Here is a 56,080-nt window from a genome sequence, read left to right as displayed (position 1 = left end):
TAAAGCAACTAAGATATTGGTAACGCCAGCCGATGCGGATAACACCACTACGCGGGTATTCGCATCCAGCAGCGCGACGTCGACGCTACGGTTCATCGCGTCGAAATCGGCCACGCTGGTGCCGCCGAACTTAGCAACAACTAAATCTGTCATAACAACCTCGTGTCAGGGGGCCTGACTTATTAAAACGATTCCTGAGCAACCGCTCCTGGTTCGGGCTGGAAATAACCGGAGCGCTACAAAATGTCTTAATAAGCCAGGCCAAATTAACTCAGCCATGGCACAAGGGAAGAGCGAAAAGTAGGGTGGGCGCAGAGCGATAAACAAACTACGATGTCACCCAGAAGTGCTCCACCTTGTAGACCCGTTCGCCGATGACGCGCATCGGTTCGCGAGTATGAAACGCCCGACTGCGAACGCTTCTGGTGACAACCCAGGGGATTCAGCCCCTGTGGCCGGCGACAGACTTAACCAGATGCCTGTGCGCCTCGGCGTTGCTCCCCCTCACGTATTTTCCCCGGACTGGTTCCTCCAATACGGTTACCTGGGCAACGCACCTCTTCTGGCAATTACTGACGTCTTTCACTATGCCTGGGGAGAGACTGGTCATTATACCCCCCAACGATACTCTTCGCTGTAGCGTGAAATGCGCGAGCAATACATACCTACGGTTCCGTAGGCAGTTCAGCTATATAAAGGCTTCCGGACGGGTATGTCAACGACAGGGTTATGCGGATTTTTCATGCATCGGCGGATAACAGAAAAATGCCTAATGATCGCTATAATATGGGGGCTCTTTACCCTATTTCTGACCCCCGTCAACGGCATAACACAAAAATCATCACAATTTTCCGCCGCTGAGGCTACAATCGACCGAAGTCACATTTTTCAAATCAGAAGAGTATTGCTAATGAAAAATATCAACCCAACGCAGACCGCTGCATGGCAGGCATTACAGAAACACTTCGATGAAATGAAAGACGTCACTATCAGCGAGCTTTTCGCCAAAGATAGCGATCGTTTCTCTAAATTCTCCGCCACTTTTGACGATCTGATGCTGGTGGATTTCTCCAAGAACCGCATCACTGAAGAGACACTGTCTAAGCTGCAGGATCTGGCGAAAGAGACCGATCTGGCCGGTGCTATCAAGTCGATGTTCTCCGGCGAAAAAATTAACCGTACCGAGGACCGCGCGGTACTGCATGTCGCGCTGCGCAACCGCAGCAATACGCCGATCGTAGTCGATGGCAAAGATGTGATGCCGGAAGTCAACGCGGTGCTGGAGAAGATGAAAGCCTTCTCTGAAGCGATTATCTCCGGTAGCTGGAAAGGTTACACCGGCAAACCGATCACCGACGTGGTGAACATCGGTATCGGCGGTTCAGACCTCGGCCCGTTCATGGTGACCGAAGCGCTGCGCCCGTATAAAAACCATCTCAACATGCACTTCGTTTCCAACGTAGACGGCACCCATATCGCCGAAGTGTTGAAAGCGGTGAATCCGGAAACCACGCTGTTCCTGGTGGCTTCCAAAACCTTCACTACTCAGGAAACCATGACCAACGCCCACAGCGCGCGTGACTGGTTCCTGGCGACCGCGGGCGATGAGAAACACGTGGCGAAACACTTCGCGGCGCTCTCCACCAACGGTAAAGCGGTTGGCGAGTTCGGTATCGATACGGCTAACATGTTTGAATTCTGGGACTGGGTTGGCGGTCGTTACTCCCTGTGGTCCGCCATCGGCCTGTCTATCATTCTGTCCGTTGGCTTCGATAACTTCGTCCAGCTGCTGTCCGGCGCCCACGCCATGGACAAACACTTCTCCACCACCCCGGCTGAGAAAAACCTGCCGGTACTGCTGGCGCTGATCGGTATCTGGTACAACAATTTCTTCGGCGCCGAAACCGAAGCGATTCTGCCGTACGATCAGTACATGCACCGCTTTGCCGCTTACTTCCAGCAGGGCAACATGGAATCCAACGGTAAGTACGTTGACCGTAACGGCAACGTCGTGGATTACCAGACTGGCCCAATCATCTGGGGCGAGCCGGGGACTAACGGTCAGCACGCGTTCTATCAGCTGATCCATCAGGGCACCAAAATGGTACCGTGCGATTTCATCGCCCCGGCTATCACCCATAACCCGCTGTCTGACCACCATCAGAAACTGCTGTCTAACTTCTTCGCCCAGACCGAAGCGCTGGCCTTTGGTAAATCCCGCGAAGTGGTTGAGCAGGAATATCGCGATCAGGGTAAAGACCCGGCTCAGCTTGAGCACGTGGTGCCGTTCAAAGTGTTCGAAGGCAACCGTCCGACCAACTCCATCCTGCTGCGTGAGATCACCCCGTTCAGCCTGGGCGCATTGATCGCGCTGTATGAGCACAAAATCTTCACCCAGGGCGCGATCCTCAATATCTTCACCTTCGATCAGTGGGGCGTTGAGCTGGGTAAACAGCTGGCTAACCGTATCCTGCCGGAACTGAAAGATGGCGCAGACGTTAGCAGCCACGACAGCTCTACCAACGGCCTGATTAACCGTTATAAAGCCTGGCGCGCATAAGTGTTGCGCAGTTAAGCCTGAATGCCGACCCTCGGGTCGGCATTTTTATTTATAGCCGCCGCAGCAGCCTCGCGGGATTGCCCGCCCAAACGCCTTTCTCGGTGATGGATTTTGTCACCACGCTCCCGGCGCCGATGACCACACCATCGCAGATACTTACCGCCAGAATGGTGGAGCCGCTGCCGATAGACACGTCATTGCCGATTTCAATGCGCCCCCAACTGTCGCGGTCGGCATTCGGTTTGCCATCGCGGAACAAGTCGTTGGCGAACATCACGCCGTGGCCGATAAAACAACGTTGGCCGATGGTGACGTACTCGCAGATAAAACTGTGGGACTGGATTTTGCTGTCCGCGCCGATGCGCGTGTGTCCCTGAATCTCGACGAACGGCCCGACGAAGACGTTATCGCCGAGCTGGCAACCATAGAGGTTGGCGGGCTGGTATATGACCACGTTTTCGCCGCAGATAACGTTGTGAACGCCGGTATCGCGAAGCTCAGGCATAATTTCTCTCATATCGGTTTGGCCAGAATATGTAAGGTGCTTTGTTGGCTGGCGGAATGGAAAATGGTGTCTTTTACATGCTGCATTCCCTGGCGTTCGTAAAAACGACGCGCGCCAGGATTATCGGCAAGGACCTCAAGCCACAGCCACGCTTCACCATTTTCTTGTGCCAGAGCCTCTATGCCGCTAAACAGCCGCTCGCCGTAGCGGTGTCCGGTTTCGTCAGGCATGAGATAGAGCTTATGCAGCAATGTGCCGATACGTCCGTCGCCATCAATTCTCTGCTGGCAGCTGTATTTAGCAAAGCCAACGGGGTGCGCGGATTCGGCGATGAGCCAATGCTGTTCCGCCGCGGCAAGACTTTGACGCAGCGATTCCACGGAATACTCCTGCTGGAGAAATAATGCCAGCTCATCGGCGTTGCGCCAAAGGTGGGCGAAGTGGTGGCGATAGCTGGCATAGCCCATATTACTGAGCTGCGGCGCATCTTCTGGTACAGCCTTACGGATAGTTAACATACTGCGTTCCTCATTCAGATCTCATCGTATAGTGCCTGTAAAATGAGCAAGGAGGAACGGCGAAAAACGGTGGGGAAGGAGGCTGGAGGTTTCCCCCCAGCCGGGTGATTAACGAGCGAAGGCGATGGCTTCGATTTCGATGCCGGCGTCTTTCGGCAGTCTGGCGACCTCTACGCAGGAACGCGCCGGAAAAGCGGCCTGATGTTCGGTAAAGAAGGCCTCATAGGCGGCGTTGATGGCGGCAAAATCCTGCAGGTCTTTGACAAACACCGTGGTTTTAACGATCTGCCCGACCGTGAGTCCGGCAGCTTCAACGATGGCTTTCACATTTTCCAGCGATTGCCGCGCCTGTTCGGCGATATCGCCCGGCATGGTGCCGTCCAGCGGATTAATCGGCAGCTGACCGGAGGTGATGGTCATCGCGCCGAGATTGACGCCCTGCACGTACGGGCCGATAGCGGCAGGCGCGTCAGCGGTGGTAATAATCATATGGTTTATCCTTCAAACGGTTACATAAAATAATTTAACAACACCAGCGAGCCGACGCCGCTCACTACCACCCATACCAGGCCTAAACGGAAGCTGGCGAGCGTGCAGATAATGGCGGCGATCACCTTCGGATTCTTTAAGTCAAACTCCATACTGGAATTCACGCTCAGGATCTGAATGGTGATAATGGCCGGCAGGACGGTGACCGGGACAAAGCGCAGCGTTTTGGTCACCCGCTCGGACATCTGGATTTTTCCGGCCAGGCCGATAAACGAAAATCGGATCAGAAAGGTCACGGCGGCCATCCCCAAAGTCAGGGCGATAAAGTAGCTATTATTCATGTTCCAGCGCCTCCACGAGCGGCATCCCGGATTTGGCAATTGCTGCCTGTTTACGTTCTTCAGCCAGGTCGACGCACAGTCCGGCGAGCACGCCAAGCACTGACGCGACGACAATGCCCAGCGAGTAGGGCAGGATGACCAACAGCACGCCGGAGACGGCGGCCACCACGGCGGCGACGGTGCAGGCCTGGCTTTTTATTTGCGGCACCACGATAGCGATAAAAGCGGCGACCATGGCGAAATCCAGACCGTACTTTTCAATGTTCGGGAAGGAAGCGCCGACCAGCGCGCCGAGGAAATCGGCCAGTACCCAAATCGCCCAGAAGGTGATCATCGCCGAACCATAAAACAGATACTTATCCTGCTTGTTGCCTTCCATCTCTTTGACGGTGGTGGCGTACACTTCGTCGGTCAGCGCGTAGGACATAAAGCATTTTTTAAAGAATGATGCTTCACGGACGGTACCGGAAATAGAGGCGCTGTACAGTACATGACGTAGATTAATTATTAATGTGGTGAATATAATAACCCCGAGCGTGGCGCCGGTTTTAAGCATATTTAATGCCAGCATTTGCGCCGAACCGGCAATAACAATCGCCGACCACGCCGTACTCTGCCAGACGCTCATGCCCGCGCTAACGCTTAATGCGCCGACAATAAATGAAAATGGAAAGTCGCCGATGCACAGCGGCATAATAGCGCTGGCGCCGCGTAAGATGACTTTTTTATTCATCTGCTATACCTGCTAATTTATAAATAATAGTGTGGGTAGGGTAGGTTAATCGGGGCCTGAATGTTCAGGCCCGTTAAAAATTGTTATTTAGCGACCATGATACTGATAATTTCTTTATCTGTGAGGGTCATTGGTTTAATCACCAGGCGGCACAGGTTATTAATAGTCTGCTCGACATCGGTGCAGACAATACCATCATTGGCGCCAGCGCAGCTATTTTGCATCGCCATCAGTACCGCCTTAAAGGCGCTGGATACCACGGACGAGACTTTCATCGCACAGCTATTAGAGGCGCCATCACAGATCATGCCGGTAATATCGCTGACCATATTAATAATCGCGGTATTAATGGTGTTGATGTCGCGAGTAAATAGCCAGGCCATCCCGGCGGCGGCACCCATGGCGGCGGTTGAGGCCGCGCATAGCGCAGATAAACGCGTATAACGAGAATGAATTGAGATAGCGGTGAGATGAGATAGAGACAAAGCGCGTGCCAGGGTCTCTTCATCGGCGCCGAGATGCTCAGCAACCACCACTACCGGCATGGTTGCCGTAATGCCCTGATTGCCTGAGCCGAAGTTAGACATTGCGACCACCGGCGCACCGCCCATGCGGGCATCTGAAGCGGCGACGGTGTTGATGATCACCTTGCTTAACAGATCGTTGCTCATCAGGCCGTTTTTCACTGCGTCAGAAAAGGTACCGTTAATGTTCAGGCCATATTTTTTGGTTTTGCCTTCTGCCGCCAGCGCGGAGTTTAAGCGCGCGGCTTCGAGAATAAAGCGAATATCATTAAAGTCGACGCTATTAATAAAGTCGTAAGCCTGTTGTAGCGAAAAATTGGGCAGCGTTTCGTGCCGGGCGCGCGCATTCTGTTTTTCGCTTAGTGGCTGCGGCTGGCCATTAATATAAAGTTTGACCACGTTAGTGTGGGTTCCTTTTACTACGACACGACAGGTGTTTTCGCCATCAGAGAGAGTTAGATCGAGATGAATAAAGTCCGGGGTCTCTTTGACGGTAATATCAACGGCATGATTGGCGATCAGCTTCTGTGCCATTTCGACGTGTAGCGGGGTGATATCTTCCAGCGTTTTTAATCCCTTTTGCGGATCGCCGCCAAATGCGCCAATTGCGGCGGCCAGCGCTACACCGCAAACGGCGGTGCCGGGAATAGTAACACCCATCGCGTTTTTATAGAGATTGGCGGAAATAAAACCGCTAATTCTGGTGCAAGGCTGATCCAGATATTGTGCGGCGTAGGCGGCAGCGAAGGAAATAGCGACGGGTTCAGTACAACCTAACGCTGGGGCAACTTCTTGTTTGAGCCATTTGATATACAGGGATGCGTTATCGGTTTTCATAATGATTTAATGTCCAAAATTAAATTTTATTCAACTGCGATAATGCTAAGACAATGGATAAGAAAAATCTTACCCTAATAACCATATAAATAATGCGGTTTTTAGAAAAATTTTATCTTGTGAGAATTTTTAAGATATAACTGTTTCAAATGGTAAATGTTTTAATTTTCAATAAGTTGGTTGGTTTTGTTTTAAGCGTAACGGATGATTTGGTTAACTTGCTCACAGCATTGCAGGAAGTAAAATTTTCTCTTAGTTGCATTTACCGCGTTGAAGGACCGATGCTGCTCGCAAAGCGAAGTAGATCTGGATCACACTTTTGCGCTATACAGATCAATAACGTTCATGCATTTGAGGTGTCACTATGCCGTCGGTATATCGTCCGCTGGTTAATTTTGTTGCGAAGGCCATGCAGGCCGTATTGAACCTGGCGCTATTGTGCCTGGGAATTATTCTGGTGGTGTTCCTGGGAAAGGAGACCCTGCATCTGGCGCACGTGCTGTTTACGCCGGAGCCGGTGAGTAAGTACAAGCTGGTCGAAGGGCTGGTGGTCTATTTTCTCTACTTCGAGTTTATCGCGTTGATTGTGAAATACTTTGAGTCCGGTTTTCACTTCCCGCTGCGTTATTTCGTCTATATCGGTATTACGGCGATTGTGCGGCTTATTATCGTCGACCATGAGTCGCCGATGGCGGTGCTGATTTACTCTGCGGCGATCCTTATCCTGGTGATTACCCTGTGGTTGTGTAATTCCAACCGCCTGAAACGGGAATAAAAAAAGCGGCCTCCAGGGCCGCTTGACCGACAATCACAAATGAAATTTATGTAGGGTCCAGTAGAGGATTGCAGTGGCATTTGCCCTACTTTTTCAGGGAGAGGTGGGCTGCCGTACCCGGTTGGGGTCGGGTACCACATCCCACCCTCGCTGAAATTTGGGGCGGTAAAACAAGGGTCTAACATGATGAAACTTAACCTTTCACCCCGCCGGCCGTCAGGCCGTTAACCAACCAGCGCTGAGCCAGCAGGAAGACGACGGTAATCGGAATCGCCGACAGTACCGCCGCCGCGGCGAAGTCGCCCCACAGGTAGTTCTGCGGATTGAGATACTGCTGCATCCCCACCGCCAGGGTATAGCTGTTCACATCGCGCAGCAGCAACGAGGCCACCGGCACTTCGGTAATCGCGGCGATGAACGACAGAATAAACACGACCGCCAGAATCGGCACCGACAGCGGCAGCAGCACCAGGCGGAAGGCCTGCCACGGAGTGGCGCCATCCAGCGCGGCCGCTTCTTCCAGTGAACCATCGATAGTTTCGAAATAGCCCTTAATCGTCCAGACGTGCAGCGCGATACCGCCCATATAGGCGAAGATCACCCCGCCGTGAGTGTTGAGGCCGACGAAAGGCAGATACTGACCGAGGCGGTCGAACAACGCATACAGCGCCACCAACGACAGTACTGCCGGGAACATCTGGAAAATCAGCATCCCTTTGAGCAGTGTCGCTTTGCCCGGGAAGCGCATACGGGCGAAAGCATAAGCGCAGGTGGTGGAGAGGGCGACGATGCCGATCGCGGTAATCCCGGCGACCTTAATTGAGTTCCACAGCCACAGCAGCACCGGGAACGGCGGCGGCGTTACCCGGCCATCGGCGTGTTCGACGCTGAAGCCTAATGCCAGACGCCAGTGCTCCCAGGAGATGGTATCCGGGATCAGGCTGCCGGTCGCGAAATTGCCTTCGCGCAGCGAGATTGCGATAACCATCAGCAGCGGGAACATAATCGCGGCGATAAAAATTAGTAACAGAAGATGCGTAGTGAAGAGACGCAGTTTTTGAGATTTAGGTTGGACCATAGCCATTATCGTTATCTCCCTTAATCAAACTTCATGCGCGTGGCTTTCAGATTCACAATCGCTAACGCCCCAACCAGCAGGAAGATAAGCGTGGCGATAGCCGCCGCCAGGCCGAAGTCCTGACCGCCGCCGCCTTCAAAGGCGATGCGATAGGTGTAGCTCACCAGCAGGTCGGTATAACCGGCCGGGGTGGTGGTGCCGAGACGGTCCGGGCCACCGTTGGTCAACAGTTGAATCAGTACGAAGTTGTTAAAGTTAAAGGCGAAGCTGGCAATCATCAGCGGCGTGAGCGGCTTGATCAGCAGCGGTAGCGTAATTTTAAAGAAGTTCTGGAACGGACCCGCGCCATCCATCGCCGACGCCTCGTACAGATCGTCCGGAATCGCCTTCAGCAGCCCCATGCACAGGATCATCATGTACGGGTAGCCCAGCCAGGTGTTGACGATGATGATCATCGTGCGCGCGGTGGTTGGGTCGCTAAACCAGGCCGGTTTAATGCCGAACAGCGCGCTCAGCATCATGTTGATTTCACCAAAGCTCTGGTTAAACAGCCCTTTGAAAATCAGGATTGAGATAAATGACGGCACCGCATACGGCAGAATCAACAGCACGCGGTAAATCGCTTTGCCCTTCAACGCTTCCCACTGCACCAGACAGGCCAGCACCATTCCCACGGCGACGGTCAAAATCACCGTCAGCACCGAGAAGACCACGGTCCAGACGAAAATGGCGAAGAACGGTTTCTGGATCCCTTCGTCCTGGAAAACGCGGGTGAAGTTATCCCAGCCGATGGTGACGGTATAACCCGGGCTCAGCTTTTCATTGCCCCAGCTGCCGTCAGCATTGATGGATTGATAAAAGCCGATGTTGTCGTTGGGGCGATATTTCACGCCGCTTTGGTTGTTAGTGAGCGTGCCGTCGTTGGCCAGCGCGTACAGCGGCTGGGTACCGGAGAACTGGCGCAGCGAACTCATAATCACTTTGCTTTCATCCGGCAGCACGGCGGTCAGTTGGTTCAGCGCGGCGCGGTTCTGGGTGATTACGCGTAAATTCGCGCGTTCGCCTTGCGGCAGGACATCGGCTTCTTTTAACGTCAGCTTCTGCTCGCCGCCGAATTTAAAGGCTTCGGAGAGATAATTTTTACCGCTTTCACCGTCCGTCAGCGCCAGCTGCCACTCGTCACCCGCCAGGTAGAGTGAGAAGTTATAGGCTTTGCCGGCCTGGAAAGAACGGTCCATCAGCACCTGCTGGGCACGTTCGAAGGTTAGCTGGTTGGTGCTGCTGTAGTTGGTGAAGGCGATGGCAATAGTACAGATCAGCGGGAACAGAACAAACAGCCCCATCCCGGCGAGACCCGGATAAACATAGCGCCAGGCATAGGCCTTGCGATTGGAAAAGATATACAGGCCAACCGAGCTTAAAATCAGCGTCATGATGGCGAACAGGTACTCCCCCTGGGCGTACATTAAAACAACAAGGTAACCCACCAGCAGGCACAGCAAACCAATCACAGACCATGTGAGTTGCGGGCTTTGCCACCAGTGTTTCTTTTTAACGGCATCCATGGGGATCATCCTCTACAACGTTAAATATCTGTCGACAAAAGTGCCTGATGGCGCTGCGCTTATCCGGCCTACAAGGCGTGTAGGCCGGATAAGGCATTTATGCCACCATCCGGCACGTGTGCGACGGTATTACTTGGTGATACGGCCCTGTGCATCCTTCAGCGCGGCATCGACGGTTTGGCGGCCGCTTGCGGCGTTGATAACCGCGGTACGGACGGCATACCAGAATGCGGACATCTGCGGGATGTTCGGCATGATTTCGCCTTTCTGGGCGTTAGCCATGGTGGCGGCGATACGCGGGTCTTTCTCCAGCTTCTCCTGGAAGGATTTCAGCGCCACGGCGCCCAGCGGTTTATCGTTGTTCACCGACTCCAGACCCTGATCGGTCATCAGGTAGTTTTCGAGGAACTCTTTCGCCAGTTCTTTATTCGGGCTGGCGGCGTTAATCCCGGCGCTCAGGACGCCAACGAACGGTTTAGACGGTTTACCTTTGAAGGTTGGCAGCAGAGTGACGCCGTAGTTAACCTTACCTTTGTCGATGTTCGACCACGCCCACGGACCGTTGATGGTCATCGCGGTTTCGCCTTTGTTGAAAGCCGCTTCCGCGATGGAGTAGTCGGTGTCGGCGTTCATGTGTTTATTCTTAATAAGGTCGACCAGGAAGGTCAGGCCGGCTTTCGCGCCGGCGCTATCAACGCCGACGTTTTTCACGTCGTATTTGCCGTTTTCAAACTTAAACGCGTATCCGCCATCGGCGGCAATCAGCGGCCAGGTGAAGTACGGTTCTTGCAGGTTGAACATCAGCGCGCTCTTACCCTTCGCCTTCAGCTCTTTATCCAGCGCCGGGATCTCTTCCCAGGTTTTCGGCGGGTTCGGGACCAGGTCTTTGTTATAAATCAGCGACAGGGCTTCCACCGCCACCGGGTAAGCGATCAGTTTGCCGTTGTAGCGTACGGCGTCCCAGGTGAACGGATAGAGTTTGTCCTGGAAGGCCTTATCCGGGGTGATTTCCGCCAGCAGGCCGGACTGCGCGTAGCCGCCAAAACGGTCATGCGCCCAGAAAATGATATCCGGGCCGTCGCCGGTGGCAGCAACCTGCGGGAACTTCTCTTCCAGCTTATCCGGATGTTCTACGGAAACTTTAATGCCGGTATCTTTTTCGAACTTTTTACCCACTTCAGCGAGGCCGTTATAGCCTTTATCGCCGTTAATCCAGATAACCAGCTTACCTTCTTCAATTTTTGCGAGGGCAGAGGCGGAAAACATCATCGTCGTCAATGCAGACAGCGCGAGGATGCGAGCGCCAGTTTTGATTTTCATATACCCGTCCTATTTGGTGATGTGCTCGTGGATACACTTGAGTGGTTTAACGCTGATGAGTTTCCTTTTTTAACAACCTCTTTCCATCCTCCCTATGTCTACGCCCCGCCCGCCGTTTATGTGATCCGCATTGCAGAAATGCCGGTAATGGGCCCTGGAGCACATAAAAAAGCCACCGTTTTTGTCGCTTCGATCACGAAATGACGTTGTGCCGGGAACTTCCGGCGGCGAGAGGCGGTTTCTCATCCTCCCGTCTCCTCCCCCATCAAAAACCCGGGGGGTGGAGGATTTGCCAACGTAATGAATGCCGCATAGTCAGCCCATCTTGAATGTGTCTTTAAGTGACAGGTTGTAACGAAGGGAGAAGGGCATGGCGAGCGTACAGCTACGAAATGTAACGAAAGCCTGGGGCGACGTGGTGGTATCTAAAGATATCAATCTCGAGATCCAGGATGGGGAGTTCGTCGTGTTTGTAGGACCGTCGGGCTGCGGCAAATCCACCCTGCTGCGTATGATCGCCGGACTGGAAACGGTCACCAGCGGCGATCTGTTTATTGGCGATACCCGAATGAACGACGTGCCGCCCGCCGAGCGCGGCATCGGCATGGTATTCCAGTCATATGCGCTCTATCCCCACCTTTCCGTTGCCGAAAATATGTCTTTTGGCCTGAAGCTGGCCGGGGCGAAAAAAGAGGTGATTAACCAGCGCGTAACTCAAGTCGCTGAGGTCTTACAGCTGGCGCACCTGCTGGAGCGTAAGCCGAAAGCGCTCTCCGGCGGCCAGCGTCAGCGCGTGGCCATCGGCCGTACCCTGGTCGCCGAGCCGCGGGTTTTCCTGCTTGATGAACCCCTGTCCAACCTCGATGCCGCGCTGCGCGTGCAGATGCGTATCGAAATCTCCCGTCTGCATAAGCGCCTCGGTCGCACGATGATTTACGTCACCCACGATCAGGTGGAAGCCATGACCCTGGCCGACAAAATCGTGGTGCTGGACGCCGGCCGCGTCGCGCAGGTCGGAAAACCGCTGGAACTTTATCACTATCCGGCAGACCGCTTTGTCGCGGGCTTTATCGGTTCGCCGAAGATGAACTTCCTACCGGTCAAAGTCACCGCGACCGCCATCGAACAGGTACAAGTCGAACTACCGAACCGCCAGCAGGTCTGGCTGCCGGTAGACAGCGCTCACGTTCAGGTCGGCGCCAATATGTCTTTGGGCATCCGCCCGGAACACCTGCTGCCGAGCGACATCGCCGATGTCACCCTTGAGGGCGAAGTGCAGGTGGTCGAACAGCTTGGTCACGAAACGCAAATTCATATCCAGATCCCCGCCATCCGTCAGAACCTGGTGTACCGCCAGAATGACGTGGTGTTGGTAGAAGAGGGAGCCACATTCGCCATCGGTTTGCCGCCGGAGCGCTGCCATTTATTCCGTGAGGATGGCACCGCTTGTCGTCGGTTGCATAAAGAGCCGGGCGTATAAGGTTCCCCATTAAAAGAAGACGCGAACCCAGCGCGCAGCCAACCATGCGGCGGCCGACGGGGAAGTGTTCAAAGAAAAGCAATGATCTCAGGAGATAGAATGATGATTACTCTGCGCAAACTTCCACTGGCGGTAGCCGTTGCGGCGGGCGTGATGTCTGCCCAGGCGCTGGCTGTCGATTTCCACGGTTACGCTCGTTCCGGTATTGGCTGGACCGGCAGCGGCGGCGAACAGCAGTGCTTCCAGGCCACCGGCGCTCAAAGTAAATACCGTCTCGGTAACGAATGTGAAACTTACGCTGAACTGAAACTGGGCCAGGAAGTGTGGAAAGAGGGCGATAAGAGCTTCTACTTCGATACCAACGTTGCCTACTCGGTATCGCAGCAGAACGACTGGGAATCTACCAGCCCGGCCTTCCGTGAAGTTAACGTGCAGGGTAAAAACCTGATCGACTGGCTGCCGGGTTCAACCCTGTGGGCTGGTAAGCGCTTCTATCAGCGTCATGACGTTCACATGATCGACTTCTACTACTGGGATATTTCCGGTCCTGGCGCCGGTATCGAAAACATCGATCTGGGCTTCGGTAAACTCTCTCTGGCCGCCACTCGTTCTTCTGAATCCGGCGGCTCGGCAACCTATGCTGACCGCGATCCGCTGACTGGCGAACGCGTTTATGATCATCTGGTACCGAACGACGTCTTCGACGTGCGTTTAGCGCAGATGGAAACCAACCCGGGCGGTACGCTGGAGCTGGGCGTGGACTATGGTCACACCAACGTGCCGGATGACTACTACCTGCAGCCGGATGCATCGAAAGATGGCTGGATGTTCACCGCTGAACATACCCAGAGCATCCTGAAAGGCTACAACAAATTTGTTCTGCAGTACGCGACCGATGCCATGACCTCCAACGGTAAAGGCGTACCGCAGGGCGGCAGCATTAATAACGATGGTTCCATGTGGCGTGTGCTTGACCACGGCGCGGTCTCTCTGGCGGACGATTGGGACATGATGTACGTCGCCATGTACCAGGACGTCAACCTGGACAACAACAACGGTACCAAATGGTGGACCGTCGGCGTACGTCCTATGTACAAATGGACGCCGATCATGAGCACCCTGCTGGAAGTCGGCTACGACAACGTCAAATCGCAGAAAACCGGCGACAGCAACAACCAGTACAAAATCACCCTGGCGCAACAGTGGCAGGCGGGCGACAGCATCTGGTCCCGTCCGGCAATTCGTCTGTTCGCCACCTACGCGAAGTGGGATGAGAAGTGGGGTTACACCGATAGCGGCGTCGCCATGCGCGATACCTCTGGTACCGGTATCAACACTTCCAGCCGCGGCGACGACGATGAGTGGACCTTCGGCGCCCAGATGGAAATCTGGTGGTAATGCTATCCGCATCATGATGAGTAAAAGAGGGGCATCAGCCCCTCTATTTTCGGCCCAGCGCGCTATTGCCTGGCTAACGCTCGGCCATAGGAATTGAGGTGATAACAATGAATATGAAGAAAAGTCTCGTTGCCCTCTGCCTGTCCGCCGGCCTGCTGGCCAGCGTACCCGCAGTCAGTTTTGCTGATGTCAATTTCGTGCCGCAGAATACCTCTGCCGCGCCGTCCATCCCGGCCTCCTCGCTGCAGCAGTTGACCTGGACGCCGGTCGATCAATCGAAAACCCAAACCTCTAAAGTGGCGATCGCCGGTCAAACGTTGAATGTTCCCGGTATCGCCGGGCCGGTGGTGGCCTATAGCGTACCGGCCAATATCGGCGAGTTAACCCTGACGCTGACCAGCGAAGTCGACAAACAGACCAGCGTCTATGCGCCAAACGTGCTGATCCTCGATCAGAGCATGACGCCGTCCGCCTTCTTCCCGAGCAGCTATTTCACTTATCTGGAGCCGGGCGTGATGAGCGCCGACCGCCTGGAAGGGGTAATGCGCCTGACGCCGGCGCTGGGACAGCAGAAAATTTATGTGCTGGTGTTTACCACTCCGCAGGATCTGCAGCAGACCACCAAATTAATCGACCCGGCGAAAGCCTACGCGAAAGGCACCGGTAACGCGGTGCCGGACATTCCGGATCCGATCGCTAAACATACCACTGACGGCACCTTGAGCCTGAAGGTGAAAACGTCTTCGAGTTCCAGCGTGCTGGTGGGGCCGCTGTTTGGGTCTTCCGGCCCGGGCCCGGTGACCGTCGGCAATACCGCGGCGCCGGTCTATAACGCCCCGGCCGCTGCGCCTGTTGTCGCGCCGGTCGCTGCCGCTCCAGCGGCGAAAAGCGAACCGATGCTTGACGATACCGAAACCTACTTCAACAACGGTATCAAGAAAGCGGTTAAACAAGGCGATATCGATAAAGCCCTTAAATTGATGAACGAAGCTGAACGTCTCGGCTCGAAATCTGCTCGTTCCACCTTTATCAGCAGTGTAAAAGGCAAGGGGTGACCGTCTCCCCACAATGCTGATGTTTAGGCACAGCCTTTAGGTGCGTCCGCCTGGACGCACTTTTTTTTCTCGCGCAGCGGCAACTGTTGCATGCCTGTTGCGCGGATGATCGTATATTGACGTTTGCCCGCCCTCAAAACGCTATTCTGCGATACAATGCCTGCACGTTTTGTACCGGAGAATCAGGCATGCCACATCCTGCGCTTACGCAACTGCGTGCGCTGCGCTATTTTGCCGCCATACCCGAGCTGGACGCGCCGCTGCGCGACTGGCTGTTGCTGGAAGACTCAATGACCAAGCGCTTTGAGCAACAAGGGAAAAAGGTCACCGTGACCATGATTAACGAAGGTTTCGTCGGACGCGACGCGCTGGCGGGCGAAGAAGCCCTATTGCCGGAAGAAGCGCGTTATTGGCTGCGGGAAATCATTCTTTGCGCCGATGGCGAACCCTGGCTTGCCGGTCGTACCCTCGTGCCGGAATCGACGCTATGCGGCCCGGAATTAGCCCTGCAGCAGCTGGGGCAGACGCCGCTGGGCCGGTATCTGTTTACGTCGTCGACGTTAACCCGTGATTTTATTGAGATTGGCCGTAGTGCACAGCTGTGGGGGCGACGTTCCCGTCTCCGGCTGAGCGGCAAACCGCTGCTGCTGACAGAGCTTTTTCTGCCTGCATCGCCATTGTATTAAGAGGAAGAGAAAATGGAGTGGAGTCTGACGCAGAATAAGCTGTTGGCGTTTCACCGCCTGATGCGTACTGACAAACCAATCGGCGCGCTATTGCTGCTGTGGCCGACGCTGTGGGCGCTATGGGTGGCATCACCCGGGGTGCCACCGCTGTGGATACTGGCGGTATTTGTCGCTGGCGTCTGGTTGATGCGCGCCGCCGGCTGCGTGGTGAATGACTATGCCGACCGTAAATTTGATGGTCACGTTAAGCGTACGGCTCGTCGCCCGCTACCAAGCGGCGAGGTCACCGAAAAAGAAGCGCGCATATTGTTCGCGGTACTGGTGGGGCTCTCCTTCTTGCTGGTGTTGACGCTCAATACCATGACCATCCTGCTGTCGGTTGCGGCGCTGGCGCTAGCCTGGGTCTACCCCTTTATGAAGCGCTATACCCATCTGCCGCAGGTAGTGCTGGGCGCGGCCTTTGGCTGGTCGATCCCGATGGCTTTCTCGGCGGTAAGTGAAGCGCTGCCGCTCAGCTGCTGGCTGATGTTCCTCGCCAATATTTTGTGGGCGGTAGCCTACGATACCCAGTATGCGATGGTCGATCGCGACGATGATGTCAAAATTGGCATTAAGTCGACGGCGATCCTGTTCGGTGAAAACGATCGTTTGATTATCGGTATTCTGCAGGTTGCCGTGCTGGTATTAATGGGCGCGGTGGGCTGGCTAAATGGGCTGAACTGGGAATTCTACTGGTCGCTGTTTATCGCGGCGGGATTGTTTGTCTGGCAGCAGAAGCTTATCTTCAAGCGCGAACGCGATAACTGCTTCAAAGCGTTTATGAATAATAACTACGTTGGGCTGGTGCTGTTTCTCGGTCTGGCGATGAGTTATCTGCAGTAAATCCTTCTTTCCCCGACTCGCGTCGCGAGCCGGGGAACAGAAGCCGCAACGTTATGCGTCGTCCTGAGCGGCGCTTTCAATCGTCAAACGTACATCCGACGTAATCAAATCCGCCAGCATCTGGTAGACCTTCAGGGTCTCTGCCGGCTCGGCATCGCCGGTATCGCTGATGTAGCCTTCGTCACGCAGGGTCAGCACCAGAGTACTGAACACCGCCTTATCGAAGAACTCCGGCGCGTTGATACCGTGCAGTACCGACAGACGCTGCGCCATGGTGCGGCTTTCTTTCTCAAGCGTACTGCGGTTGATGGACGGGTTGGCGCTCAACAGCCAGAAGGTGATCGCGTAGCGCTGTAACGTCTCGCGCGCGCCGGCGGCCAACAGCTGCAGGGAACGAGAGTGCGCCGGGTTGACGCTCATCTCATCGCCATTCAGCACCACCAGGCCCTGACGCTGCATCTCTGCCATCAGCGCATCGATAACGCCCGCCAGCTCCTCTTTTTCCCAGCGCAGGAACAGCTCGGCTTTCAGGAACGGATAGAACATCTCGACATGACGCAGCACTTCGCTACGGGTGATGCGGCGATGTTGGGTCACGATAGCGGCCAGCAGCGACGGCATCACCAGCATATGGGCGATGTTGTTGCGATAGTAGGTCATCAGCACCGCCTGCTCGCGCGGCAGGATGATGATATCGCCGATGGTGTCTTTCTCGACTTCGAACTTGTTCATCTGCAGCGCGTGGTCGATAAGCTCGCCGGCGGAAGCCGTCGGCGCGGTCGAATCGGTGGAGTACGGCACGTTACGCAGCAGGTCGAGGTAGCAATCTAACTGCTGGGTCAGCTGCTCACGGGTCAAAGAACGCTGACGCGACGCCAGAAGCGCCGTACAGCACAGGTTCATGGCGTTGGCCGCCCCGGCATTGTTGATGCGCACCATCAGATCGGCGGCGATATTATTCACCGTCGGCGTCAGCCAGGAAGGGCGAACAGCTTCGATAGGATCGATGGCTTCGCGCCATTCCGGCACGTGCTGATTGAGGTAGGTCATCAGCGGCAGCGGTTCGCCGAAGTTAACGTAGCCCTGGCCGAGATTACGCAGTTTGCTGAGGCCGCGCACCATCTGCGGCAGGCTCTCTTTTTCTTTTGTCGCGCCGCGCAGCTCTTTGGCGTAGGTACCGACTTCCATCACGTGCTCGTAGCCGATATAAATCGGCACCAGGGTGATGGGGCGGCTACCGCCGCGCAGCATCGCCTGAATAGTCATCGACAGGGTGCCGGTTTTCGGATCCAGCAGACGGCCGGTACGGGAACGTCCGCCTTCGACGAAGTATTCCACCGAATAGCCACGGCTGAACAGCTCGCCAAGATATTCGCGGAATACCGTGGAGTAGAGCTTGTTGCCCTTAAAGGTACGGCGAATAAAGAAAGCGCCCAGACGGCGGAAAATCGGCCCGGCCGGCCAGAAGTTGAGGTTTATGCCGGCGGCGATATGCGGCGGCACCAGCCCCTGATGATAAAGCACATAAGAGAGCAGCAGGTAGTCCATGTGGCTACGGTGACAGGGCACATAGACAATCTCATGGCCGTCATGCGCCAGCTGGCGTACGCGCTCGGCGTTATGCACGTTAATCCCCTGATACAGACGGTTCCAGGTGAAGCCGAGAATACGGTCAGTCAGGCGGATCATTTCATAAGAGAAGTTAGCGGCAATCTCTTCCATCAGCGCGATGGCGTTCTGCTGGGCCTTCTCGTGAGAAATCTTCTTGCTGCGTGCTTCATCTTCTACCGCGCGGGCGATAGCTTTCGATGCCAGCAGCTTATTGAACAGATCCTGGCGGGCAGGGAGACGCGGGCCGACGGCGGCCAGACGTTGACGGGCGAAGTGCATACGCGCCACGCGGGCCAGCTTCTGGGCGATGATTTTATCGGTACCGTGCTCATCCGCCATGCGGCGCAGAGAGACAGAAGGCGAGAAACGCACGAAGCTATCGCGGCCAAGCCAGGAGACGGCGAAGAATTTCTGAATACCGTTAAGCATGCGTAGCGGCGGATTCTCTTCGCCTTTTTCGCGACCTGGGGCGCGGCCGAACATCACCGAGACCGGCACCATTTGCACGTCAAGGTCGGGATGATTACGGTGCAGATCCAGGTAGTCGTGGAACAGCTTAATGGACTCCTCTTTCGGCGTGTAGTAGGTAAACACGCGCGGGCCGCCGTGGATGAAAACGTAGCGCGGCAGCAGGGTGCCGTCGATTTCCAGCGGTTCAAAAGGGTCGGGTAAGTCATGCGCCAGGCATTGGGCGCGCAGGGTCAGCAGGTCCGCCTTGGAGTTATAAGGCAAGACGTACATTATCGGACGCGAGGTATCGAGCCCTAATTCCTGAGCAGGTTCTGCCGGAATAGACTTGCTTTTTACCAGCACCCGTAATGGTAAATTCAGTAATTTATAGTAAATTCGTTGCCAGCCGGACATAAACGATGTGAAGCCTCTGGTTAATCATGCAAATGCGCGGCAAGAATAACAGAAAGCGTACAAAATTTCCGTTGTCACACGGCAAACACGTACACTCAGCGACGTCATTTACATTAAAAGGTTCTTTTTGATGGCCAATAATACCACTGGGTTAACCAGAATCATTAAAGCAGCAGGTTATTCCTGGAAAGGTTTCCGCGCGGCGTGGGTGAACGAAGCCGCTTTCCGCCAGGAAGGCGTCGCCGCCATTGTGGCCGTGGCGATAGCCTGCTGGCTGGATGTCGATATCATTACGCGAGTCCTGCTCATTGGCTCGGTCCTGTTAGTGATGATAGTCGAAATTCTTAACAGCGCGATTGAAGCGGTGGTTGACCGTATCGGGCCTGAGCATCATGAACTTTCCGGGCGCGCCAAGGATATGGGCTCGGCGGCGGTACTGCTGGCGATAATCATCGCGTTGATCACCTGGACTATGCTGTTGTGGTCGCATTACCGCTAAGTCTTGTCGGCAACGCTCGCAAAACGCAAAGAATCTCCTGATTTTTATATGATATGTGGTTCCAAAATCACCATTAGCTGTATATACTCACAGCATAACTGTATATACACCCAGGGGGCGGAATGAAAGCGTTAACGACCAGGCAGCAAGAGGTGTTTGATCTCATCCGGGATCACATCAGCCAAACGGGCATGCCGCCGACGCGTGCGGAAATTGCTCAGCGCTTGGGGTTCCGTTCCCCAAACGCGGCGGAAGAACACCTCAAAGCGCTGGCGCGTAAAGGCGCGATTGAAATCGTCTCCGGCGCTTCACGCGGCATTCGTCTGCTGACGGAAGAAGAACACGGACTGCCGCTGATCGGCCGCGTTGCCGCAGGCGAACCGCTGCTGGCGCAGCAGCATATTGAAGGTCACTACCAGGTTGACCCGGCGATGTTTAAACCAAATGCCGACTTCCTGCTGCGCGTTAGCGGGATGTCGATGAAAGACATCGGTATCCTCGACGGCGATCTGCTGGCGGTGCACAAAACTCAGGACGTGCGTAACGGCCAGGTCGTCGTCGCGCGTATCGATGAAGAAGTCACCGTAAAACGTCTGAAAAAGCAGGGCAACGTCGTTGAACTGCTGCCGGAAAACAGCGAGTTTTCCCCGATCGTCGTCGATCTGCGCCAGCAGAGCTTCACCATTGAAGGTCTGGCCGTCGGCGTGATCCGTAACGGTGAGTGGCTGTAACTCCCGTCCTAACGCAGCGTCATCATGATGCATGACGCTGCGATGTTCCTCCTCTGTCTGGTCCCTCTTCATGCTGCTCAACGCCGCCGATAAAGCACTGTGGCGCCTCGCGCTACCGATGATTTTCTCGAACATTACCGTTCCGCTGTTGGGGCTGGTCGATACCGCCGTTGTCGGCCATCTTGATAGCCCCGTATACCTTGGCGGCGTCGCCGTCGGCGCGACGGCCACTAGTTTCCTGTTTATGCTGCTGTTGTTCCTGCGAATGAGCACCACTGGCTTAACCGCTCAGGCCTACGGCGCCAAAGATCCGCAGCGGCTGGCGCGCGCTCTGGTGCAACCGCTGATCCTGGCGCTGGCCGCCGGGCTGCTCATTGTTCTGTTCCGCATGCCGCTCATTGACCTCGCGCTACATATTGTCGGCGGCAGCGAGGCGGTACTGGAGCAGGCCAGACGGTTCCTCGAAATCCGCTGGCTTAGCGCCCCGGCGTCGTTGGCCAACCTGGTGCTGTTGGGGTGGCTGCTTGGCGTGCAGTACGCCCGCGCCCCGGTGATCCTGCTGGTGGTCGGCAACTTGCTGAATATCGTGCTCGATCTGTGGCTGGTGATGGGGCTGCATATGAACGTGCAGGGGGCGGCACTGGCGACGGCGCTGTCGGAATACGCTACCTTTATCATCGGCCTGCTGATGGCGAAACGGGTGCTGGCGCTGCGCGGCGTGACGCTTGCCATGTTGAAGGAAGCCTGGCGCGGCAATATGCGGCGCCTGCTGGCGCTTAATCGCGACATCATGCTGCGTTCGCTGCTACTGCAGCTCTGTTTTGGCGCCATCACCGTCTTCGGCGCCCGTCTTGGCAGCGACGTGGTGGCGGTCAATGCGGTACTGATGACCATGCTGACCTTTACCGCTTACGCGCTGGACGGTTTTGCCTATGCCGTCGAAGCCCATTCCGGACAGGCTTACGGCGCGCGTGACGGTAGCCAACTGCTGGAAGTCTGGCGCGCGGCCTGTCGGCAGTCGGGAATGGTCGCGCTGGCGTTCGCGTTAATCTACAGCGTGGCCGGTGAGCATATCATCGCGCTATTGACCTCTATCCCATCATTGCAGCAGCTGGCCGACCGCTATCTGTTCTGGCAGATGATCCTGCCGGTGATTGGCGTCTGGTGTTATCTGCTGGATGGCATGTTTATCGGCGCGACGCGCGGCGCGGAGATGCGTAATAGCATGGCGGTGGCCGCTGCGGGATTTGCGGTGACGCTGCTCTCTGTGCCCGTACTCGGCAACCACGGCCTGTGGCTGGCGCTGGCCGTGTTCCTGGCTTTGCGTGGGCTTTCGCTGGCGCTCATCTGGCGCCGCCACTGGCAGCGTGGCACCTGGTTTAATTCACCCTCCTGAATGCAAATATCCCGGCCGAGCGCAGCGCGAGCCGGGAAAATTCTCCCTGCGTGTTCAATTGGCCTGATGGTTAAAAATTCCGAATAACGAATCGGTGTCAGCATTGTCATCTATAGTTATTACCATGTCCGGAACAAAACGGGCTGTTAACCCACCGAATCATGAGGACGTAATGATGAATAAAGACGAAATCAGCGGTAACTGGAAACAGTTGAAAGGTAAAGCCAAGGAACAGTGGGGTAAACTGACCGATGACGATATGACGGTCATTGAAGGGAAGCGCGATCAGCTAGTCGGTAAAATTCAGGAGCGTTACGGCTACGCGAAAGATCAGGCCGAAAAAGAGGTGTCTGACTGGGAGCGTAAGAACGATACGCGCTGGTAGCGAATGCGGTTTTGACCCCCTGTTTATGCCTGTCTAACGGCATAGTGATATGCCGTAGCTTCCCGCTGATGTCGCCCGACTCAGCGGGCTTTCTTTTTAATCTGGATGGTATGATCGTGATGACAGTGTTCGCGGGCGCTGCACGCTTCGACTTCCACGCAGGCCGCGCACAGGCCGTGCGCTTCAATCACATTATGCCGTAGAGCGAAGCCCATTCTGGCCGCCAGCGTATGCATAATATCTTCTACGCCTTCCGCACACTCTTCTTTGACCACGCCGCAGCGATCGCAGATAAACATCGCCGAACTGTGGGTCGGCTGATCGAAAAGGTGGCACAGTACATAGCTGTTGGTCGATTCCACTTTGTGCACAAAACCTTGCTCCAGCAGAAACTCCAGCGCGCGATAGACCGTGGGCGGCTTCGCCTGCGGCTCTTTTTCTCGCAGCAGATCCAGCAGATCGTAGGCGCTAATCGCCCCTTGCTGCAGGCTCATCAGACGCAACACTTCCAGACGCTGCGGGGTCAGGCGTACGCCACGTTGCACGCAAAGCTTTTCAGCCTGCGCTAACATTTCTTGCGAAGTGGTGTTATCCATGAGCATCCTCTGGTTGCGTGATGTTGAAACTGTTACTTTATCACGAACCAGGTAAAACGCCGAGATCCTGCAAGCTTTGCTATACCTGATGTATCTCATTTTCGGGAGAAAACGATGAAACGACCTGATTGCATTCGACATTGGCGCGAACTGGAAGGTGCGGATGATTCCACCTACCCCGATAGTCACGAGCTGTTTTCTATTGGCGCGCCTCTTGCCCGCGGCCTGCGGCTAAATCGGCTGGGCATCCATCATGAACGCTTGCCGCCGGGACGCAGAACCTCTTATCCACATGCGGAAAGCGATGAAGAAGAGTTCATCTACGTGCTGGAAGGCTTTCCGGAAGTCTGGATCAATGGCTACCTATGGAAGCTAGAGCCGGGCGATAGCGTCGGCTTTCCGGCGGGGACTGGCGTGTGTCATACCTTCCTGAATAATACCGAGCAGGAGGTGCGGCTGCTGGTCGTTGGCGAGGCGAATAAAAAACACAACCGCATCTACTATCCGTTGAACCCGGGCTATGCCGCGACTCGCCAGGACCGCTGGGTGGATCACCCTCCGCAGTTCTTTGGCCCGCACGACGGCAAACCGCGTAAAATATAGGCCGCATTTTGACCATGGCGCGTAGCGTTCGACGTTATGCGCCGTGGTTGGTGTTTGTGCTATAGTAGCGCCCCTTTTTACCCGGATGCTTATTTATTCGCCATGATGCCAGAATCCACATCTACCGCTTTTGCCGCCCACCGTTTTTCTATCGCGCCCATGCTCGATTGGACCGACAGACATTGCCGCTACTTCCTGCGTCTGCTGTCGCGCCATACTCTGCTGTACACCGAAATGGTCACCACCGGCGCGATAATTCACGGTAAAGGCGACTACCTGGCCTATAGCGAAGAAGAACACCCGGTAGCGCTGCAGTTGGGCGGTAGCGATCCTGCGGCGTTGGCGCACTGCGCGAAGCTCGCCGAGGCGCGCGGCTACGACGAGATTAACCTCAACGTCGGCTGCCCCTCTGACCGCGTGCAGAACGGGATGTTTGGCGCCTGTCTGATGGGCAACGCCGCGCTGGTGGCGGACTGCATCAAAGCGATGCGCGACGTGGTGTCGATCCCGGTAACGGTAAAAACCCGTATTGGCATTGACGATCGGGATAGCTATGAATTCCTGTGTGATTTCATTGAGACCGTCTCCGGCAAAGGGGAGTGTGAAATGTTCATCATTCACGCTCGTAAAGCCTGGCTTTCCGGCCTGAGTCCGAAAGAGAACCGCGAAATTCCGCCGCTGGATTATCCGCGCGTCTGGCAACTGAAACGTGATTTTCCGCATCTGACGATGGCGATTAATGGCGGAATTAAATCTCTGGCAGAGGCTAAACAGCAGCTTGAGCATATGGACGGCGTGATGGTGGGGCGTGAAGCCTATCAAAACCCGGGTATTCTGGCTTCTGTGGATCGCGAGATTTTCGGCGTCGACGGCGCGGATGCCGATCCGGTGGCGGTGGTGCGCGCAATGTACCCCTATATCGAGCGAGAGCTCAGCAACGGTACCTATCTTGGCCATATCACCCGCCATATGCTGGGATTGTTCCAGGGGATCCCCGGCGCGCGTCAGTGGCGTCGCTATCTGAGTGAAAACGCCCACAAAGCGGGCGCCGATATCAACGTGCTGGAACACGCGCTGAAGCTGGTTGCCGATAAGCGTTAAACTTTTCGCTAAAAACTGGTCTATTTCGCCACGCCCTACAGCACTGCTGCGGGGCGTTTTGTTTTAATTCAATGAGTTATACCTGGCATGATTCTTGAAATAGCCAATCAGCTATCTGGTTATTTATTTCGGGAGAAGACCATGCTGGAACTCTTATTTGTTATTGGCTTTTTTGTCATGTTGCTGGTCACCGGCATCTCGCTGCTTGGCATTATTGCCGTGCTGGTCGTCGCCACCGCGCTGATGTTCTTCGGCGGCCTGTTCGCATTAATGTTTAAGCTGCTACCCTGGTTGCTGCTGGCGGTGGCCGTCGTATGGGTTATTCGGGCGATAAAATCGCCGACCACAACCCGCTATCGCCGCGAAGATCGTTGGCGCTACTAAGCCATCATTTTGGGGATTGAGCGGTGTGTCACAACCTGAGTAATTTTGCATAAAACAGCGTAGGCATTGCGTATTAAATCTGTCACTATTAGCGCGATAACGAATTCATCGTGCTGTACCCTACATACAGCCGAACAAAAAAAGTCAGGGCCTCCGTCAGGAGGCCCTAAACTTTTCTGGCGATCTCATCCGGTTACGGTAACAGCAGGCTCGAGCCTTCGGTCACCCGGCTTTCCAGGATCTCATGCGCGCGTCTGGCGTCACGCAGGGCGTATTTCTGATTATCCGCCACATCGACTTTGATCACGCCGCTGGCGATCAGCGAAAATAGCTCGTTGCTGGCTTCCGTCAGCTCTTCCCGGTTGGTGATGTAGCCTTGCAGAGAAGGGCGGGTCACATACAGCGATCCTTTCTGATTGAGGATACCCAAATTCACGCCGGTTACCGGGCCAGATGAATTGCCGAAGCTGACCATCAGCCCACGCCGCTGAAGACAATCGAGCGAGGCCTCCCAGGTATCTTTACCCACGGAATCGTAAACCACGGCGACTTTTTTGCCGCCGGTTAGCGCCTTGACGCGCTCGGCAATATTCTCTTCGCGATAGTTAATGGTTTCCCAGGCGCCGGCCTGCCGGGCGCGCTGCGCTTTTTGCTCGCTGCCGACGGTACCGATAAGTTTCGCCCCCAGCGCTTTCGCCCACTGGCAGGCAATCAGCCCCACGCCGCCCGCCGCCGCGTGGAACAAGAAGGTTTCATTGGCTTGTATTTCATAGGTTTTGCGCAGCAGATACCAGACGGTCAGCCCCTTAAGAAACGAGGCGGCGGCCTGCTCAAAGGAAATCGCATCCGGCAAAATTGCCGCTTTGTCAGCATGCACGTTATGCACCGAACTATAAGCGCCAAGCGCGGACTGGGCGTACACCACGCGGTCGCCAACGTTGATATGTTTAACGCCGCTGCCGATTTTACTCACGATACCGGCGGCTTCAGTGCCCAAACCGCTCGGCAGCGAGGGCGGTGGATACAGGCCGCTGCGGATGTAGGTGTCGATATAGTTGATACCGATAGCTTTGTTTTCTACCTGGATTTCGTGTTCGGCAGGATCGTTGGGGGTAAACTCAACCGCATGCAGAACCTCGGGGCCTCCATGCGCGGGAAATTCAATTCGTGTTGCCATGTGAACTCCTTTATAATTTTGTGTCTCTCATTTACAGGTAACTCCATTCACTATGGCAGGAAATAAACCCTTCAACAAACCACAGACAGAACCTCGCGAACGCGATCCGCAGCTCGCCGGGTTGAAAGTCCCGCCGCACTCGATTGAAGCGGAACAGTCGGTGTTGGGCGGTTTAATGCTGGATAACGAGCGCTGGGACGACGTCGCCGAAAGGGTGGTGTCGGAAGATTTCTATACCCGTCCGCATCGTCATATCTTTACCGAGATGGCGCGCCTGCAAGAGTCAGGCAGCCCGATTGATCTGATCACCCTCGCCGAATCGCTGGAGCGTCAGGGGCAACTGGATAGCGTCGGCGGCTTCGCCTACCTGGCCGAACTCTCCAAAAATACGCCAAGCGCGGCGAACATCAGCGCGTATGCCGACATCGTGCGCGAACGCGCGGTAGTGCGTGAAATGATTTCGGTGGCCAACGAGATCGCCGAAGCCGGTTTCGACCCCCAGGGGCGCACCAGCGAGGACCTGCTGGATCTGGCGGAATCCCGGGTATTTAAAATTGCCGAAAGCCGGGCCAATAAAGACGAAGGGCCGAAGAACATCGCCGATGTGCTCGATGCCACCGTCGCCCGTATTGAACAGCTGTTCCAACAGCCGCATGATGGCGTCACTGGGGTGAATACCGGCTATGACGACCTCAACAAAAAGACCGCCGGGCTACAGCCTTCGGATCTGATTATCGTCGCCGCGCGTCCATCGATGGGTAAGACGACATTTGCGATGAACCTCGTGGAAAACGCGGCGATGCTGCAGGATAAGCCGGTATTGATCTTCAGTCTGGAGATGCCATCCGAGCAGATCATGATGCGTTCTCTGGCCTCGCTATCGCGCGTCGATCAGACCCGTATCCGTACCGGCCAACTGGATGATGAAGACTGGGCGCGGATCTCCGGCACGATGGGTATTTTGCTGGAAAAACGTAACATCTATATTGATGACTCCTCCGGCCTGACGCCGACGGAAGTGCGTTCGCGCGCCCGGCGTATCGCCCGCGAGCACGGCGGTATCGGTCTTATCATGATCGACTACCTGCAGCTGATGCGCGTACCGTCGCTCTCCGACAACCGTACTCTGGAGATCGCCGAAATCTCCCGCTCGCTGAAGGCGCTGGCAAAAGAGTTGCAGGTGCCGGTGGTGGCGCTGTCGCAGTTGAACCGCTCTCTGGAACAGCGCGCCGATAAACGTCCAGTCAACTCCGACCTGCGTGAATCCGGCTCTATTGAACAGGATGCCGACTTAATCATGTTCATCTACCGTGATGAGGTTTATCACGAGAACAGTGATTTAAAAGGTATTGCTGAAATTATCATTGGTAAACAACGTAACGGCCCGATCGGTACGGTACGACTGACCTTTAACGGCCAGTGGTCGCGTTTCGATAATTATGCCGGTCCTCAGTATGACGATGAGTAAACCTCCGTCTGTCTTTTTTTAAGGAATTCAAATGCAAGCGGCAACTGTAGTTATCAACCGCCGCGCTCTGCGACACAACCTGCAACGCCTGCGTGAACTGGCTCCTGCCAGCAAACTGGTTGCGGTGGTGAAAGCGAACGCCTACGGACACGGCCTCCTTGAGACCGCGCGAACGCTGACCGACGCCGATGCCTTCGGCGTCGCCCGCCTGGAAGAGGCGCTGCGCCTGCGTGAAGGGGGCATTACCCAACCGATATTGCTGCTGGAAGGCTTCTTTGAAGCGGCGGATCTGGCGCTGATTTCCGCGCAGCAACTGCATACCGTGGTACATAGCCCGGAACAGCTGGCGGCGCTCGAACAAGTGGAGCTGGCCGAACCGGTTACCGTCTGGATGAAGCTGGATACCGGTATGCATCGCCTTGGTGTACTGCCGGAACAAGCAGAAGCATTCTATCAGCGGCTAAGCCGGTGCAAAAATGTTCGCCAGCCGGTGAATATCGTCAGCCATTTCGCCCGTGCCGATGAGCCGGAATGCGGCGCGACCGAGCGTCAGCTGGATATTTTCACCACCTTTACCGAAGGGAAACCGGGGCTGCGTTCTATTGCCGCCTCGGGCGGGATCCTGCTGTGGCCGCAGTCGCATTTCGACTGGGCGCGACCGGGCATCATTCTCTACGGCGTTTCGCCGCTGGAAAATCACTCTACCGGAGAGGATTTTGGTTGCCTGCCGGTGATGTCGCTGACCTCCAGCCTGATTGCGGTGCGCGAACATAAAGCCGGGGAGCCGGTGGGCTATGGCGGCACCTGGATTAGTGAGCGCGATACTCGCCTCGGCGTAGTGGCGATGGGCTACGGCGACGGTTATCCGCGCGCCGCGCCCTCCGGCACGCCGGTGCTGGTCAACGGCCGCGAAGCGCCGATTGTCGGTCGCGTGGCGATGGATATGATTTGCGTCGACCTCGGTCCTGAAGCGCAGGATAAAGCCGGCGATCCGGTTGTGTTATGGGGAGAAGGGCTCCCCGTTGAGCGCATCGCGGAAATAACGAAAGTGAGTGCTTACGAACTTATTACCCGACTGACTTCCAGGCTGGCTATCCGCTACCTCGACTAACGACTGTCAGTGGCATATTTCCCCGATTACGCTACGCTTATCGGGGTAATGAGCAGGGGCGGCGCGCGGCGTCGCCCAGGTTTGCAGCGATCTTTGTCGATAACTTACCAACATCCCCTCGACCTTCCCCAACTTCCGGTTTATTGTGTAAATACCTGCTTTCGTAAACCTGGAGATACATCTCGTGTTTCAAAAAGTTGACGCCTACGCCGGCGACCCCATTCTTTCCTTGATGGAGCGTTTCAAAGACGATCCGCGTAGTGACAAAGTGAACCTCAGCATTGGTCTTTACTACAACGAAGACGGCATTATTCCGCAACTACAGGCGGTGGCGGAAGCCGAAGCGCGCCTCAATGCCCAGCCGCATGGCGCTTCGCTGTATTTACCGATGGAAGGGCTCAATAGCTACCGCCACGCCATTGCGCCGCTGTTATTTGGCGCTGACCATCCGGTGCTGAAACAAAACCGCGTAGCGTCAATTCAAACCCTGGGTGGCTCCGGCGCGCTGAAGGTTGGCGCCGATTTCCTCAAGCGCTACTTCCCGCAGTCGCGCGTATGGGTTAGCGACCCGACCTGGGAAAACCACATCGCCATATTTGAAGGGGCTGGATTCGAAGTAAGTACTTACCCCTGGTTCGATGATGAGACCAACGGCGTGCGTTTTGAAGCCTTCCTCGCCAAACTACAGACGCTCCCTGAGCGCGATATCGTGCTGCTGCATCCGTGTTGCCACAACCCGACGGGCGCCGATCTGAGCAACTCGCAGTGGGATGAAGTCGTTAATGTGTTGAAAGCACGCAATTTAATTCCTTTCCTCGATATCGCCTATCAGGGCTTTGGCGCCGGTATGGAAGACGATGCCTACGCTATTCGTGCGATTGCCAGCGCCGGCCTGCCGATGCTGGTCAGCAACTCATTTTCCAAAATCTTCTCACTGTACGGCGAACGCGTCGGTGGGTTGTCGATTGTCTGCGATGATGCGGAAACCGCAGGCCGCGTGCTGGGTCAGTTGAAAGCGACGGTGCGCCGCAACTACTCAAGCCCGCCGAATTTTGGCGCGCAGGTGGTCGCGGCGGTGCTGAACGACGCGGCGCTGAAAGCCTCATGGCTGGCGGAAGTGGAAGCGATGCGTACCCGCATTCTGGCGATGCGTCAGACGCTGGTTGATGCGCTGAAAGAGGCCGTTCCCGGCAAGAACTTTGACTACCTGCTGAAGCAGCGCGGCATGTTTAGCTACACCGGATTGAGCGCGGCACAGGTGGATCGTCTACGCGAAGAGTTTGGCGTTTACCTGATTGCCAGCGGCCGGATGTGCGTAGCAGGACTTAACTCGCGTAACGTCCAGCGCGTCGCTCAGGCGTTTGCCGCTGTAATGTAAGTGCTTACTTACTAATTTACCCTCGTCAGCGTTAAGGCGAGGGTAATATTACCCCCGAAGTGTGATCATGCTCTTTTTATATGATATCTGAGCAGAAAATCCTTTCTATCTGTGTGGTCAGGCGTTAAGGTCTTGCTACATTAATGAGCTCACTCATTATTAAAAATAATAACGAATCGATTATTTAGACCCAAAATAACTCAGGTTGCCGCTAAGCGGCCTGGCGCATGAGGGGCATAGGGATAAATATGCGTAAGTTAACTTTGGCCATTAGCGCCACCTGTCTGTTGTTCGCTCTGAATAGCTCCGTTGTCGCTCGCGCTTCTACTCCGCAGCCCATTTGGGAGGGGACGAATGTTGCGATACTTGCCGAACAGGCGCCGATCCATTGGGTATCGGTAGCGCAAATCGAAAATAGCCTGCTGGGCCGCGCGCCGATGGCGGTGGGTTTCGATATCGATGACACCGTGTTGTTTTCCAGCCCCGGTTTCTGGCGCGGGCAAAAAACCTATTCTCCCGGCAGCGAAGCCTATCTAAAGAACCCGGAGTTTTGGGAAAAGATGAATAACGGCTGGGACGAGTTCAGCATGCCGAAAGAAGTGGGCCGCCAGCTGATTGCGATGCATATAAAGCGCGGCGACAGCATCTACTTCGTGACCGGCCGCAGCCAGACCAAAACTGAGACCGTCTCCAAAACCCTGCAGGATGATTTCCTGATCCCCGGCGCCAATATGAACCCGGTGATTTTTGCCGGCGATAAGCCAGGCCAGAACACGAAAACTCAGTGGTTACGGGAGAAGAATATCAAAGTCTTCTACGGTGACTCGGACAACGACATCTCGGCGGCTCGCGATGCCGATGCGCGCGGAATTCGCGTGCTGCGCGCGGCAAACTCCTCCTACAAACCGCTGCCGATGGCCGGATCGCAAGGGGAAGAGGTGATTGTGAATTCAGAATATTAAGGCGCGCGAAACTCGACGCATCTGAACATGAGAAGGCAGCCGCAGGCTGTCTTTTTTTTATACGAATTTCAGCGTTTGAGGTTTTACCTTTTCGCTTCTTGCTGCAAACTTAGAAGGATTCACACATTACAGGAGTCGTTTATGTGGCATCAGCAAACCCTGACATTAGGGCCGAAATCTCGTGGTTTCCATCTGGTGACTAACGAAATTATTGGCCAAATCCGCGAGCTCTCGCATATCAAGGTTGGCCTGCTGCATCTGTTACTCCAGCATACTTCCGCTTCCCTGACGTTAAATGAGAACTGCGATCCCACGGTTCGTTTTGATATGGAACAGCATTTTCTCAACGCCGTACCAGACAACGCGCCGTATGAACACGATTATGAAGGTCCTGATGATATGCCCTCGCACATTAAATCCTCGCTGCTGGGCGTTTCACTGATGCTGCCGGTGCAGAACGGCAACGTCATGTTGGGGACCTGGCAGGGGATCTGGCTGGGGGAGCATCGCATTCACGGCGGCTCGCGGCATATCGTCGCCACGCTCACGGGAGAATAAAAAATGACTATATCGGATCTACTGCAGTACTGCATGGCGAAGCCGGGCGCGGAACAAAGCGTTCATAGCGACTGGAAAGCAACGCAAATCAAGGTCGCGGACGTGCTATTCGCCATGGTAAAAGAAGTGGAGGATAAGCGGCCGGCCGTTGCGTTAAAGACCAGCCCGGAGCTTGCCGAGCTGCTGCGGGAACAACATCGCGATGTACGCCCCAGCAGGCACCTGAATAAAGCTCACTGGAGCACGGTCTTCCTTGATGGCTCCTTGCCAGACTCGCAGATTTACTACCTGGTGGATGCCTCCTACCAGCAGGCGGTCGACCTGCTGTCGGAGGATAAGCGGCGGCAGTTAGCCTAGCTTATAACCCCCCTGCCAGCGCCAGCAACGTGATATCGAACAGACGTAATAATGTCGACTGCAGCTGCGCCTGGCGTGCGATACTCTGGTTGTTAGCGCGAATGCGGGCAATATCGCGCTGACCTTCCAGCAGTAGCCGTAGATCGTCTTCGGTCAGCCAGCCCTGGGCTTTTTGCTGCAATGCCTGCAGTAAAAAGAGTCCGCTATCGCGTACTTCACGGTACTCATCGCCAAGTACTTTATTCAGTAATGGCATCCATTCGGCGCTATCAATCGCGCAAGCGGACAACAGCGCGCGAATCTCCATGGTTGTCGGCATTATTCCCTCCCTGTTCGCTGACATTCGCCAGCTATAGCCTGTTGATAAAGATAAAGGGTCTGCCGCGATAAATATTGCGCTTCGGCAGGAGTAAAGGGCGCGCCCAGCATCTGGCGATGGGCGTAAACGCGCAGATAGTTATCTTCAAGTATCCTGAAATTTTCCTGGCGCAACGCATCGCTGTGATCCATCGCCTGCGCGAACTGCTGGCGAACCTGTTCATCTTCTGCGTTCAGTTGTTGATCGTCCTCCGTCGCTGCGGTGGCGATGAACTGCAAATGCAATTGCTTGAGTGTGAGCAATTGCTGATAGGCCGTATCGCTGTAGCGGCCGACCCATGAGCAGGCGCTTAACGCACATAGCGCGGCGGCGATAACAAATAACGGAATGAGGCGTGGTACTCGCATAGTTTTCCCGACATCGGTGGGCGATAGCGACTATCTGACGCCAGAGTGTGCGCACCGGGCAAATCACGAAGTATCAGCGTAAAAAAATGAGATGAAATGAGATGAAATGAGGCCTCTTCCGCGAAGGAAGAGGCCTGAGAGGTTACTTCAGCAGGGGCTTCAGGAAGCGCGCCGTGTGCGAGGCTTCACATTCGGCAACGGTTTCCGGCGTGCCGGAAACGAGAATCTCCCCGCCGCCGCTACCGCCTTCCGGGCCGAGGTCGACAATCCAGTCAGCGGTTTTAATCACGTCGAGGTTGTGCTCAATGACCACGATGGTATTACCCTGATCGCGTAGCTGATGCAGCACGTCCAGCAGCTGCTGAATATCGGCGAAATGCAGACCGGTGGTCGGTTCATCAAGGATATACAGCGTCTGGCCGGTACCGCGCTTGGAAAGTTCGCGCGCCAGCTTCACGCGCTGGGCTTCACCGCCGGAGAGCGTGGTTGCCGACTGGCCGAGACGAATATAGGTCAGGCCGACATCCATTAGGGTTTGCAGCTTACGCGCCAGCGCCGGCACGGCATCAAAGAATTCGCGCGCTTCTTCGATGGTCATATCCAGCACTTCGTGGATGGTTTTGCCCTTGTACTTAATCTCCAGCGTTTCTCGGTTATAGCGTTTGCCTTTGCACTGGTCGCACGGTACGTAGATGTCCGGCAGGAAGTGCATCTCAACCTTGATCACCCCGTCGCCCTGACAGGCTTCGCAGCGACCGCCGCGCACGTTAAAGCTGAAGCGGCCCGGCGTATAGCCGCGTGAACGTGATTCCGGTACTCCGGCGAACAGTTCGCGCACCGGCGTGAACACGCCGGTATAGGTTGCCGGGTTTGAGCGCGGCGTGCGGCCAATCGGGCTCTGGTCGATATCAATGACTTTATCGAAGTGTTCCAGCCCCTGGACATCGCGGTACGGCGCCGGTTCGGCAATCGTCGCGCCGTTCAACTGACGCTGGGCGATGGGAAACAGGGTATCGTTAATCAGCGTTGATTTGCCGGAACCGGAAACGCCGGTAATGCAGGTAAACAGGCCGACGGGCAGCGTCAGCGTCACATCCTTGAGGTTGTTGCCGCGCGCGCCGGTCAGTTTCAGCACTTTTTCCGGATCGGCGGCGACACGCTGTTTCGGCACTTCGATTTTGCGTTTGCCGCTCATGTACTGCCCGGTCAGGGATTCTGGTACCGCCATAATGGCGTCCAGCGGCCCTTCGGCCACCACCTGGCCGCCGTGAACGCCAGCGCCGGGGCCGATGTCGATCACGTGGTCGGCGGCGCGAATGGCGTCTTCGTCATGTTCAACGACAATGACCGTGTTACCCAGGTTACGCAGGTGGATGAGCGTACCGAGCAGGCGTTCGTTATCACGCTGGTGCAGGCCGATAGAGGGCTCATCCAGCACGTACATCACGCCAACCAGCCCCGCGCCAATCTGGCTCGCCAGACGAATACGCTGCGCTTCACCGCCGGAGAGGGTCTCCGCCGAACGAGAGAGCGTTAGATAGTTCAGGCCGACGTTGACGAGGAACTTCAGACGATCGCCAATCTCTTTCAGCACTTTCTCGGCGATTTGCGCCCGCTGTCCGGACAGCTTCAGGTTGTTGAAGAAGTCCATCGCATGACCGATGCTCATGTCGGAAATGGTCGGTAGCGGCGTGTTTTCCACAAACACGTGGCGCGCTTCGCGACGCAGACGCGTGCCTTCACAGCTGGCGCACGGACGGTTGCTGATGAATTTCGCCAGCTCTTCGCGCACCGCGCTGGATTCCGTCTCTTTGTAACGGCGCTCCATGTTGTGCAGCACGCCTTCGAACGGATGGCGGCGTACTGACGTGTCGCCGCGGTCGTTCATATATTTGAATTCAATATTCTCTTTACCTGAACCGTACAGCACGACTTTATGCACATTAGCGCTGAGGGTGCCCCATGGCGCTTCGACATCAAACTTATAGTGATCCGCCAGCGACTTGAGCATCTGGAAGTAGTAGAAGTTGCGGCGATCCCAGCCGCGGATGGCGCCGCCAGCCAGCGATAGCTCCGGATTCTGAATTACCCGATCGGGATCGAAATACTGTTGAACGCCAAGGCCGTCGCAGGTTGGGCAAGCGCCTGCCGGGTTGTTAAAGGAGAACAGGCGCGGCTCCAGCTCGCGCATGCTATAGCCGCAAATCGGGCAGGCGAAGTTTGCCGAGAACAGCAGTTCTTCCGCCTTACTGTCATCCATATTGGAAACAATGGCGGTGCCGCCTGAGAGCTCCAGCGCGGTTTCGAAAGACTCCGCCAGACGCTGCGCCAGATCGTCGCGTACTTTAAAGCGGTCGATAACCACTTCGATCGTGTGTTTCTTTTGCAGCTCTAATTTCGGCGGATCCGAAAGATCGCAGACTTCGCCATCGATCCGCGCGCGGATATAGCCCTGACTGGCAAGGTTCTCCAGCGTTTTGGTGTGCTCGCCCTTACGCTCTTTAATGATGGGCGCCAGCAGCATCAGGCGCTGACCTTCCGGCTGAGAGAGCACGTTATCGACCATCTGGCTGACGGTCTGTGCGGCCAGCGGCACGTCGTGATCCGGACAGCGCGGTTCGCCGACGCGGGCGTACAGTAGGCGCAGATAGTCGTGGATTTCAGTAATCGTACCTACCGTCGAACGCGGGTTGTGGGAGGTCGATTTCTGCTCGATAGAAATCGCCGGCGACAGCCCTTCGATATGATCGACGTCTGGTTTCTCCATCAGCGACAAGAACTGTCGCGCATAGGCGGAGAGCGATTCGACGTAGCGACGCTGGCCTTCGGCGTACAGGGTGTCGAAAGCGAGTGAGGATTTGCCAGACCCAGAAAGCCCGGTGACGACAATGAGTTTGTCGCGCGGGATGACGAGGTTGATGTTTTTGAGATTATGGGTGCGGGCGCCCCGAACTTCGATCTTATCCATTCACCTTTCCCGGTAGGTAGATACACGGATTGCCTGGTTTGTTTGAAGGACAAACGGCAGAAACGGCTAATTATGACACAACTTAACCTGTCTGGATATACAGTATTGGAATGGCGCTGCAGTAAGAGGGTGAAAAATTGCATAGCGGCGGGATGTTTTCTGGAATTGGCTTCGCAGCTATCAAATTGCCCCTTTGTGATGTTAGAATTCCCGGTTTACACTTATACAAAACGTATTATTCAGGAGATTCGATCATGGCCAGCAGAGGCGTAAACAAGGTGATTCTCGTCGGTAATCTGGGGCAGGACCCGGAAGTACGCTACATGCCAAGTGGCGGCGCTGTCGCCAACTTCACGCTGGCAACTTCCGAATCCTGGCGCGATAAGCAAACCGGCGAAATGAAAGAGCAGACTGAATGGCACCGCGTTGTGCTGTTCGGCAAACTGGCGGAAGTCGCTGGCGAATACCTGCGTAAAGGTTCTCAGGTTTATATCGAAGGCCAGCTGCGTACCCGCAAATGGACCGATCAGTCCGGTCAGGACAAGTACACCACTGAAATCGTGGTAAACGTCGGCGGCACCATGCAGATGCTGGGCGGCCGTCAGGGCGGCGGCGCACCGGCAGGCGGCGGCCAGCAGCAGGGCGGTTGGGGTCAGCCTCAGCAGCCGCAGGGCGGCAACCAGTTCAGCGGCGGCGCGCAGTCTCGTCCGCAGCAGCAGGCTCCGGCAGCGCCATCTAACGAACCGCCGATGGACTTCGACGACGATATCCCGTTCTAAGGTTTTCCTTATTACGTGCTGCCTGTGCGGTAAGCCAACAAAAAGCCCCGATTGTTCGGGGCTTTTTCATTTCAGGCTCTCAGGCCGCCGGCGTCGGAATTTGAGGCGTTGTGGGCGTAGCCGCGTCGGGCTGCGGCTTGCCCGTTCCTGGCTCGGGTAGCGGCGCGGCAGTCGCTTTTTGTTTACGGGCGATATCATCCATTATCAGCCGATAGGCAATATAGTATTTATAGATATTGCTGACGTAGGTTACCGTCTCAGCGCCGATTTTTTCCGCGGCGAGATTCTCAACGTTGCCAAACCAGATGTTCGGATCAAAACCGCGTTTTTGGGTTTCCGTACGTAGACGCGCGATGCGCGCCGGGCCCGCATTGTAGGACGCGAACGAAAATAGCGCTTTATTCAGCGGCGTCATTGGCTGATCGCCATAGTAATGATCAATCATCCAGCGCATATACTTCACGCCGGCATGAATGTTGGGATCGATTTTCTTAATATCGCCAACTTTCAGCTCCTTGCCGGTGGCGGGCATGACCTGCATTACGCCGATTGCGCCGACGTGGCTACGTACCGATTGATTGAGCCGCGACTCCTGATATCCCTGGGCTGCCATCAGCAGCCAGTCGACATCATAGCGTTCGCCATATTTTCTAAAGATGTCTACCATCTGCAAAAATTTAGCTCGTTCTCTGTTGGCTGCGGCATTTTTAACGTAGGTCGCGCTTTTCAGGTAGCGCAGCAGAATCGTGTTTCCCAGGGTGCTGCCTTGACGATTATTCTTCACGAAGGTATTTAGCACCGCGAGAAGCTGTGGGTTATCTTTGCGGACCGCCCAGGCGATGCTACCGCCATCTCGTAACACAATGTCTTCATGCACCTGAATTTTGGGAAACACCTGTTTCCAGAAAATCGCTTTATGGCGATCCACCACGATCAGAGGAATCAGGCCGGCATTAAGCATTTCGAGAAGATCCTCATCTTCGAGCGCCTCCGGCGCCTCCTGCAGAATGACCGGCGGCAGCGACGCTTTGGCAAAGCGGGCGTTAAGCGCCTGCAAACTTTCGTAATAGCTGGAGGAGCGTCGAACAAACACGGTTTTACCGGAAAGCTGCTCCAGGCTTTTCACGTTGGGCGATGATGGCCCAGAAACTAATAGCTCTTTGACATCGCTATAGAGCGGGGTGGTAAAGGCGACCTGCTCCTGACGCGATGAAGTAATGGTGAGATTGGCGGCGGCGATATCCCCCTTACCTTCATTCAACGCCTTGAACAGGTTATCCCGCGTCACCGGGATGAAAACGATCCGCACTTTGAGGTGTTTCTGCTTCAGCTTCTTCTCTTTTGCCAGTCTGCTATTGAGATCTTTTTCTAAAGCGATGAAAAGATCGTGGGTGGCGCCGCGCTGGGTCCCCTTATCGATAAAAAAGAAGGTCTTGCTGTAGGTCGTTAATACCCGGATCGCCCGCCGGTTGATCATATCGGGAAGATCGCCTTTTTGCGGCTGCATGATGTGATCCATATTGATGGCCAGCTCCGCTTTGTCCTTTTGCGCCGGCGGCGATTTATCCGTCGAAGCCGCTGAAGCGGAGAAGGCAAACACGATGGCCAGAAGGCAGCCGGAAACCATCGCCAGACGACGTTGAAAACCGAAGATGTTCATGATGCGGCACTCTGCAGGGAGATGGTTATATTTTAGTCAATGCAAACGCGCCCCTGTGCCTTTTTCTACTTACCTCTCCCGGGTTCAGCGCGACGTAGGTGGTATTGTCCTGATTGCGAGAATACAAAAGAAAGTGACGCTTCTCCTACCATAGAATATTTTCGCTTTGCGATCGCTAATTGCTTATCCCATCCAGGTGAATATCAAAATGATATTTTTGTCTGCTATTTAAAATATATTGTAAGGTTATTTATAACCTTTGCATGGTTATGTTTTTTTAGTATTAATACATAATTCGTAGAATGCCCGGATTAGCTTACTTCAAGAGTGGTATGGCCGATGTGTGTCAGGGTTGGTCTATATCACACTATTAATAACCTGCCTTGCAGATAACGGCCTGGAGTGCTATCACTAAATTCTCTCTCAGATTTTACTTACAAGGATGGAAGATGAAATGGACGATTCTTAACACCCTTATCTGCCCGCATACTGGCGTTGCCTTTTCGTCAATATCTGGGCTGCGGTTTCTCAAGTTTATTATCTGGTATGAGGCTGAGCTTTTATTAATTCCCGGCGAAACCATGAAACTTTATTCATCTAAAGTTTTAATTAATGATCGATATCATTCATTAAAAATTTATAACATCACGCGTTACGACGATAAACAGTGGGAAACCTTAAGAGAGCGGCCAACCTGCCCGTACAATTTCGAGGTCGCGGAGCAGGAATCTTGTCTTTATCAATCGTATTGTGCGGTTAAGCGCTGCCCAAACGAGCGTCTACGACCGATGTTATGCGAACAATATTAGCAGGGGCCGGGAAGAGCATCGCTGTTGCTGAAAATAAAAAAGCTTCCCGCAGGAAGCTTTTTATCAGGTCATCATCATTGGCCATTCTGGCGGCGTCTGGCTCATGACTTCAACCATGACATCTTTAATGTTGCCCCAGATTTTAGCAACATCCACCATGGTGATGCCTAACAAGCCGGTAGCAAACCAACAGGCGGCAGCCAGGCCCAGGCAGCTACAAATAATCGCTAAGCCGGCATAGTCGCTTTTACGTAATTGAATATTCAGCGAACTGGCCAGGAACATCAATACCGCGCTCACCAGGGGCCAGCGCAAAAGTACGACACTGGTAGTAATGGAAGCCATTAACTTATCCTATCTCTCAAAGAAAGTCGGGAGCCTTAGACAACCTGGCGCGATTATCAATAATGAGACGCTCTGGCTATCGGCGGGCACTTCAGGGAGTGATGAAACGACGATTTTGTTTCATCAACTTGTGTGAACTATATCACATTTGCTGATTTATTCGCCAGACAAAAAATGACCTTTTTTGACATTTTAAACCACGTTATTAATAGGGTTAATGGCGGCGGAATGCGCGCCAGCATGTCTGGTGTCTGTTTTTCGACACCGTTAAGGACTGGGCCTGGACTGCCAATAATTGTTCAACGGGTTTTGTTACTTATTACGAGTAATTGTACGGAGAAACCGAATTAGTAAGTGGCTAGTGTCTTAATTATTACGAGAATGTTTCTCGATCCATCTATAAGTAAGTATGATTCATCATTATTAGGTGTGAGGTTTTTACATAAACGTGTTCGTTGCTGAAATTCGCTGTTTTTTATAACAGTCGGTAATGCCTGGTTTTTGTCCTTATACCGTGATTGAGGCGTATCGCATGGATAAAAAGCGGAAATGAGTCGTAACGCGCCGCATAAGGCGTTAAGAATATTCTTCATCATACTGGTGGTTGTGCTGCCGGTGGTGTTGGCGTTGTGGTTTGCGCAAATCAGAGCCCGGGAAGAAATCTCAGATAGACTGCAATCGTTTTCGCAGCTGGCGCTGCAAAAAACGGAAATGGTCATTCATGAATCCGAGCAGGCGCGCGAAAAAGCCATGCACTTTACCGGGGCAATGTGTTCCCCGCAGCATCAGCAGTACATGTTAAATATCGTGCGCGGGCTACTGTATGTTGATGACCTGATTTATGCGAGCGGTAACACTTTCCTCTGTTCCACCGCGGTCCATCCCGAAGAGGGCTGGAGAATAGCTGCCGCGAATTATACTCGAAAGCCCGACGTCTCCATTTACTACTATCGTGATACGCCGTTTTATCCCGGCTATGATATGAATTATATGCAGCGCGGGCATTATGCCGTGGTGGTTAACCCTCTCTCTTATAGTTCGGTTATTTCCAGCGATAAAGATTTAGCTTACGGTGTCTTCGACACCAAAACGAACATGTTTTTCTCCGTGAGTAAAAACGTTGATGCCAGGGAATTACATCGTCTTATTCGCCACGAAGACGCTTTTTTCAATCAGGATGGCCGGGTTTATACCGTCGCCCATTCGTCGATTCGGCCGATTGCGGTCATCATGTCCACCTCGCGCGCCAGCTATTATGCCAGCCTCTACGACCAGATTACCTTGACCCTGCCGTTAGGCATTATTTGCAGCATTTTGATTCTGATGGTCTGGTCGCGAAGCCGTCAGCAGTATCATTCACCGCGCAATAAACTGCAGCGAGCGTTAAGCCACCGGCAGCTGTGCCTGCATTACCAACCTATTATCGACATCAAGAATAACCGCTGCGTCGGCGCCGAGGCGCTGTTACGCTGGCCGGGGTTTGACGGTCCGGTGATGAGCCCGGCGGAGTTTATTCCGTTGGCGGAAAACTCGGGCATGATTGCTCAGGTGACGGATTATGTGGTCGACGAGTTGTTCAACGATCTTGGCGAATATCTGGCCAGACATCCGCAGCTCTATATCGCGATTAATCTTTCGGCATCGGACTTCCACTCCGCGCGATTAATTGCGCAGATCACTGAGAAGGCCCGCAGCTATGCGGTTTGCGTGAAGCAAATTAAAATTGAAGTCACCGAAAGAGGATTTATCGATGTGCCGAAAACCACACCGGTGATTCAGGCCTTCCGCGAAGCGGGCTACGAAATAGCCATTGATGATTTCGGTACCGGTTATTCCAACCTGCATAACCTCTATTCGCTCAATGTCGATATTCTGAAGATTGATAAATCCTTTATCGATACGCTGACCACCAACAGTACCAGCCATCTGATTGCCGAGCATATCATCGATATGGCGCGTAGCCTGCGTTTAAAAACCATCGCCGAAGGGGTCGAAACGCTGGATCAGGTGGATTGGTTGCTTAAGCGCGGCGTGCAGTTTTGTCAGGGATGGCATTTTGCCAGGGCTATGCCGCCACAGGAGTTTATGCAGTGGCTCGCCAAGTCCCCGATCTTACTGCGTACGCCGCACGACGGTCGTCAGGCGGAAATCTGATGACGGTAATCGCTGGGAGTGCGATCGAACTCCCGGCGGAATACCCGCGAGAACGTCTGCTGCGAGACGTATCCCAAATCCATCGCAATATCAAAAATAGGACGTTGCGTGGTTCTCAGCGCTTCAGCGGCGAGCAGTAGCCGGCGCTGGCGAATGTAATCACCCAGCGTCTGGTGGGTAACGGTACGGAACATTCGCTGCAGATACCATTTCGAGTACCCCGATTTTTTAGCGACTACATCAATGTTAAGTGGTTGATCGATATGTTCATCAATCCATTCAATAAGCGTTTGGATAATATCCTGATGGGACATAAAGCGGCCTCTCTCAATTCTCGATTCGTCGTTTTGTCTGTCGGCGAGTATAATTCCTCAAGTTAACTTGAGGTAAAGAGCTTTATGGAAAATAAACCAGCACGCATCAAAATGCTGCTCTCCCCTGGGGAGGTGGCGAAACGAACCGGCGTCGCCGTCTCGGCGCTACACTTTTATGAAAGCAAAGGGCTTATCCGCAGCCAGCGCAACGCGGGCAATCAGCGGCGATATCGCCGCGATGTGCTGCGTGCGGTCGCTATCATCAAGATTGCGCAACGTATTGGTATTCCGCTGGCGACCATCGGCGAGGCATTCGGCGTCCTGCCGGAAGGGCATAATCTGAGCGCCAAAGAGTGGAAACAGCTGTCGTCGCAATGGCGGGAGGAGCTGGATCGGCGTATTCACACCCTGACCGCGTTGCGCGACCAGCTCGACGGCTGCATCGGTTGCGGCTGTTTATCGCGCCGCGATTGTCCATTACGCAACCCTGGAGATAAGTTGGGTGAAGAGGGGACCGGCGCACGCCTGCTGGAAGAGGATTAATGGTGATACCTGCAAAAAACTAAAGCGCCACAACAGGGCGCTTTAGTTGTTTTCCGGTCTTTGTCTTTCGCATTATCCCGCTGGCTCACGGGAGGGTTTCCCCCGACGTCGACTCCCCTCAGGTATTGCGCAATGTGTTGAAGGAGGTTCCGGATTGCGTCGACAATGTAATTGTGGCACAGCCTGCTGATTTTGCCTGTTGACGTTGCCGAAATTTTTCCGTCATTGGCCGCCTGTTTCTATAGTTAATTTGAACGAACAACAGGAGAGCGCCATGTTGACGGTCCATCACCTCAACCAATCCCGCTCGCAGCGCGTGCTGTGGGCGTTGGAAGAACTGCAATTGTCCTATCAGGTAGTCTGCTACCAGCGTGAAAAAAACATGCAGGCGCCAGCGGAACTGAAAAAAATTCACCCGTTGGGTAAATCGCCGGTGCTTGAGGATCAGGGCGTGGTGCTGGCAGAGTCCGGCGCGATTCTGGAATATCTGCAGGAAACCTACGATAGCGCCCAGCAGCTGAGGCCGCAGGGGAGGGAAGATAAACTGCAATATCGCTTCTGGCTCCATTATGCCGAGGGATCGTTAATGCCCTTGCTGTTGATGAAGCTTATCTTCGCCAGCCTCGGCAAGCCGCCGGTGCCGCTTGGTATGCGCACCCTGGGCGGGGCGTTGGGCAAAGGGGTACAAAAAGCGTGGCTGGATAGACAGCTGGCGACCCATGCGGCATATATTGAACAGCATCTGGCTCGTCAGCCGTGGTTTGCCGGCGGCACGCTGAGCATGGCGGATATTCAGATGAGCTTCCCGGTGATGGCCTTACTGGCGCGCGGCGGCATTCAACACCTGCCGCACACCCGGCGTTGGCAGCAGCAGGTGGAGTCACGTCCGGGGTGGATTAACGCTATTGAGCGCGGTGGGCCATTTACCCTGCCTGGCGGTTAATACGCCAGAAAGAGGATTAAAACATATAAAAATGTTAATGCATTGCGCACTGACGATAACGTTTGCGCATCGTTTGTCTATTTCCTGAGCTTTGGCGGCGAAATTTGGCAAAATACGACAAACTTCAGTTGAAAAGGGCCAGCTAAAGACAGGATAATCGTTTGCCTTTTTACTTTGCTCGTTTTTTCCCCTGCCGACAGGGGGAGCAAAGACATTCCATATACCGCATTGTATGCGCGGAGTTAAACGTTTGCTTTTTCTCAGCCTCCCTCCTGGCGCCGGGAAACAGCACAAGGAGATGGCGTTTAACTGGCAGTGGACGGTCCATCACGCATGCAAGCGAACGATCAAAATTTTCAGGGGAAGTTTTCTATGTCTACGCCTTCAGCGCGTACCGGTGGTTCTTTAGACGCCTGGTTTAAAATTTCAGCTCGCGGCAGCTCCGTACGTCAGGAAATTGTTGCCGGATTAACGACCTTCCTGGCGATGGTGTACTCCGTCATCGTGGTGCCGGGAATGTTAGGTAAAGCTGGCTTTCCGCCTGCGGCGGTGTTCGTCTCGACCTGCCTGGTAGCGGGCGTCGGTTCATTAGTGATGGGCCTGTGGGCTAACCTGCCGCTGGCTATCGGCTGCGCGATTTCGCTGACTGCCTTTACCGCTTTTAGCCTGGTGCTGGGGCAGCACATTAGTATTCCGGTGGCATTAGGCGCCGTGTTCCTGATGGGGGTGTTGTTCACCATTATCTCCGCTACCGGTATTCGTAGCTGGATCCTGCGCAACCTGCCGCAGGGCGTGGCGCACGGCACCGGCATCGGTATCGGCCTGTTCCTGCTGCTGATCGCCGCCAACGGCGTCGGTCTGGTAATTAAAAACCCGCTGGACGGCCTGCCGGTTGCGCTGGGCAATTTCGATAGCTTCCCGGTGATGATGTCGCTGATTGGCCTGGCGGTCATTATCGGTCTGGAAAAACTGAAAGTGCCTGGCGGCATTCTGCTGACCATCATCGGTATTTCCATTATCGGACTGATTTTCGATCCGAACGTCCATTTCTCCGGGATTTTCGCCATGCCGTCGCTGAGCGACGACAAAGGCAATTCGCTGATTGGCAGCCTTGATATCATCGGCGCGCTGAACCCGGTGGTGCTGCCAAGCGTGCTGGCGCTGGTCATGACTGCGGTATTCGACGCCACCGGTACCATTCGCGCGGTGGCCGGCCAGGCTAACCTGCTGGATAAAGACGGGCAGATCATCAACGGCGGCAAAGCGCTGACTACCGACTCCCTGAGCAGCGTGTTCTCCGGCGTGGTGGGCGCAGCCCCTGCGGCGGTGTATATCGAATCGGCAGCCGGTACGGCGGCGGGCGGCAAAACTGGCCTGACGGCAGTCACCGTTGGCGTGCTGTTCCTGCTGATCCTGTTCCTTTCTCCGCTCTCCTATCTGGTACCGGCCTACGCGACCGCGCCAGCGCTAATGTACGTTGGCCTGCTGATGCTGAGCAACGTGGCGAAAATCGACTTCAATGACTTTGTTGATGCGATGGCGGGGCTGATTACCGCGGTGTTCATCGTGCTGACCTGCAACATCGTGACCGGCATCATGATCGGTTTTGCATCGCTGGTGATTGGCCGCGTGGTATCCGGCGAATGGCGCAAGCTCAATGCGGGCACCGTGATCATCGCGGCGGCGCTGGTCATCTTCTACGCCGGCGGATGGGCGATTTAACTTTTCCTGCTAACGACGGGCGGCTTTGGCCGCCCGTTTAATTTTTAAGCCACATCCTGTTTCCTTTTGCGTTAATCTGAGTAGCGTATCATTTCGAGACATGACGCCTCAGATGTAAAAAAAGAAAACGCAGCAAACAGGGAACACATGGAAATATTCTTCACCATACTCATCATGACCCTCGTGGTCTCTCTCTCAGGGGTGGTTACACGTGTACTGCCCTTTCAGGTCCCACTACCGTTAATGCAAATCGCCATCGGCGCGCTGTTGGCCTGGCCGACCTTTGGTTTGCACGTTGAGTTCGACCCTGAACTCTTCCTCGTTCTGTTTATCCCGCCGCTGCTGTTTGCCGATGGCTGGAAAACGCCGACCCGCGAGTTTATCGAGCACGGCCGGGAAATCTTCGGCCTGGCGCTGGCGCTGGTGGTGGTCACCGTGGTCGGTATCGGCTTCCTGATTTACTGGATTGTGCCGGGGATCCCGCTGGTTCCGGCATTCGCCCTTGCGGCGGTGCTGTCGCCGACCGATGCCGTGGCGCTGTCCGGTATTGTCGGCGAAGGGCGGATACCGAAGAAAATCATGGGCATCCTGCAGGGTGAAGCGCTGATGAATGACGCTTCTGGCCTGGTGTCGTTAAAATTTGCCGTTGCCGTGGCGATGGGCACGATGGTGTTCACCATTGGCGGCGCCACCGTTGAGTTCCTGAAGGTGGCGATTGGCGGCATCCTGGCCGGTTTCGTGGTCAGCTGGCTGTATGGCCGCTCAATGCGTTTCCTCAGCCGCTGGGGCGGCGATGAACCGGCAACGCAAATTGTGCTGCTGTTCCTGCTGCCGTTCGCTTCCTACCTGATTGCCGAACATATCGGTTTCTCGGGGATCCTGGCGGCGGTGGCCGCAGGGATGACCATCACCCGTTCCGGGGTGATGCGTACCGCGCCGCTGGCTATGCGCCTGCGCGCCAACAGTACCTGGGCCATGCTGGAGTTCGTGTTTAACGGCATGGTGTTCCTGCTGTTGGGGCTGCAGCTGCCGGATATCCTGTCGAGCTCGCTGGTGGCGGCGGAAGCCGATCCGAACGTTGAAACCTGGATGCTGTTCACCGATATCGTGCTGATTTACGCCGCGCTGATGCTGGTGCGTTTCGGCTGGCTGTGGACGATGCGTAAGCTCAGCCAACGCTTCCTGAAGAAGAAACCGATGGAGTTTGGCTCCTGGACCACCCGCGAGCTGCTGATCTCCTCCGTCGCCGGGGTGCGCGGGGCGATTACTCTCGCCGGTGTGCTGTCGATTCCGCTACTCTTACCGGACGGCAACGTCTTCCCGGCGCGTTACGAGCTTATCTTCCTGGCCGCCGGGGTGATTCTTTTCTCCCTGTTCGTCGGGGTGATCGCGTTGCCGATTCTGTTGCGGCGTATTGAGTCCACCGACCACGTACAGCAGCGCAAAGAAGAGCGTCTGGCGCGCGCCGCGACGGCGGATGTGGCGATTGTCGCGATTCAGAAAATGGAAGAACGCCTGGCGGCGGATACCAAAGAGAATATCGACAACCAGCTGCTGACCGAGGTGAGTTCGCGCGTCATCGGTAACCTGCGTCGCCGTGTGGATGGGCGTAACGATGTCGAAACCTCGATGCTGGAAGAGAGCCTTGAGCGCCGTTTCCGTCTGGCGGCGCTACGTTCGGAACGCGGTGAGCTGTACCACCTGCGCGCGACGCGGCAAATCAGCAACGAGACGTTGCAGAAGCTGCTGCACGATCTCGACCTGTTAGAAGCGTTGTTAATCGAAGATCAGTAACCTTAAGTCCCGGTAAGCGCGACGCTTATCGGGACTACTCGCGGTGCCGTTTTTTGTCGGGTGGCGGCTAACGCCTTACCCGACCTACGGTCCGTGCGGCCTGCCTTTAATTTATTCACTATGCTGGCTGACACTACTGGTGCTGGCGATCTCAAAATCCCCCGGTGGCGCTAACGCTTACCGGGGCTACAGCACTGCGCGATTTGGTAGCCCGGAGAAGGCGCAACGCGCCGCGTCCGGGAAAAAACCTTAAAAAGTTGCCAACCGATAACAGTATCGACAGTCTATATGTAGCCCCGGTAAGCGTTAGCGCGACCGGGGAGTTACTCCAGCCAGAACGCTTTACTGCATTCCAGCCACGCCTCGGCGCTGCGCGACATATACACCCCTTCCCGCCAGATCATCCCTAATTCCCAACGTAATTCGCTCTCCAGCGGGATCCAATAAAAATCCTCGGCATCCAGCCGCTGGCAAATCGGCTCCGGCAAAATCGCCACGCCAATGCCCGCCTGCACCATTGCCGCCAGAAAATCCCACTGACCGCTGCGCACGGCGATACGCGGCTTGACATCACGCTCGGCAAACAGGCGCATCAGCTGTTGGCTGAGGGCGAAATCTTCGTTGTAGATAACCAATGGATGCTGCGCCAGCTTTTGCGGCGAGATCGAGGTGATATCCTGCCACTGCGCTGTCTTCGGCACGAGGACACAGAGCGGATGGCTAAAGAGCGACAGCGTGGTCAGGCCGCTGGACTCATCGACCGGTAGCGCGGTCATCGCCAGGTCGAGTTCGCCGTTGCTAACCGCCTGCTGCACCGTCAACCCGCCGAACTCGGAAATTTTCAGCTCCACGCCGGGATAACGTAGGCGAAAGCGGCTGATGGGCTCAGCCATCAACATGCCGACCATCGGCGGGATCCCCAGGCGCAGTACGCCTTTATTCAGATGGTTAATATCGCTGAGTTCGGCTTTTAACTGGCTGAATTCGCCGAGTATCGCCTGCCCGCGTTCGAAGACTACCCGGCCGGTATCGGTTAATAACAGCTTGCGGCCATCACGGATAAGCAGGGTGCAGTTGAGCTCATCTTCCAGATTTTTGAGCATCTTGCTGATGGTGGGTTGCGTGACGAAGAGCTTCTCCGCCGCGCGGGTAAAGCTTTGCTGGCGGACGACTTCGACAAAATACCGCAACGTACGTATATCCATGATTATTCCCTGAGACTATACCTGTGATGATTTTAATTCATTTCTGTCCGCAAGGGCGGCTCTCTATACTGCACCCCTGACTTATTTTTAGGGAATTCCGCTCATGGCCTTCGCGCCAGCACGTGTTGCGCCTTTCGTGATGCAACGTCTTCAGGTACCGGTTCAGGTACTGCTCTATGCCGGGTTGTTTGTCTGCGCTGAATATCTGGTGAATTGGCTACATCTCCCGCTTCCTGCCAATCTTGTCGGCATGTTGATGCTGCTGATGCTTATCGTCTGCCGGGTGATACCGCTCAACTGGGTGCGCGCAGGCGCGCGCTGGCTACTGGCGGAAATGCTGCTGTTTTTCGTCCCGGCGGTGGTTGCCGTCGTTAACTATGCGCAACTGCTGATGGTGGACGGCTGGCGCATCTTCCTCGTCATCGCGTTAAGCACCACTATGGTACTGGGCGCCACGGCGTGGGTAGTGGATAAGGTGTATCGCTACGAAGTGAGCAGGCTGAAAAATGAGTGATTTTACCCTGAGCATGCTGTGCCTGGCGGTCACCCTCGGGCTCTATTTCGCCAATAAGCGTCTCTATCGCCGCTTCCATAAACTGCCGTTAATGCCGCTGGTGCTGACGCCGGTACTGTTGGTGCTGATCCTCGTCTTTGGTCATATCTCCTATCAGAGCTATATGGGCGAGTCGCACTGGCTATTGTGGTTATTGGGGCCGGCCACCATCGCCTTTGCCGTACCGGTCTATGACAACATGGCGATTATTAAGCGTCACTGGATGTCATTGACCGCGGGAGTGGTGACGGCGTCGGTGGTCGCCGTTACCACTTCCGTTTGGCTGGCGCGTCTCTTCACTCTGCCTGACGAAATTCAGCGTAGCCTGGCGGTACGCTCGGTGACCACGCCGTTTGCGCTGGCGGCGGCGAAACCGCTCGGTGGCCAGCCCGACCTGGTAGCGCTTTTTGTGGTGGTCACCGGGGTATTTGGCATGGCGATTGGCGATGTGCTGTTCTTACGCCTGTCAATCCGCGCCGGTATGGCGAAAGGGGCGGGGTTCGGCGCGGCGTCACACGGCGCCGGAACAGCCCGCTCCTATGAACTGGGCCAGCAGGAGGGCGTGGTCGCCAGCCTGGTGATGATGCTTTCCGGCGTAGTCATGGTGCTGGCGGCGCCGCTAGTTCGTTGGGCGATATTTTAAGATTCCGCAGTCTTACCTCAAAGGACAACGGGTAAGACTGCTGAGTTCACCCCGGTAAAATATTACGTATCCATAGGCTATTTATCTTAATTAGTATGAAATGTGTTTAGGTTATATTCTTAATTTCATTGTGGGATGTTTTTGTTGAATGCTGTTTGGAAAGATCTTATGTCATTTAATTTGTAAAAAGATATTTCTAAATGATGGGTTATTTAATGAATTTAATAATGATTAAACAATTACTAATTTGCGCTGTGAATTATATGAATGCATAACATGCTGATAATATGTGTATTTGGTTTATTTTTATAATAGGTGATTAATTCATTCTAATGGATGATGTTAGCAATACTTATTGAAAAATATTTTTCTCAAGATATTATTTTTATGTGGGATGCTATTATTGAATGGATTCAATAAGCGATTACCTGGTCAATTTTAAATTATTTATAAAATATTGCATGTTGTTTTTATAAAAATCTGACGGCGCTAATTTTGAATTCCATTCTTTAATATACCTGCATCAAGCAATTGACGGATTGATTGTCGTTTACAATGGATATGGGAATTCATATGAAAATCAGTAAGAAATATGTGTTCAGCGCGCTGGCAATTTCTGCTTCCTGCATGCTGTCGACCTATGCGCAAGCTGCATCAAATGCTATCACTTTTACTGGCACCCTTTCTGACACCACCTGTACCGCAACAATTGATGGTGGGGTGACGTCTATCGAAATGGGTACTACTTCAGTGGCGGATTTGAAAGCGAATACCTATGGTGCTGCGAAGAATTTTTCATTTTCCCTGGCTAACTGTCCTGGCACTGAAGAGGGGGGCAACGCTATCGCCCGCGTTACCTTCGGTGGCGAGGCAGATGCTGCGAACAGTGATTACTTCAAAAACCAGGCCTCAACTTCTGCAGCTTCTGGCGTAGCGGTCGCCATCTTTGATAACGCAGGTAATTTGCTGAAAAATAATGAAGAAGGCGCCGATGTGGATATTTCATCAGGGGCTGCGACTATTCCATTTACCGTGAAAATGGTCAAGTCAGGCGCTTCTGATCCAACGAAAGGGGCAGTAAAAACGACCGTGACTTATAACGTGACTTACTATTAATTAATTTTATATGGAGAAAGGGGAGCGGTATGTAGATTCCCCTTTATTATGGGTATATGAGATATCGTTTATTTTTTATTAGCTTATTGCTAACCCTTTCGAATGTGCAAGCGAGCGTAGTGGTCGGCGCGACTCGGGTGATATTTGATGGTGCCAAAGAGAGTACGGTAGTGGCTGTTGATAATAAAGATAATACCACTAATATTGTCCAGTCCTGGCTTTCTGTCGTTGATACTTCATCACCTGAAAAAGACTCATTTATTATAACACCACCGCTATTTCGTTTAAATTCTGGTGAGAAAGGTTTTGTCCGGATAGTGCGTTCAGGGAAGCCATTACCAACCAGTCGGGAGTCCATGCTTTGGCTAAATGTTAAAGGCATACCCGCAATGGATAATGTGCCAGATAAGAACACGGTGCAGTTCGCTATTAATTCTAAAATTAAACTTATTTATCGTCCCAAAGAGCTGCAGGGACAAATCCCAGAAAATTATGCTGCTAAATTACAATGGAGTCACAATAGCAACTTTTATAGCGTAACAAATAATTCACCGTTATATATGAATTTTTCACAAATAAAGATTAACGGTAAGAATGTATCTGGAATATGGTTCGCGGCACCATTTTCTACGTTAAAGATACCGGCAAAAGATGTTTTATCCTCTGCGAGGAACAAAGAAATCACATGGAGCGTGATTAATGATTATGGTATGGCAGGGAAAAAGTATTCCGCAATCATACAGTAGCGTTACTCTATTTCATACTCCAGGGTATATCGGAGCAGCATTCTTGCTATACGCCACTACCCTAAGTTCTGGCGCGCAGGCCGGAGAATACTTCAACCCGCATTTACTGGAAGTGACTGAAAGTAGCGCTACCGCCGTGGACTTATCCTGGTTATCTCAGGATACGATTCCACCCGGTAGCTATAATCTGGATATTTATATTAATGATAAATATATATCTACCGAGGTGATTGAATTTAAAGAAAACACGGATAAACAAGAGACCAGGGTTCAACCCTGTATTGGCGTTGGACTGCTAAAATCATGGTCAATTAATACCGCGCGCTATCCGCAGCTTGCGGATATGGCAACGCAGTGCGCCTCTCTGTCAGCGATCCCTGGTCTTGAATACTCAGTGTCGTTGTCGCAGCAGCGCCTGGTACTTTCCGTGCCCCAGGCGGCGCTGCTCAATCGCCCAGGAGACTATGTTCCGGAGGAGCAGTGGCAACAAGGAATCAACGCGGGTTTGCTTAACTATAGTTTGTCGGGGCAATGGAATACGCCGCGGCATGGCGGTAGCGCTACCGAAAGCCAGTTTGCGAGTTTGCAGCCTGGTATAAATCTGGGACCGTGGCGTCTTCGCAACTATAGTACGTTTGATCACGGCGATGACGGTAGTCACTGGCAATCGGTGTATAGCTATCTGGCGCGCGATATCCATATCCTGAAAAGCCAATTCATTCTGGGTAATACCTATACCTCGTCGGGTATTTATGACAGCATAAATTTTACTGGCCTGCAGTTGAGCTCGGATGAGGAAATGCTGCCGGACAGTCTTCACGGCTTCGCGCCAACGATTAAAGGTATCGCGCGCACCACCGCCGAAGTCACCGTTTATCAGAATGGCTACAGTATCTATAAAACAACGGTTGCTCCTGGGGCTTTCGAGATTAAGGATCTTTATTCAACCGGGAGTGCCGGCGATCTCAACGTTAATATTAAAGAGTCCGACGGTAGCGAGCAAAATTTTGTCGTGCCTTATGCCTCGTTGGCTATTTTGCAACGCGAGGGGCAGTTGGACTATGCTTTTAGTAGCGGAAAAACGCGTGCCTCCAGTTCCGGTGATAAAGAATATAATTTTGTCCAGTCGACGGTGGCATACGGCGTTTCAAGTAATATTACGTTATATGCGGGACTACAGCAGGCTGAAGATAAATATACTAATATATTAATGGGTTCTGGTTTTAACTTAGGAAGCATTGGTGCGTTGTCGTTTGATGCTTCTCAATCATTGGCCAATATTAAGCAAAACGAAGCCCGCTCTACGTTATCGCAAAAAAAGGGACAATCCTTACGCCTGCGTTTTAGTAAAAGCTTTTTGCAGACGGGAACTAATTTTTCGGTGGCTGGTTATCGCTATTCTACTGCGGGATATTATTCCTTTCAGGATTTTATCGATAAGACCTCAGATGACCAGGATTGTTGTACATTAACTGGTCGGAAAAAAGGGCGCTTTGATGCCTCAATATCGCAATCGCTGTTTGGGTATGGTTCTCTGTCGCTTTCCTTAGTGAATGAAACTTACTGGGATAGTTCGCGAATGGATTCATTGGGCATTGGCTATAGCGGTTCGCTGGGAAAAGTTTCTTATTTCATTAACTATTCATATAACCGTAACGTACAAAGTAGTGAAAGTCATGGAGAGACGAAACCTGGCAGCGATACTATTGTGTCGTTAACGCTGTCTATACCGATAGGCGAAAGGCTCTCGTCTAATTACAGCATGAGTTCTGGCCGTGCAAGCGACACCACCCACAGCGTAGGATTGAACGGCATGATGCTGGCGGATCGATCGCTTAACTGGAATGTTCAGCAAGGTTATAACGCCAGTAATAAAAGCACTTCCGGAAATATTGGTGTGGATTATCAGAGTTCCAAAGGGGATATTTCCGCTGGCTACGGCTATGACCATTATAGCAATCACTATAACTATTCATTACGCGGAGGCATGATCGCCCATGCGGGCGGACTCACCTTTTCCCGATTCCTCGGTGAGAGTTCCGCCCTGATTGAAACACCCGGTGTGAGCGATGTGGCGGTCCGCGGACAAACCAATGTCACAACCGATTCCTCAGGTTACGCTATCGTGCCATATATTCGGCCATATCATGTCAATAGCCTGTCATTGGATGAACAACGGATTGCGGGTGCGGAGGTTGATAATGTGGTGAGAAACGTGGTACCGACGCGTAACGCGATAGTCAGAGTGCAATACGATACCTATATTGGAGCAAAGGCCATGGTCACGTTAAAGACGGCGACCGGCGTCGCGCCATTTGGCGCTATTGTGACTTTAGAAAAACAACCACAACGGCGCCAGGATATTCGCAGCAATATCGTTGGCGATGACGGGCAGGTTTATATGACGGGTCTTCAGCAAAAAGGAACCATGCTGGTGAAATGGGGCGAGGGGCGCAATGAACAATGCCGTGCAGATTATGATTTGACCGTGAAGGAAAAAAATCAGGAGATTATTTTCTATCAAGCACTGTGTCATTAACTTAGATGGTTGCTCAAAGGAATGAGGTTTGAATATGGGTGATGTTAAATGTATCGGCGGTATCTTAATCTGTTTATTTGGCTATTTAATCTGTGCGCTTTTTGTTATTTCGACGCCAGCATTGGCCTATGAGGATTCAAGCACGATCAATTTTAACGTTTCTGGCAATATTGAGGAACCATCCTGTGACGTTGCAATAAAACCCTCTGCCACCATTGATTTAGGCACAGTGTCGTATCAAACGCTAACAGGTAAAGCAGGATCCAGTGGGGAAAGCACGCCGGTCAAGCTTGAGTTTAGCAACTGCTCCGCGGGAACCTCTACGGTCACCTTATCCTTCAGTGGCTCCTATTTTGATGATACCCATACTTCAATTTATAAAAATTATCAAACCGGCAGCGCCGGGGCCAGCGGCGTCGGAATGCAGTTATTTAGCCTGGCGGATAATCAGCCATTAGGCCCTAATGACCGATATGTTTATACATTTGATGCCAGCACTGATATTCATACATTTAATATGATTGCCAGAATGTATTCACCTTACGGAAAAATTAGCGCTGGCATTGTGGGATTTACCGCAACCTTTGATGTCATCTATAAATAATTCGATGTACAAGGAATGGTATGAGTAAATATATATTAATGTTACTGCTGATTTTCCCTGTGTTGAGTTGGGCTTGTGAGGGGGTGAATTCTGGCGATGTATCGATGACTAATTTGCCTGAGAAGATTTTACTTAGTGCCGGGAATTACTCGGCCGGAACAGTATTATATGACTCAGGTAAGATAACTCGTTCGCAGGCCGCGCTACTCAACTGTCAAGGTGATATATATGCTAACTTTCAGTGGGCATCAAATAACACAGGAAATTTAATCGGCGATAATATCTATACCACCTCGTTACAAGGCGTAGGGTTGAGAGTCAAAGTTTGGTTAAACGTTACCGGCGAATATAATGGCGATAGCGACGATTTCAATAGCGACTATCAGCAGCATTTTATTGGTGATGTTAATTACTACCTCGGCAAACCTTCCGGCGTACTGGATTATTATGCTTCAACCAATTACTCACCGGCTTACCAGCTACAGCTGGTGGCGACCGGTGGCCCAATAGCGACAAATAGTAAATTGTCGTTGAACGATCCGGTCGCGACGGTCTCTGCGAAAGACAGTTCAGGTACTATCGTAATTTCCCAGCTGCATATTAGCGGCACCACGACTATTCAGCTCACCCCGATGGGTTGCATGGTCAGTAGCTCAGGATTGAATTTCGCGATGGGGACGGTAAGCGCTTCGGCATTCAATTCCTCGGGGAAAGCTGGCTCTGCAACTCAATCGGTGACGCTCTCCTGTGAGCCGGGGACTAACGTTGTAATGCGGGTGACGGCCGCGGAAGCGAGCGGCGATAACCCGAACCATACGGTGATGGCCTTAACAGCGGATGGTAATGCTGCCACCGGCGTTGGCGTACAGCTCAATCTGAAGGACAATGCGCTGCCGCTGAATACGGATATCAGCTTATATTATTCAAGCCGCACGACGGTGACCAATAACGGCGCGGATGCCGGCTATACCATTTTTACCAATCCTGATTTCCCCGGCGGCGCATATGCTATGCAGTCGCTCATGTTTACCACCAATTATTACAAAACAGCGGAGACGGTGACGGCGGGATCGGCAAATGCGAGCGGGGTGATAACCTTTACCTATAACTAAAATATAGCCTCTTCCTCAGCGCGAGGAAGAGGCCGATACCATTAGTGCGCCTGGCCGCGTTCGATACCGATACCGGTTTGTGAACGGATAAACTGGGCGCGGAACTGCTCGCGCTCGCGCATCCCTTCTGCGGAGTTATCGGTAATCGAGAATAGCCAGATGCCGATGAACGCGATGGCGATGGAGAACAGCGCCGGGTATTCGTATGGGAAGATGGCTTTCTCGTGACCGAGGATCTGCACCCAAATGGTCGGGCCAAGGATCATTAAAATCACCGCGGTCAGCAGGCCGAGCCAGCCGCCGATCATCGCGCCGCGGGTGGTCAGCTTCGACCAGTACATCGACAGCAGGATAATCGGGAAGTTACAGCTGGCGGCGATAGAGAACGCCAGGCCGACCATGAAGGCAATATTCTGGTTTTCGAACAAAATCCCCAGCAGAATCGCTACCACGCCGAGGATCAGCACGGTAATTTTCGATACCTTCAGCTCCTGACGTTCGGTCGCGCCTTTGCGGAACACGTTAGCGTAAAGATCGTGAGAGACCGCCGATGCCCCCGCCAGCGTCAGCCCGGCGACCACCGCCAGAATCGTGGCGAAAGCTACGGCTGAGATAAAGCCGAGGAACAGGTTACCGCCGACGGCATCCGCCAGATGCACCGCCGCCATGTTGTTGCCGCCGATGAGCTGTCCGGCCGCATCTTTAAACGCCGGATTCGCCCCCACCAGCATGATCGCCCCGAAGCCGATGATAAAGGTCAAGATATAGAAGTAACCCATAAAACCGGTAGCGTAGAACACGCTCTTACGTGCTTCTTTGGCGTCGCTGACGGTGAAGAAACGCATCAGAATATGCGGCAGACCCGCGGTACCGAACAT

General features: G+C 54.0%; 56 protein-coding genes and 1 riboswitch (2 of these 57 running past the window's edge). Of the genes, 35 read left to right on the top strand and 21 right to left on the bottom strand.

Annotated features, from left to right (window positions below):
• Positions 1-153: the start of a lysine-sensitive aspartokinase 3 gene (lysC, locus tag ABLV66_RS23950; protein ID WP_032709596.1), read on the bottom strand. 1,197 nt of this gene lie to the left of the window's left edge; 153 of the gene's 1,350 nt are visible here — the first part of the coding sequence; the start codon lies at positions 151-153; the stop codon falls past the left edge of the window.
• Positions 154-336: 183 nt separating this feature from the next.
• Positions 337-570, bottom strand: a riboswitch (Lysine riboswitch).
• Positions 571-910: 340 nt separating this feature from the next.
• Between lysC and pgi the strand changes: the two genes are divergently transcribed.
• Positions 911-2,560: a glucose-6-phosphate isomerase gene (pgi, locus tag ABLV66_RS23945; RefSeq protein ID WP_020079879.1), complete on the top strand. Its 1,650-nt coding sequence runs from the start codon at positions 911-913 to the stop codon at positions 2,558-2,560.
• Positions 2,561-2,609: 49 nt separating this feature from the next.
• Here the strand turns inward: pgi and ABLV66_RS23940 are convergent, their stop codons facing one another.
• The 6 genes from ABLV66_RS23940 to ABLV66_RS23915 form a co-directional block, all read right to left on the bottom strand.
• Positions 2,610-3,065, bottom strand: coding sequence for an acyltransferase (locus ABLV66_RS23940; RefSeq protein ID WP_348877246.1), 456 nt, complete (start codon positions 3,063-3,065; stop codon positions 2,610-2,612).
• An 8-nt stretch (positions 3,066-3,073) separates the two neighbouring features.
• Positions 3,074-3,583, bottom strand: a complete 510-nt coding sequence (locus ABLV66_RS23935; RefSeq protein ID WP_348877247.1) for a GNAT family N-acetyltransferase — start codon at positions 3,581-3,583, stop codon at positions 3,074-3,076.
• Positions 3,584-3,691: 108 nt separating this feature from the next.
• Positions 3,692-4,072 carry a RidA family protein gene (locus ABLV66_RS23930; RefSeq protein ID WP_047045837.1) on the bottom strand — a complete coding sequence of 127 codons (381 nt, stop codon included), beginning with the start codon at positions 4,070-4,072 and terminating at the stop codon, positions 3,692-3,694.
• Positions 4,073-4,092: 20 nt separating this feature from the next.
• Positions 4,093-4,413, bottom strand: coding sequence for a branched-chain amino acid transport AzlD family protein (locus ABLV66_RS23925; RefSeq protein ID WP_015368778.1), 321 nt, complete (start codon positions 4,411-4,413; stop codon positions 4,093-4,095).
• A complete protein-coding gene (locus tag ABLV66_RS23920; RefSeq protein ID WP_047045840.1) occupies positions 4,406-5,146 on the bottom strand; it encodes an AzlC family ABC transporter permease in 741 nt (246 codons plus the stop codon). Before ABLV66_RS23920 ends, ABLV66_RS23925 begins: the two co-directional genes overlap by 8 nt.
• Positions 5,147-5,229: 83 nt before the next feature.
• Positions 5,230-6,507 (bottom strand): L-cysteine desulfidase family protein, encoded by a 1,278-nt coding sequence (locus ABLV66_RS23915; protein ID WP_348877248.1) that lies wholly within the window; start codon positions 6,505-6,507, stop codon positions 5,230-5,232.
• 364 nt (positions 6,508-6,871) lie between these two features.
• Between ABLV66_RS23915 and psiE the strand changes: the two genes are divergently transcribed.
• Positions 6,872-7,282, top strand: coding sequence for a phosphate-starvation-inducible protein PsiE (psiE, locus tag ABLV66_RS23910; RefSeq protein ID WP_015368775.1), 411 nt, complete (start codon positions 6,872-6,874; stop codon positions 7,280-7,282).
• Between the two features lie 193 nt (positions 7,283-7,475).
• Here psiE and malG read toward each other — a convergent pair whose 3' ends face one another.
• The 3 genes from malG to malE form a co-directional block, all read right to left on the bottom strand.
• Positions 7,476-8,366, bottom strand: coding sequence for a maltose ABC transporter permease MalG (malG, locus tag ABLV66_RS23905; RefSeq protein WP_015368774.1), 891 nt, complete (start codon positions 8,364-8,366; stop codon positions 7,476-7,478).
• Positions 8,367-8,380: 14 nt separating this feature from the next.
• The gene (gene malF, locus ABLV66_RS23900; protein WP_348877249.1) at positions 8,381-9,925 is read right to left on the bottom strand and encodes a maltose ABC transporter permease MalF; all 1,545 of its coding nucleotides are present in this window, start codon (positions 9,923-9,925) and stop codon (positions 8,381-8,383) included.
• 129 nt (positions 9,926-10,054) lie between these two features.
• Complete coding sequence (gene malE, locus ABLV66_RS23895) at positions 10,055-11,245, bottom strand: maltose/maltodextrin ABC transporter substrate-binding protein MalE (protein ID WP_087858845.1); 1,191 nt, start codon at positions 11,243-11,245, stop codon at positions 10,055-10,057.
• A 27-nt stretch (positions 11,246-11,272) separates the two neighbouring features.
• Here malE and ABLV66_RS23890 point away from each other — a divergent pair, with 27 nt between their 5' ends.
• The 6 genes from ABLV66_RS23890 (at position 11,273) to ubiA (ending at position 16,746) form a co-directional block, all read left to right on the top strand.
• On the top strand, positions 11,273-11,449 hold the full coding sequence (locus ABLV66_RS23890) for a hypothetical protein (RefSeq protein WP_015368771.1): 177 nt from the start codon (positions 11,273-11,275) through the stop codon (positions 11,447-11,449).
• A gap of 166 nt (positions 11,450-11,615) precedes the next feature.
• Entirely contained in the window at positions 11,616-12,725 is a 1,110-nt protein-coding gene (gene malK / locus ABLV66_RS23885; RefSeq protein ID WP_015368770.1) for a maltose/maltodextrin ABC transporter ATP-binding protein MalK, read from the top strand.
• A gap of 99 nt (positions 12,726-12,824) precedes the next feature.
• Positions 12,825-14,123 carry a maltoporin gene (locus ABLV66_RS23880; RefSeq protein WP_015704036.1) on the top strand — a complete coding sequence of 433 codons (1,299 nt, stop codon included), beginning with the start codon at positions 12,825-12,827 and terminating at the stop codon, positions 14,121-14,123.
• A gap of 107 nt (positions 14,124-14,230) precedes the next feature.
• On the top strand, positions 14,231-15,178 hold the full coding sequence (malM, locus tag ABLV66_RS23875) for a maltose operon protein MalM (RefSeq protein WP_045396796.1): 948 nt from the start codon (positions 14,231-14,233) through the stop codon (positions 15,176-15,178).
• Between the two features lie 188 nt (positions 15,179-15,366).
• Positions 15,367-15,864, top strand: a complete 498-nt coding sequence (ubiC, locus tag ABLV66_RS23870) for a chorismate lyase (RefSeq protein ID WP_015704038.1) — start codon at positions 15,367-15,369, stop codon at positions 15,862-15,864.
• 12 nt (positions 15,865-15,876) lie between these two features.
• Positions 15,877-16,746 (top strand): 4-hydroxybenzoate octaprenyltransferase, encoded by an 870-nt coding sequence (ubiA, locus tag ABLV66_RS23865; RefSeq protein ID WP_045396790.1) that lies wholly within the window; start codon positions 15,877-15,879, stop codon positions 16,744-16,746.
• Positions 16,747-16,797: 51 nt separating this feature from the next.
• Here the strand turns inward: ubiA and plsB are convergent, their stop codons facing one another.
• Positions 16,798-19,221 carry a glycerol-3-phosphate 1-O-acyltransferase PlsB gene (gene plsB / locus ABLV66_RS23860; protein WP_045396787.1) on the bottom strand — a complete coding sequence of 808 codons (2,424 nt, stop codon included), beginning with the start codon at positions 19,219-19,221 and terminating at the stop codon, positions 16,798-16,800.
• A gap of 130 nt (positions 19,222-19,351) precedes the next feature.
• Here plsB and ABLV66_RS23855 point away from each other — a divergent pair, with 130 nt between their 5' ends.
• The 4 genes from ABLV66_RS23855 (at position 19,352) to ABLV66_RS23840 (ending at position 22,232) form a co-directional block, all read left to right on the top strand.
• On the top strand, positions 19,352-19,720 hold the full coding sequence (locus ABLV66_RS23855) for a diacylglycerol kinase (RefSeq protein WP_045396782.1): 369 nt from the start codon (positions 19,352-19,354) through the stop codon (positions 19,718-19,720).
• A gap of 122 nt (positions 19,721-19,842) precedes the next feature.
• Positions 19,843-20,451 carry a transcriptional repressor LexA gene (lexA, locus tag ABLV66_RS23850; protein WP_015704040.1) on the top strand — a complete coding sequence of 203 codons (609 nt, stop codon included), beginning with the start codon at positions 19,843-19,845 and terminating at the stop codon, positions 20,449-20,451.
• Positions 20,452-20,521: 70 nt separating this feature from the next.
• A complete protein-coding gene (gene dinF, locus ABLV66_RS23845) occupies positions 20,522-21,847 on the top strand; it encodes an MATE family efflux transporter DinF (protein ID WP_047045853.1) in 1,326 nt (441 codons plus the stop codon).
• A 175-nt stretch (positions 21,848-22,022) separates the two neighbouring features.
• A complete protein-coding gene (locus ABLV66_RS23840; protein WP_015704042.1) occupies positions 22,023-22,232 on the top strand; it encodes a CsbD family protein in 210 nt (69 codons plus the stop codon).
• A gap of 80 nt (positions 22,233-22,312) precedes the next feature.
• On the opposite strand, the gene zur is transcribed toward ABLV66_RS23840, so the two are convergent.
• The gene (gene zur, locus ABLV66_RS23835) at positions 22,313-22,828 is read right to left on the bottom strand and encodes a zinc uptake transcriptional repressor Zur (RefSeq protein ID WP_045379090.1); all 516 of its coding nucleotides are present in this window, start codon (positions 22,826-22,828) and stop codon (positions 22,313-22,315) included.
• A 114-nt stretch (positions 22,829-22,942) separates the two neighbouring features.
• Between zur and ABLV66_RS23830 the strand changes: the two genes are divergently transcribed.
• The 3 genes from ABLV66_RS23830 (at position 22,943) to pspG (ending at position 24,916) form a co-directional block, all read left to right on the top strand.
• Positions 22,943-23,431: a cupin domain-containing protein gene (locus ABLV66_RS23830; protein ID WP_015368759.1), complete on the top strand. Its 489-nt coding sequence runs from the start codon at positions 22,943-22,945 to the stop codon at positions 23,429-23,431.
• A gap of 102 nt (positions 23,432-23,533) precedes the next feature.
• Complete coding sequence (dusA, locus tag ABLV66_RS23825) at positions 23,534-24,532, top strand: tRNA dihydrouridine(20/20a) synthase DusA (RefSeq protein WP_289578574.1); 999 nt, start codon at positions 23,534-23,536, stop codon at positions 24,530-24,532.
• 141 nt (positions 24,533-24,673) lie between these two features.
• Positions 24,674-24,916 carry an envelope stress response protein PspG gene (pspG, locus tag ABLV66_RS23820; RefSeq protein WP_348877250.1) on the top strand — a complete coding sequence of 81 codons (243 nt, stop codon included), beginning with the start codon at positions 24,674-24,676 and terminating at the stop codon, positions 24,914-24,916.
• Positions 24,917-25,109: 193 nt separating this feature from the next.
• On the opposite strand, the gene ABLV66_RS23815 is transcribed toward pspG, so the two are convergent.
• Positions 25,110-26,093, bottom strand: a complete 984-nt coding sequence (locus ABLV66_RS23815; protein ID WP_047078471.1) for a quinone oxidoreductase — start codon at positions 26,091-26,093, stop codon at positions 25,110-25,112.
• Positions 26,094-26,145: 52 nt separating this feature from the next.
• Between ABLV66_RS23815 and dnaB the strand changes: the two genes are divergently transcribed.
• The 6 genes from dnaB (at position 26,146) to ABLV66_RS23785 (ending at position 31,927) form a co-directional block, all read left to right on the top strand.
• Positions 26,146-27,561 carry a replicative DNA helicase gene (gene dnaB, locus ABLV66_RS23810; protein ID WP_015368755.1) on the top strand — a complete coding sequence of 472 codons (1,416 nt, stop codon included), beginning with the start codon at positions 26,146-26,148 and terminating at the stop codon, positions 27,559-27,561.
• Between the two features lie 31 nt (positions 27,562-27,592).
• Entirely contained in the window at positions 27,593-28,672 is a 1,080-nt protein-coding gene (gene alr, locus ABLV66_RS23805; RefSeq protein ID WP_113374997.1) for an alanine racemase, read from the top strand.
• A 184-nt stretch (positions 28,673-28,856) separates the two neighbouring features.
• Complete coding sequence (gene tyrB, locus ABLV66_RS23800; protein ID WP_049059607.1) at positions 28,857-30,050, top strand: aromatic amino acid transaminase; 1,194 nt, start codon at positions 28,857-28,859, stop codon at positions 30,048-30,050.
• A gap of 248 nt (positions 30,051-30,298) precedes the next feature.
• Positions 30,299-31,012 (top strand): acid phosphatase AphA, encoded by a 714-nt coding sequence (aphA, locus tag ABLV66_RS23795; protein ID WP_047045864.1) that lies wholly within the window; start codon positions 30,299-30,301, stop codon positions 31,010-31,012.
• Positions 31,013-31,153: 141 nt separating this feature from the next.
• The gene (locus tag ABLV66_RS23790; RefSeq protein WP_045396752.1) at positions 31,154-31,570 is read left to right on the top strand and encodes a secondary thiamine-phosphate synthase enzyme YjbQ; all 417 of its coding nucleotides are present in this window, start codon (positions 31,154-31,156) and stop codon (positions 31,568-31,570) included.
• Between the two features lie 3 nt (positions 31,571-31,573).
• Positions 31,574-31,927 (top strand): MmcQ/YjbR family DNA-binding protein, encoded by a 354-nt coding sequence (locus ABLV66_RS23785; RefSeq protein ID WP_020079872.1) that lies wholly within the window; start codon positions 31,574-31,576, stop codon positions 31,925-31,927.
• Between the two features lies 1 nt (position 31,928).
• Here ABLV66_RS23785 and ABLV66_RS23780 read toward each other — a convergent pair whose 3' ends face one another.
• The 3 genes from ABLV66_RS23780 to uvrA all read right to left on the bottom strand — a co-directional run bounded on the left by ABLV66_RS23780 (position 31,929) and on the right by uvrA (position 35,621).
• Entirely contained in the window at positions 31,929-32,246 is a 318-nt protein-coding gene (locus ABLV66_RS23780; RefSeq protein WP_045396749.1) for a hypothetical protein, read from the bottom strand.
• Positions 32,246-32,653 carry a hypothetical protein gene (locus tag ABLV66_RS23775; protein WP_348877251.1) on the bottom strand — a complete coding sequence of 136 codons (408 nt, stop codon included), beginning with the start codon at positions 32,651-32,653 and terminating at the stop codon, positions 32,246-32,248. The genes ABLV66_RS23780 and ABLV66_RS23775 overlap by 1 nt, the downstream gene beginning before the upstream one ends.
• Before the next feature lie 142 nt (positions 32,654-32,795).
• Complete coding sequence (gene uvrA / locus ABLV66_RS23770) at positions 32,796-35,621, bottom strand: excinuclease ABC subunit UvrA (RefSeq protein WP_045396741.1); 2,826 nt, start codon at positions 35,619-35,621, stop codon at positions 32,796-32,798.
• A 254-nt stretch (positions 35,622-35,875) separates the two neighbouring features.
• Between uvrA and ssb1 the strand changes: the two genes are divergently transcribed.
• Positions 35,876-36,400, top strand: coding sequence for a single-stranded DNA-binding protein SSB1 (gene ssb1 / locus ABLV66_RS23765; RefSeq protein WP_015368746.1), 525 nt, complete (start codon positions 35,876-35,878; stop codon positions 36,398-36,400).
• A gap of 79 nt (positions 36,401-36,479) precedes the next feature.
• Here ssb1 and ABLV66_RS23760 read toward each other — a convergent pair whose 3' ends face one another.
• Positions 36,480-38,060, bottom strand: a complete 1,581-nt coding sequence (locus tag ABLV66_RS23760) for an MltF family protein (RefSeq protein WP_047078467.1) — start codon at positions 38,058-38,060, stop codon at positions 36,480-36,482.
• A gap of 449 nt (positions 38,061-38,509) precedes the next feature.
• Between ABLV66_RS23760 and iraM the strand changes: the two genes are divergently transcribed.
• Positions 38,510-38,869 carry an anti-adapter protein IraM gene (gene iraM / locus ABLV66_RS23755; RefSeq protein ID WP_045396734.1) on the top strand — a complete coding sequence of 120 codons (360 nt, stop codon included), beginning with the start codon at positions 38,510-38,512 and terminating at the stop codon, positions 38,867-38,869.
• A gap of 63 nt (positions 38,870-38,932) precedes the next feature.
• Here the strand turns inward: iraM and ABLV66_RS23750 are convergent, their stop codons facing one another.
• Positions 38,933-39,214, bottom strand: a complete 282-nt coding sequence (locus tag ABLV66_RS23750; RefSeq protein WP_015704055.1) for a YjcB family protein — start codon at positions 39,212-39,214, stop codon at positions 38,933-38,935.
• 549 nt (positions 39,215-39,763) lie between these two features.
• Here ABLV66_RS23750 and pdeC point away from each other — a divergent pair.
• Positions 39,764-41,368, top strand: coding sequence for a cyclic di-3',5'-guanosine monophosphate phosphodiesterase PdeC (pdeC, locus tag ABLV66_RS23745; RefSeq protein ID WP_047045874.1), 1,605 nt, complete (start codon positions 39,764-39,766; stop codon positions 41,366-41,368).
• Here pdeC and soxS read toward each other — a convergent pair.
• On the bottom strand, positions 41,353-41,682 hold the full coding sequence (gene soxS, locus ABLV66_RS23740) for a superoxide response transcriptional regulator SoxS (RefSeq protein WP_015368734.1): 330 nt from the start codon (positions 41,680-41,682) through the stop codon (positions 41,353-41,355). The two genes, pdeC and soxS, sit on opposite strands and share 16 nt — an antisense overlap.
• Before the next feature lie 84 nt (positions 41,683-41,766).
• On the opposite strand from soxS, the gene soxR reads away from it, so the two are divergent.
• The 4 genes from soxR (at position 41,767) to ABLV66_RS23720 (ending at position 46,684) form a co-directional block, all read left to right on the top strand.
• Positions 41,767-42,225 (top strand): redox-sensitive transcriptional activator SoxR, encoded by a 459-nt coding sequence (soxR, locus tag ABLV66_RS23735; RefSeq protein WP_045396728.1) that lies wholly within the window; start codon positions 41,767-41,769, stop codon positions 42,223-42,225.
• Between the two features lie 274 nt (positions 42,226-42,499).
• The gene (locus ABLV66_RS23730) at positions 42,500-43,168 is read left to right on the top strand and encodes a glutathione S-transferase family protein (protein ID WP_045396725.1); all 669 of its coding nucleotides are present in this window, start codon (positions 42,500-42,502) and stop codon (positions 43,166-43,168) included.
• 372 nt (positions 43,169-43,540) lie between these two features.
• Positions 43,541-44,890, top strand: coding sequence for an NCS2 family permease (locus ABLV66_RS23725; RefSeq protein ID WP_015704058.1), 1,350 nt, complete (start codon positions 43,541-43,543; stop codon positions 44,888-44,890).
• Positions 44,891-45,037: 147 nt separating this feature from the next.
• Positions 45,038-46,684 (top strand): Na+/H+ antiporter, encoded by a 1,647-nt coding sequence (locus ABLV66_RS23720; protein ID WP_015368729.1) that lies wholly within the window; start codon positions 45,038-45,040, stop codon positions 46,682-46,684.
• A gap of 323 nt (positions 46,685-47,007) precedes the next feature.
• Here ABLV66_RS23720 and ABLV66_RS23715 read toward each other — a convergent pair whose 3' ends face one another.
• Positions 47,008-47,889 (bottom strand): LysR family transcriptional regulator, encoded by an 882-nt coding sequence (locus ABLV66_RS23715; protein ID WP_045398172.1) that lies wholly within the window; start codon positions 47,887-47,889, stop codon positions 47,008-47,010.
• Positions 47,890-47,992: 103 nt separating this feature from the next.
• Here ABLV66_RS23715 and ABLV66_RS23710 point away from each other — a divergent pair, with 103 nt between their 5' ends.
• From ABLV66_RS23710 to ABLV66_RS23680, 7 genes are all read left to right on the top strand, one after another.
• Positions 47,993-48,403: a CidA/LrgA family protein gene (locus ABLV66_RS23710; protein WP_045398169.1), complete on the top strand. Its 411-nt coding sequence runs from the start codon at positions 47,993-47,995 to the stop codon at positions 48,401-48,403.
• Complete coding sequence (locus tag ABLV66_RS23705; protein WP_063415054.1) at positions 48,396-49,085, top strand: LrgB family protein; 690 nt, start codon at positions 48,396-48,398, stop codon at positions 49,083-49,085. Before ABLV66_RS23710 ends, ABLV66_RS23705 begins: the two co-directional genes overlap by 8 nt.
• A 555-nt stretch (positions 49,086-49,640) precedes the next feature.
• Positions 49,641-50,201, top strand: a complete 561-nt coding sequence (locus ABLV66_RS23700) for a fimbrial protein (RefSeq protein WP_348877252.1) — start codon at positions 49,641-49,643, stop codon at positions 50,199-50,201.
• Between the two features lie 56 nt (positions 50,202-50,257).
• A complete protein-coding gene (locus ABLV66_RS23695) occupies positions 50,258-50,947 on the top strand; it encodes a fimbrial assembly chaperone (RefSeq protein WP_316423584.1) in 690 nt (229 codons plus the stop codon).
• Complete coding sequence (locus tag ABLV66_RS23690) at positions 50,901-53,486, top strand: fimbria/pilus outer membrane usher protein (RefSeq protein WP_348877253.1); 2,586 nt, start codon at positions 50,901-50,903, stop codon at positions 53,484-53,486. Before ABLV66_RS23695 ends, ABLV66_RS23690 begins: the two co-directional genes overlap by 47 nt.
• A gap of 34 nt (positions 53,487-53,520) precedes the next feature.
• The gene (locus ABLV66_RS23685; RefSeq protein WP_047047320.1) at positions 53,521-54,090 is read left to right on the top strand and encodes a fimbrial protein; all 570 of its coding nucleotides are present in this window, start codon (positions 53,521-53,523) and stop codon (positions 54,088-54,090) included.
• A gap of 20 nt (positions 54,091-54,110) precedes the next feature.
• A complete protein-coding gene (locus ABLV66_RS23680; RefSeq protein ID WP_348877254.1) occupies positions 54,111-55,202 on the top strand; it encodes a type 1 fimbrial protein in 1,092 nt (363 codons plus the stop codon).
• A 41-nt stretch (positions 55,203-55,243) separates the two neighbouring features.
• Here the strand turns inward: ABLV66_RS23680 and actP are convergent, their stop codons facing one another.
• Positions 55,244-56,080: the 3' portion of a cation/acetate symporter ActP gene (gene actP / locus ABLV66_RS23675; protein ID WP_047078461.1), read on the bottom strand. 813 nt of this gene lie beyond the right edge of the window; only the last 837 of its 1,650 coding nucleotides appear in the window; its start codon lies beyond the right edge, outside the window; the stop codon is at positions 55,244-55,246.

This window comes from Klebsiella sp. CN_Kp073 (assembly GCF_040065495.2).
In the GTDB taxonomy this organism is placed as follows: domain Bacteria; phylum Pseudomonadota; class Gammaproteobacteria; order Enterobacterales; family Enterobacteriaceae; genus Klebsiella; species Klebsiella aerogenes.
Note: the sequence above shows the minus strand (reverse complement) of the source record. Positions and strands in the feature narration are given on the sequence as shown.

What these genes read in the sequence shown, in the direction of transcription:
- pgi (WP_020079879.1), top strand. Translation starts at nt 911, where the DNA reads ATGAAAAATATCAACCCAACGCAGACCGCTGCATGGCAGGCATTACAG.
- ABLV66_RS23940 (WP_348877246.1), bottom strand. Translation starts at nt 3,065, where the DNA reads ATGCCTGAGCTTCGCGATACCGGCGTTCACAACGTTATCTGCGGCGAA.
- ABLV66_RS23935 (WP_348877247.1), bottom strand. Translation starts at nt 3,583, where the DNA reads ATGTTAACTATCCGTAAGGCTGTACCAGAAGATGCGCCGCAGCTCAGT.
- ABLV66_RS23930 (WP_047045837.1), bottom strand. Translation starts at nt 4,072, where the DNA reads ATGATTATTACCACCGCTGACGCGCCTGCCGCTATCGGCCCGTACGTG.
- ABLV66_RS23925 (WP_015368778.1), bottom strand. Translation starts at nt 4,413, where the DNA reads ATGAATAATAGCTACTTTATCGCCCTGACTTTGGGGATGGCCGCCGTG.
- ABLV66_RS23920 (WP_047045840.1), bottom strand. Translation starts at nt 5,146, where the DNA reads ATGAATAAAAAAGTCATCTTACGCGGCGCCAGCGCTATTATGCCGCTG.
- ABLV66_RS23915 (WP_348877248.1), bottom strand. Translation starts at nt 6,507, where the DNA reads ATGAAAACCGATAACGCATCCCTGTATATCAAATGGCTCAAACAAGAA.
- psiE (WP_015368775.1), top strand. Translation starts at nt 6,872, where the DNA reads ATGCCGTCGGTATATCGTCCGCTGGTTAATTTTGTTGCGAAGGCCATG.
- malG (WP_015368774.1), bottom strand. Translation starts at nt 8,366, where the DNA reads ATGGCTATGGTCCAACCTAAATCTCAAAAACTGCGTCTCTTCACTACG.
- malF (WP_348877249.1), bottom strand. Translation starts at nt 9,925, where the DNA reads ATGGATGCCGTTAAAAAGAAACACTGGTGGCAAAGCCCGCAACTCACA.
- malE (WP_087858845.1), bottom strand. Translation starts at nt 11,245, where the DNA reads ATGAAAATCAAAACTGGCGCTCGCATCCTCGCGCTGTCTGCATTGACG.
- malK (WP_015368770.1), top strand. Translation starts at nt 11,616, where the DNA reads ATGGCGAGCGTACAGCTACGAAATGTAACGAAAGCCTGGGGCGACGTG.
- ABLV66_RS23880 (WP_015704036.1), top strand. Translation starts at nt 12,825, where the DNA reads ATGATGATTACTCTGCGCAAACTTCCACTGGCGGTAGCCGTTGCGGCG.
- malM (WP_045396796.1), top strand. Translation starts at nt 14,231, where the DNA reads ATGAATATGAAGAAAAGTCTCGTTGCCCTCTGCCTGTCCGCCGGCCTG.
- ubiC (WP_015704038.1), top strand. Translation starts at nt 15,367, where the DNA reads ATGCCACATCCTGCGCTTACGCAACTGCGTGCGCTGCGCTATTTTGCC.
- ubiA (WP_045396790.1), top strand. Translation starts at nt 15,877, where the DNA reads ATGGAGTGGAGTCTGACGCAGAATAAGCTGTTGGCGTTTCACCGCCTG.
- plsB (WP_045396787.1), bottom strand. Translation starts at nt 19,221, where the DNA reads ATGTCCGGCTGGCAACGAATTTACTATAAATTACTGAATTTACCATTA.
- ABLV66_RS23855 (WP_045396782.1), top strand. Translation starts at nt 19,352, where the DNA reads ATGGCCAATAATACCACTGGGTTAACCAGAATCATTAAAGCAGCAGGT.
- lexA (WP_015704040.1), top strand. Translation starts at nt 19,843, where the DNA reads ATGAAAGCGTTAACGACCAGGCAGCAAGAGGTGTTTGATCTCATCCGG.
- dinF (WP_047045853.1), top strand. Translation starts at nt 20,522, where the DNA reads ATGCTGCTCAACGCCGCCGATAAAGCACTGTGGCGCCTCGCGCTACCG.
- ABLV66_RS23840 (WP_015704042.1), top strand. Translation starts at nt 22,023, where the DNA reads ATGAATAAAGACGAAATCAGCGGTAACTGGAAACAGTTGAAAGGTAAA.
- zur (WP_045379090.1), bottom strand. Translation starts at nt 22,828, where the DNA reads ATGGATAACACCACTTCGCAAGAAATGTTAGCGCAGGCTGAAAAGCTT.
- ABLV66_RS23830 (WP_015368759.1), top strand. Translation starts at nt 22,943, where the DNA reads ATGAAACGACCTGATTGCATTCGACATTGGCGCGAACTGGAAGGTGCG.
- dusA (WP_289578574.1), top strand. Translation starts at nt 23,534, where the DNA reads ATGATGCCAGAATCCACATCTACCGCTTTTGCCGCCCACCGTTTTTCT.
- pspG (WP_348877250.1), top strand. Translation starts at nt 24,674, where the DNA reads ATGCTGGAACTCTTATTTGTTATTGGCTTTTTTGTCATGTTGCTGGTC.
- ABLV66_RS23815 (WP_047078471.1), bottom strand. Translation starts at nt 26,093, where the DNA reads ATGGCAACACGAATTGAATTTCCCGCGCATGGAGGCCCCGAGGTTCTG.
- dnaB (WP_015368755.1), top strand. Translation starts at nt 26,146, where the DNA reads ATGGCAGGAAATAAACCCTTCAACAAACCACAGACAGAACCTCGCGAA.
- alr (WP_113374997.1), top strand. Translation starts at nt 27,593, where the DNA reads ATGCAAGCGGCAACTGTAGTTATCAACCGCCGCGCTCTGCGACACAAC.
- aphA (WP_047045864.1), top strand. Translation starts at nt 30,299, where the DNA reads ATGCGTAAGTTAACTTTGGCCATTAGCGCCACCTGTCTGTTGTTCGCT.
- ABLV66_RS23790 (WP_045396752.1), top strand. Translation starts at nt 31,154, where the DNA reads ATGTGGCATCAGCAAACCCTGACATTAGGGCCGAAATCTCGTGGTTTC.
- ABLV66_RS23785 (WP_020079872.1), top strand. Translation starts at nt 31,574, where the DNA reads ATGACTATATCGGATCTACTGCAGTACTGCATGGCGAAGCCGGGCGCG.
- ABLV66_RS23780 (WP_045396749.1), bottom strand. Translation starts at nt 32,246, where the DNA reads ATGCCGACAACCATGGAGATTCGCGCGCTGTTGTCCGCTTGCGCGATT.
- ABLV66_RS23775 (WP_348877251.1), bottom strand. Translation starts at nt 32,653, where the DNA reads ATGCGAGTACCACGCCTCATTCCGTTATTTGTTATCGCCGCCGCGCTA.
- uvrA (WP_045396741.1), bottom strand. Translation starts at nt 35,621, where the DNA reads ATGGATAAGATCGAAGTTCGGGGCGCCCGCACCCATAATCTCAAAAAC.
- ssb1 (WP_015368746.1), top strand. Translation starts at nt 35,876, where the DNA reads ATGGCCAGCAGAGGCGTAAACAAGGTGATTCTCGTCGGTAATCTGGGG.
- ABLV66_RS23760 (WP_047078467.1), bottom strand. Translation starts at nt 38,060, where the DNA reads ATGAACATCTTCGGTTTTCAACGTCGTCTGGCGATGGTTTCCGGCTGC.
- iraM (WP_045396734.1), top strand. Translation starts at nt 38,510, where the DNA reads ATGAAATGGACGATTCTTAACACCCTTATCTGCCCGCATACTGGCGTT.
- ABLV66_RS23750 (WP_015704055.1), bottom strand. Translation starts at nt 39,214, where the DNA reads ATGGCTTCCATTACTACCAGTGTCGTACTTTTGCGCTGGCCCCTGGTG.
- pdeC (WP_047045874.1), top strand. Translation starts at nt 39,764, where the DNA reads ATGAGTCGTAACGCGCCGCATAAGGCGTTAAGAATATTCTTCATCATA.
- soxS (WP_015368734.1), bottom strand. Translation starts at nt 41,682, where the DNA reads ATGTCCCATCAGGATATTATCCAAACGCTTATTGAATGGATTGATGAA.
- soxR (WP_045396728.1), top strand. Translation starts at nt 41,767, where the DNA reads ATGGAAAATAAACCAGCACGCATCAAAATGCTGCTCTCCCCTGGGGAG.
- ABLV66_RS23730 (WP_045396725.1), top strand. Translation starts at nt 42,500, where the DNA reads ATGTTGACGGTCCATCACCTCAACCAATCCCGCTCGCAGCGCGTGCTG.
- ABLV66_RS23725 (WP_015704058.1), top strand. Translation starts at nt 43,541, where the DNA reads ATGTCTACGCCTTCAGCGCGTACCGGTGGTTCTTTAGACGCCTGGTTT.
- ABLV66_RS23720 (WP_015368729.1), top strand. Translation starts at nt 45,038, where the DNA reads ATGGAAATATTCTTCACCATACTCATCATGACCCTCGTGGTCTCTCTC.
- ABLV66_RS23715 (WP_045398172.1), bottom strand. Translation starts at nt 47,889, where the DNA reads ATGGATATACGTACGTTGCGGTATTTTGTCGAAGTCGTCCGCCAGCAA.
- ABLV66_RS23710 (WP_045398169.1), top strand. Translation starts at nt 47,993, where the DNA reads ATGGCCTTCGCGCCAGCACGTGTTGCGCCTTTCGTGATGCAACGTCTT.
- ABLV66_RS23705 (WP_063415054.1), top strand. Translation starts at nt 48,396, where the DNA reads ATGAGTGATTTTACCCTGAGCATGCTGTGCCTGGCGGTCACCCTCGGG.
- ABLV66_RS23700 (WP_348877252.1), top strand. Translation starts at nt 49,641, where the DNA reads ATGGATATGGGAATTCATATGAAAATCAGTAAGAAATATGTGTTCAGC.
- ABLV66_RS23695 (WP_316423584.1), top strand. Translation starts at nt 50,258, where the DNA reads ATGAGATATCGTTTATTTTTTATTAGCTTATTGCTAACCCTTTCGAAT.
- ABLV66_RS23690 (WP_348877253.1), top strand. Translation starts at nt 50,901, where the DNA reads ATGATTATGGTATGGCAGGGAAAAAGTATTCCGCAATCATACAGTAGC.
- ABLV66_RS23685 (WP_047047320.1), top strand. Translation starts at nt 53,521, where the DNA reads ATGGGTGATGTTAAATGTATCGGCGGTATCTTAATCTGTTTATTTGGC.
- ABLV66_RS23680 (WP_348877254.1), top strand. Translation starts at nt 54,111, where the DNA reads ATGAGTAAATATATATTAATGTTACTGCTGATTTTCCCTGTGTTGAGT.